Here is a 57,671-nt window from a genome sequence, read left to right as displayed (position 1 = left end):
CGCAAGAGACAGGGAACGCCGTCTGGCCCAACGGTCTGTCAATGGGGAGCGGAATTGGCCAGGCGAATTTTCTCTATGGTATTTCCGTCCGGGATCGTTCGAAAATCCAGGCCCATGCCCGCCAACGTGGTATGATCAGCCGCTTGTAGGACGCTGGAAGAAGCACTGCTTCTATCAACCTACCGTGAAGGAATGCGAAAATATATATAATACGTAAGGAGCTTATTAAGAGCTCTTGAATATCTCATTAGCGGCCGCGTAAATCGCGGCTTTTTTTTGTTTACGGATGTAACATAAGTAGATTGGCCATTCCTTTTAACTGGCGGTTAGAGGGGAGAGTGGTTACAATATGTGGTAATATTATGTTGGGCTAAGGACTTAAATACTCTGGTTATCGAGGAGAGAAAATATTTGAAAAAGGAACTAACCATGACCATAGAAATAAAGACTAAAAAAGCAAAAGTTTTTTTAGGTCTTGGAGTAATTTTAGTTCTCCTATTTTTTTTGTGGTTTTATCGGGGACCTATTACTTCTACCGATATAAAGCTTAAAGAAGTAAAACACTCAGGAGACCGATTGATTATTGATGGCACTTTTAAGGATAAATGGACACGTTATAAAAGCTACTCAATTAAATACGTAAATGCAGGTAATTCAAACTACGCAATATTAAAAATATACGGCGGTATTATTGGCAAGCGAGATATACATATCGAGATAAATGCAATGAAGTACAACAGACCACTTTACCTTTACTATAGGCAACAAGAGGTAAGGGCAGAGGACGTATTAAGGTAAGGCAAAATAAATAAACGAATTTGACTATCGTGAAACGTCTCAATATATATAATTTCAGTCAATCAGATACTAACTACAACTTTTGGAGGCTTTAAATGAAAAAGCGATATTGGCTAATTCCCCTCCTGATTCTTGCTGTACCCGCCCTGCTGATCGTTCTATTCTCTCGTTTTGTAAATTCAGTTTATCCGGAACCGCCAAAACCGGCTGTAAAGTATGCTGAGTTTCCCCTGCATGCGGTATACATAATGAACGGCCAGCGCCACGAATTGAGGGACACAATAATTGGTGAGTATGACGGGACAGGTTGGAACGAAGGGAACGGAAAATTCCGCAAGTGGAAGCTAACGCTTAAAAGCAGCGGAGCAGATCGATTGACCCTTGTCAAAACGAAAGAAGGAGACGTGGAAATCGAGATCTTTTTTAGCCTAGGCCACGCCGAATATCTGATGGGAGATCCCGACAAGGATCGCAATTACAAACAGAATTATCCAAGCAGTCCCCTAATTTCAAAAAAAGAAGGCCGGATGAACAGCACAAGTTTGTTCACATCTGGTGAATGGTCAGAGAAGTATAATATACGTATCCTTGAGTGGGAAACGGGCCCGCCGATTCAAAATCACTTTGAAGCAGAAAACGGAGACTTATTTGAAATTCTACTTAGCCGAACCATGTTCAATGGAGGATGGTCGAGCTATTGACTACACAAACGGGGATGGGGTGATCGTTTGAATGAAAAAAATCTTATCTGTTCTTACATTGATTTGTATTGTTATCAGCTTAAATGTAATACGCCCTAATAGGGTGTTTGCATGTAGTTGCAGTTCTCCAAGTATTGAACAAAAATACGAAGAAGCTAGCGTCATATTCACAGGTACATTGGTTAGTAAAGATACTGAAGGCGGAAACATTTTTAGTGCGGATAAGGTTTGGAAAGGTACGCTTACAGATGGTTACGTATATAGTGGTTTCAATGGTATGTGTGGAACTGAATTTGAAGTAGGAAACAAGTATTTAATTTACACATTCAATTCTAAAGGAAAAGAAACAACCAGTCTTTGTAGCGGAAATAAATTGATAACCGAGGCAAGCAAAGAGATTCAAACCCTAGACCGATTATCTGAACCTGAATGGAAATATAAGTACTTACTGATATTCGCTTTTGTTTTCGTAGTAGTGATCTTAATAATGGTTTGGAAAATGAAAGGGAGGTTCAAGAAACATCCATTAAGCTAAAGAGGACAAATTTTTGTCTATATATAGGATATAGTTTCATTAGTTTGGTAAAGGAGTGGAACCGGTGAGGATGATATTCTTAGTTTTGTTGGTGTCTTTCTTGGCGGCAGGCTGTAGTAATAATGGATCGAACTCATCGGATAGTTATCCAAGCGCCGTTGCTTGGAATAATATCCTGTATGGATATTCGATAGAAGAAGTTTCCGTAGAAGAAATCGGCAAGCAGATTGGAGAAATTAAAAGACAAGTAACTCCTATGCCGAAAAAAAATGGGGATTCAAATGACCGACGTCTACCAACGGGAAGTCAGTTGTTTGAAATAAGTGGAAAGGATCACAATCAAGAAATGGCAATAAAAGTAAATGGAAAATATTTTAAAGCTTCAAAACTGGGACCTCTGAATTGAATTCGGACGACTACAGTTTAAAAACTTCATGACAGCAACCGGCATCTAATCGGTTGCTGTTTTTGTTGAAGAGCGGGCAGCTTACTTCACTTTTTTTTCGTAAGGCTATGTTAAACTCTATTGTTGATTTATAAGCATAAGAAAACCGCCTTAGTGAATAAGGCGGTTTATTAAGGACATGGGAGTGTCATTTGGTTACTTCTTAACCTCTAATCTCTTCATTATTTCTTCGACCCGTTCATCCTTCGTAGCGTATTGATAAAATAATAGTACATTTGCTATTTGGTATTCGCTATGCTTTACCAAATCAGTTGCTGCTGTACTCTCTTCGAAATCTTTTAGTCCTTTTTCAGCTTCTTGGTGGGAGGAATAGATATAAAAGCTAATTAACTGATTTTCATTTATTGCGTAAAATTCAGGTCTGACATTATTCAAAGTCTTAATAAATACATTTTCTGGACTTAACTCTTGTGGTTCAAATAACTGAATATCTTTCGACTCGAATGAAGTTTTTATTTGCTCTGACGTAATTATTAATTCATCTTTTTTGCATCCTGTCGTAATGAAGCACATTAGCAAAACAACAACCATTATTATCCGCAAGCATATATCCCACCTTTCGTTAATTCCCTATAAATTATGGTGCGGAATACCATCAAATGTTGTACTATACTGTCCGATATCAATAAAGAATAAGCAGACAGTCTAAGCTTTTTATTCGTATCATTCACAGTAAATAGACACGATTTCACCAACATATGTTTTTTATTCGGTGCCGTATTCTCATATTCCTTGCTGTCTATATAACGGAACCAAGCCAAATAATGTTGCAAATATTTGGTTGCAACACCATTGAAGCGGTCCATCCATTTCTTTAAGCGGCTATGATAGCTGTTCACGTTTTGGATATGATAAACGCCCTTGACGCGCTGTTTTCCATCGGATTTGAATCGGTAATGAGCCAAACCTTTTGAATTCGCATAAGAGCAGAATGCCCTCCACGAATCCGTGCAAAGCACGTTTGAGTCGGATAGATGTCCGCCAATCGCTTCATCCAACTTGGTTGTCTTAATACGCCCACGTCCAAGAACGCCAGAGTAGGTCATCTTCTGACGGTCACGGGCTACGAGGACGCAAACCTGGTCGTTGCTTATACCTCGATATTTGGATTTTCCGCCGCGTTTTCTCGGCTTGCGTTCGGCGATGCTACGCTTGCCTTTTTCAGAGAACAGGAAATAGGTTTCGTCCATTTCCACGATACCTTGGAATGCTTCGGTTGGAATCTGTTTCAGAGCGGCGAGAATCTTATGCCGCCAATAGAACAAGGTAACATGCGTAACTTCGCCAAGCAACTCATCGGCACATTTCCGCAGCGAATAACCCTCAATCATGAATTCAATGAAACGAACCCAAAGATGAGGTCTACGCGTACGCTGAAGAGGCGTATTTGTTAAGTCGTTAAACGTCTGTAAACAGGATTTACAACGGTAACGCTGCCGTTTGACCACACCAGCACGCGTTTGCACAGTATATTCCCCAAACCGCACGACATCGTGGGCTGTGCAATGCGGACAAACAAAACCATCTTTGTGCTTCTGCTCTTGGATTTCATCAATTGCTCTAACAGGATTCGAAAAGCCTTTGGTTCGGGACTGCAAGAAGTAGATAAGCTCGCGTTTGCCGCTATCGTCCAATGTTGCAGCAAGCTTCTTCAGTTCCTTTAAATCCATAGATAAATCATCTCCGAACAAGTGATATTACCTTTATTATAGAACACTTGTTCGCAATAATCAAATATCAACATTAAGGTTTAACATAGCCTTTCGTAAAAAGAAAATCGAACAAATTAAAGATATGGATTGTCTATATATTGAGGTGATGAGAATTGTTGGAAGTGTCCCTAAGGCATTTGGTCAATTTGGATGAAGTATCCTTCGATATACTGATGAGAGATTATGGGCAAGAGGTTTGGAACTTTGCTTATTCAATCGTCAAGAATCAGAGCATGGCCGATGATATTACGCAGGATGTTTTTCTGCAGGTGTTCAGGCATGTCACATCATTCCGCAATGAATCTTCAATCAAGACGTGGCTGCTCAAAATTACACGCAACATCAGCTATAACTATCGAAAGGCAGCCTTCTTTCGTAAGGTGTTTCTAGTTGAGAGAATAGATAGGACCGAATACAGTGTCTCAGCAGAGCAATCTTATTTCGATAAGGAAGCGACAAATGATATTTGGAGGTATGTCTTTAAGCTGCCTGTAAAATCGAGAGAAATACTTATTTTGCACGCTAAATATCAACTATCCATTCTGGAAATTGCTCAAGTATTAGGCATTCCGCAAGGAACGGTAAGATCGCGATTGTTCGAAGCCCGCAAGAAAATGAATGTGCAATTGGGGGAGGATTACTTATGAAATCAGATCCTGATTGGTATAAGTCTTTACAAGGGGATATTCTCAAGGAACAAAAATTTGATAATGAACTCATTCAAAAAATCAGGCTGCGCACAACTCAATTGGGAGTCGTTCCCGCGAAGAATAGGTTGCGTCAGGCGACTTTCGCAAGTCTGGCATCATTAATCGTAGTTGTGGCGATTTTGTTTACAGTAAGTGAAACGGCAATGCATTCTTCAATTTCTCAGCAGAATACGAATATAACAGAAGATGAACACTCAGGCGGACAAGCAACTTCTGAGGAAATAGAAAAACGGTCAGAACTAACGGATACGGATGGCGAACAATTGCCTGGTGCAGTTGATCTATCGGAAGTTTCAACTACTCCTGGTCGAATAGACCTAACGATGGTAAAGGATACGATTCATCTCCCTTTGAATTTAGCAGATCCATCTCTGCACCATACCCATACTTCTTCGTCTGCCCTCCAAATTACTAAATTGGTGGATGCGCATGGGCAAATTTCTCTTAATGGGGAAACCATATTGGTTATCTATCAGCTTAACGATGATAAGCATGAAGTTATATTTACACAATCTCGTAACAAGTTTGAGGATGTACAAGCGGCAGTTGAGGATACAAAATCTTGGTATAAATCGGAGGATGTCAAAGTCATGGAGATCAACGGATGCACGGCCGTAATCGAAGATTCGCCTAGCCGAAAACAAGTGCATTTAATTACAGCTGCTCATTTCTACACCATTGGCTCTCCAGGTACACTGGATCTGGAATATTTAATAACATTGGCTGGGAAAATACAGTCGCCTTAGGTAAGAGTTTCTGCGGGTACTTTATCAGCGTAGGATGGTGTATTAAATGGCAGACAGATTAGAAGGTCAAAAGAAACCCTATCGTGCTTTGATTATTGTTCTTTGTATTTTAACCATATTGATTGCTATTTTGTGCTATGGATATTATCAAGTTTTTTATGCGGAAAAAATAATACTAACTCAAAACTCCCCTAACAAAATAAATCAAATTGAAATTAGAGTTCGAGGTCAGAACGCGTTTTTTTCGAATGCTCCGATACGAATTCACTATGGAAAAGTTGGACATATTCGCCCTTATATCGAGGAGAGAATTATCAACGACGGAAAGAATCTTCATGCAGAAAATTTTGATTTTAATTGGGTAACAGAAGATAAAGTTTCAATTACTCTAAAAGGAGAAGAGCAAGAAGATAAAACATTAGAAATTACGTTTCCTGACTGATACAATGAAGTCATTTATTGGTGCATGAGAGAAGGGGATTTAATGAAATCTAGAGGGTTATACGTCCTGGCGGTCTTGGTCGCCATCTTGCTAGGGATCGGGTCGAGAGAATATGCCTCTGTACTTCCCCATTTTATAGCGAAGCATTTCGGCGATGCCTTATGGGCGGCCATGATCTATTTCGGCTTGCGTGTTCTGCTAGTTAGGATGTCTTCTCTGCAAACCATCCTAATTAGCCTTGGAATCTGTGTTGTGATCGAGTGCAGTCAGTTGTATCAGGCAACCTGGATAAACGGTATCCGGAACACGCTGCTTGGCGGGCTAATTCTGGGGAGAGGATTCCTCTACGCGGATTTGGTCCGGTATAGCGTTGGAGCCCTAAGCGCTTATGGGTTGGATCGTCTTATCTTAATCCCGGTTGCAGTTAGTGCCAAAAGATTTTGAGTTTATAACAATAAACTTTCTACCGCTCAATCGATTCCTTCAATATTGCATTGTAACTTTTCTGCGGCTATTGCGTCAAAAATTAAAATAGAAATTGACGGGAGGGATAGATTGAGAAATATTACATTACTACTTCTCTTAATATTAACAATGGCGATGGCAGGCTGTGGCTCATATGAATCTCAACGCGAAACTCCTATTGAGATGGTAGCATTCGCTGCCCTCTCTGACGAAGAGTCGAAATTAATACCAGTAAGCCCTAAAGATTCTATTGTAAAGAAAGTATCCGTGGATGACGAAATAAAATCTGTAATTGCTACTAACTATAATAAAAAAGAAGTTTACTCCGTTACATTTAATCACACTGAGACTAATTCTTCGGGAAACCTTATAGTCTTTATTGCTTTAGACCAAAAAACGGTTGTTGGTAAAAGTAAACGAATGAATGGTTTTGGTAAAATGGAAAAAAGAGGTGATTCCATTGAGTAGAAATATTACGTGTGTAATCTTACTACTGATTGGAGCACTAGTACTATATATTGCTTCTATTCCGCTTTTCTATGCTTATCCATATAGTAGAGGACCGAACTCCGGCCCTTCGAACAGTTGGGAACTTATTCGAATGATGGCTTACGAATCATGGGGATTGTTTTTATTTATAGGATTGGTATTTATTATAATTTCAGTTTTAGGGCTATCGCGAAAGAACGATAGTTGAATAGTAAAACGTGACAAAGCTGCCGGCCAATGATCGGCAGCTTTGTTATGTTAATGGACAATTTACTGGAACAAATTATTGTATTGGGGTGGCACTACATTCATGGTAAATTTGTAGAAAAGCATTATCATGATGTCGGTACGAATTGTGAACAAAATAAAGCCTGCAGGGTTTTTAATTATTGGATTCTTTTTTGGAGCTACTGCTGTCTTGCAAGCCCTTCAGAATATAATATGATAACGAGGAAACGATAGTTTCATGAATAAAGCGGCAGCAAGGCAGCTTCTCATTTCATACTAATTTCATAGTTTATTGATATATTTAAGATCTATGAAGTTGCAGGAGGTAAGATAAAATGCGCGTCTTGCTTGCGGAGGACGATGAAACGCTTGGTGAGTTAACTGAGCATCAATTGAAGCGAAGATACCATGTTGTAGATTGGGTAAAGGATGGCTCTCAAGCTAAAGAAGTTATTACAAAAGGTCATTATGATGTCTATGTGCTGGATTGGATGCTTCCCGAGATGACTGGATTAGAACTGGTCAGGGAGATTCGAAGTAAGGATGATCACACTCCAATTCTGCTTTTGACAGCAAGAGATGCTGTACAAGACAGGGTGGAAGGACTGCATGCCGGTGCAGATGACTACATGATAAAGCCTTTTGCATTTGAAGAACTGGAGGCACGGCTTATCGCTTTATTCCGTCGTCAGGAACGTGGTTATCAATCGGATATAATATCCCTTGGGGACATAACGGCACATTTGAACAGATTGGAAGTAAACCGTGGAGGTATGGCAATTTCACTTACGAGGCGCGAGTTTCAATTGCTTGTCTGTTTGATGCGTCATGCCGGACAAGTCTTGTCACGCGAGCAACTGCTTGATCATGTATGGGGGATCGGCTCGGATGTTACCCTAAACGTCGTTGATGCCACCATCAAACTGCTTCGGAAGAAATTGGATGGGCCCTTTGAGTCGAAAAGCATTCAAAGTGTATATGGTGCTGGCTATCGGCTGACAGTGGACGGGGGCGCACATGTTTAAACAAACAAGAACACGTCTAACGCGTGAATTCTCGCTAACCGTAGGTATTATCTTGATGATAACTGCGGTTTTTTCGCTATGGATGGTACAGAATATGATGACGACGACAGAGGATAATCAGCTTACGACGTTAAGCGGTCAGTACAAATCAGAATTGCAAAAGCTGTTGGACTCACCAAAGGGTGATGTCTTGTTCGATTCTTATGAGAATTCAGAGAAGGGATATGCTCCCTCAGGCTTGCAATTGGATCAAATGGCATGGTTAGTTGATCCGAATGGGCAAATCATTTTTGAATCCCCGTCGGCAAATAAACTGGGTTTGAATGATGAAGCGGCAGAAGAGGTTTTTCCCATGAACGCGCTATTGCCAAGTGTTCTCGAAAAACCTGCTCATGACTATCATAATGTCCGAGCGAATGGTCGGACCTTCCGAATGGGAGGGTTGGTCATATCAAGCGGGAAGCTCAATGAATATAGGATTATCGTCGCGCAGGAAATAACGAATGACACTGCACTGATTACGCAATTAAGATGGGCGTTCGCGGGGCTTGCTCTTGCTCTACTGTTAGCTGGCGGAATCGCAGGTTATTTGTTGGCTGGCCGGGCCATGAAACCGATCGCGAATGCTTTCCAAAGGCAGGAGCAATTCACCAGTGACGCGTCTCATGAGCTCCGAACGCCGCTAAGTATATTGAGATCCGCCTATGAAGTGCTTGATGAGCAAAGGGATAAGCTTCCGGAGTTTCATCGTCATGTACTTATGAAGTCGGGGCGTGAAATCCATCATATGAGCCGGCTTGTTGAAAATCTGCTTGTACTTGCACGCAGCGACAGTGGCCGGATTGAGCTAGCGGTCTCACGTTTCTCTTTATGGTATACCATTAACCAAGTCATTGAGCAGCTTCAGCCAATTGCATCGTCGAAGAATGTATCTCTGGGATGGGATGCCAGCCAAGGAAGAGCTGCAGAGGATAATGTAATGATTCAGGCGGATGAAGTGAGAATAAGGCAACTAATCCTCATCCTCGTTGAAAATGCGATACAGTACAATCGTGAAGGCGGCAGGGTAATGGTTGCAATGAATGTGAGCGCACAGAAGACGTCCTTCACGGTAAGGGATACGGGGATCGGAATTGAGAATGAGCACTTGCCACATATATTTGAACGGTTTTACCGCATGGATAAAGCCCGCACGCGCCGTTCCGAAGGAACGGGACTTGGACTTGCGATTGCTAAACAAATTGTGGATGCTCATCACGCAAAGATTGAAGTGTGGACTCAGCCGCAGACAGGAACAACATTTCGGGTAACCCTTCCGAATATTTCATAATCTTTTCAGATTGTTTTCTTATCTTATATCACGTAGCCTTCCGAGGAAGGAAGGCAATTATAAAGAAGGTAGGGATAAATCAATGAAGAGAAATTGGAAGCTCGCAGGCGCAGCGCTATTGGTCGCGGTTGCAGTACCGGTATCCGCTTATGCAGCAGACAACAGCCTGAACAGTAAATCACAAGAGAAAGCAAGCTATGCAGATGCTCAAACCAAGCCGGCTGGAAAGCAAGGAGATACAGTCAAAGGCAATAAGTTGAACCTGGATGTGCTGGAAATCGCTAAATCCAAGCTTGGTCTGGATCAAGCAGCATTCGAGCAAGCTCAGAAAGCCGGTAAGTCACTGGCAGACATCGCAAAAGAAAAAGGCAAAGCGCTTCAACCGCTGATTGATGAACTGACTAAGGAAATCAGTGCTGCGATTCTGGCCAATCTTGATGCAGCAAAACTCACTGATCAGGAGAAGGAGAACGTACAGAAGAAGGCATCCATGGAGGCAGAACGGATCTTCACTGAACCGCTTAATAAAGAAAATGTTAAACAAGAGGGTAATGATTGGAATCTGGCGGCGGCGCTTGAATTAATCGGAATCGACAAAGCTGCTTTTGCCGAGCAGGTTCATTCAGGCCAATCATTCGTTGATATTGCCAAAGCCCACAATATATCCCGCCAGCAGCTGATTGATGCTCTAGTGTCTGATGCGATCGCTAAAGTGGATGATCTTAAGGCGAATGGAGATCTTACACAGGAGCAGGCAGATAAGAAGAAGCAAGCAATGCTTAAAGAAGTAGAAGATTTCGTCGACCATACACAGGTGCTGTTCGCTAAGAAGGAGAGTTCTGCAGCTGCACAGGGGAATGAGGATAAGCAGACTCGAGCTGAAGGGATTAGAATTGATTTTCAACAAATCGCTGCATCCAAACTTGGTTTAGATAAAGAAGCTTTCCAGAAAGCACTTGAGGCTGATAAGTCTTTAGCTGATATTGCGCAAGAACAAGGTAAAGAGGTTCAGCCGCTGATTGATGAGCTGGCAGGGGAAATCAGTGATGAGATTCAGGTTAAGAGCACTAAGAGTCTTACGGATGAAGAGAAGGAGAACGTGCATAAAAAAGCAGCATTAGAAGCTGAGCGGATATTCAAGACTCCTCTAAACAAGGAGCAAGAAGTGAAGGAGCAAGGAATTGGTCAATATAATATGCAAGCGGCTTTCGAGCTGTTAGGCATTGAAAAAGAAACCTTCGCCGAACAAGTTCAAGCAGGTAAATCATTTGCGGATATCGCTAAGGACCATGGCGTATCCCGACAGAAGCTCATTGATACATTAATGTCCGACTTTGCTGCCAAAATTGCTGCTATACAAGCAAATGGCGATATTACACAAGATCAAGCAAATCAGAAAAAGCAAGCTGTGCTGAAAGAGGTTGAGGATTTTGTTGATCATACACAGACAAAGTTTGATATAGAAGAGAAGAAATAAGATAGGAATAAAGGCTGCCGATGATGGCGGCCTTTTTAACGAGTATGTGCATCCGGGTAGCTTTCATGTTGATTCTAAGTGGCAACATTAAATTGGTTTTCTCCGTCAAAATTGTTCTAGAATAAATTACCGCATTACGCTAACGAAAGAACGATAGTGCGGTAGGTGATCAAACGGAGGCAATTTACTATGCACTACAAGTTTTAGTAGTAGGCACTTTTTTAACGTTCCTTGTATGGGGGATAGTTCGGATAATAAAAGGTTTAAAAAAGTAGTTAAGGCAGTTGATCGGAAAGATCAACTGCCTTTTTATTGTCCTTGCTTTTGTTGGTTATCGAATTGTTGAATTGACAGAGGGCAACCGTCGGGTGAATTCTTAAATCAAGCCGGACTGGGACAAGTTTCCACGGAAAAACGCAGAGAGCTTCGAAACCGCAGGCGTTACGTACTCGTCTTTGTCGTAAGTATCGACATGGGTGGCGCCATCTAACCAGTACAGTTCCTTTGGCTCATTTGCTTTCGCAAAGGCTTCGGTCGTCATCCACGACGTGACCGCTTGGGTTCCTGCGATCATCAGGAGCGGACGAGGAGAAATCTGCTCAATGAACCGGAACGCCTCAAAATAGGCGATTCGGTCTATACTGTTCCATGTAAAGAGCTTAGCCGAACGTTGATGCTGTGCGCGGTCAGTGCAATAGTATTCCCATCCCTCGAAGGCATGCAGATCACCAATTGCGCGGGCTTGATCTTCGGTTTCAGGAAAGATCGGAAACACGCCGATTCCTTCTCCGCGGGCTTCCGAAGTTCGAGCCTGCGCCGCAGCATCAAGCATGCTCTTGAAGATGGCAGGGTCCTGCTTGCCGTCGCTTCCTTTACGGAATTGAAGATGGATGTCGGCCGCGCTGACAGTAGCAACCGCCTTAATACGATGGTCGGTTACCGTGGCCGGAATAACGTAACCTCCGGAGGCGCAGATGCCAAGAGCACCAATGCGCTCCGAGTCGACTTCGTTGCGTATGCTGAGGAACGAGACAGCGGCTTTAAAGTCCTCTACTCGATGGTAGGGGTCTTCGAGCCCCCTTGGCTCACCTTCACTTTCTCCCTGATAGGCCGCATCAAAGGTAAGTGTGATAAAACCTTGCTCGGCAAGGCGTTTCGCATAGAGTCCAGCGCTCTGCTCCTTTACAGCGGCGCCGGGGTGTCCGATTACTATTGCAGGGCGCGGACCGTCAACCTCTCCTTTTGGTAGGTATAGATGGCCGGCGATCTTTACTCCCGCACTCTCGAAGTTAACGTTCATTTTCATATAATTTAGCATGTGTAACTCCTCCAATTCAACTTAACATAAGTTCATTAATAGACATTGATTCATTTGTGAACATGTATATAATTATATTCAGGTGCAGAAGACCCGCAATTGTTAGATTAGCGTAATTTGTTAATTAGTGAACACAGGTTACGATATTGTTCATTATTTCTTGAAGGCTGGTGAATCCCATTGTCTAAAACGGATCGAAGAATAGGCAAAACGCAAGAGGCAATCAAGGACGCGGTTATAGAATTGATGTCTGAGAAGAATTTCGACGACATTACGATTCGAGACATATCCGACAGGGCTAATGTGAGCAGAGGGACCATTTACCTCCATTACTTAGATAAATATGATTTACTCGATAAGCTTGTTGAGTCGCATATCAATGAGCTCCGGGAAATTTGCATAACAGGAGCAGATCTAGACTATGTAAGCGGCTCACCGCTATGGACCGAATATTTCGAACAAAATTATACTTTCTTTTCGTTAATGCTGGCGAGTAAAGGAGCCCCTTATTTTCGCACACGGTTCCTTGATTTCCTTATCGAACAATTTAAGCAAGAAGTAGACGTCACCGAGGGGAAGAACCAGGGATTAAATGAGGAGGTCATAATAAGGTTTGTAGCATCCGCATACGTAGGGGTAGTGGAGTGGTGGTTTATCAATGACAAGCCGATTCCTCATCATGTCTTGGCTGAACAACTCGGATTATTGTTTGAGAGGAATTTGTAAAGGAGCATACGAAGTTGCTAAATTAATAAGGGGTACTCACTTATGAAAAAACGAAGAAACGTGCTTGTTCTTGCCCTATTAATCATTTTATTTTTCATAGTATACTTTACATTTTGGTGGAAGGATCCTTATGAGGAGATCAAGCTGGACAGTCCTGCCTATTTATACGGTGATCACTTTAATCAAACAACCAGGCTTACTCTAGAGGGGAACTATAACCGGGACGATCATAACTTTCAAGGTTCGTTAACAATTGGGGATAATATCAGGCTGGATCATGTTATCCTATTGCACGGTGCCTTATTGATATCATATGAAGGCAGCGAACGGACATCCGTAGGTCCAGTATTTTTCGATCATGAACAGGTTAGAATTTCTATTGAAATCACTGATCCTGGTTTATATAAGCTGCTTACGTCAAAAAGTTATGATGGTAAATCCAAGCTTGTGATCAGCTCGCCTGCTACAACTGCGGAAGAGGCTAGAGCGATAACCGAGAACCTTATGCAAATTAAAACGATATTCGATAAATAAGCGGTACCCGAGTATTCTGCGAAACGAGAAATGGATGGGTCCCGTTGATTGACTGGATGCAACAACAAACGCTATAATTTTCTTGTTATGCAAAAAAGTTTCTTAGGAAATGGAGGGAGCTCGCATCAAACTAAAAGAGATTGCAAAAAAAGCAAACGTCTCGATTAGCACAGTATCCAGAATCATAAACAACCAAGGCAATTTCAGCGAGGAGACTCGCAAAAAAGTATTGGATATCGCGAACGAGCATTTAAAACCGGGGATCGCTCCCTCCAACCAGGTTGGAATATCCTACACGATCGTTGTTATCATACCGGGCAATAGCGACTTTTTCGATAATGATCCGTCTACCTCCGCCGACTTGAATCACTTAAAGGATGAGTTTGAAGCATACGGTCATCAGGTTCATATCGCGAAGCATTACACCGATTTGTTGTCGTCTCCGGCTTATAAGCTTCTGGGCGAGGAAAAAATCGACGCTGCCATCCTGTTTGACCCGTTTGTCGGCGATAAGATGTTTGAGGAATTGGATAGACTCGGCATCCCGTATGTGTTTACGAACGGGAGAACCTACCGGACCGGTCAGAACTATATCGACTACGATAACCGAAAAGGCGCCTATGAAGTAATCCGTTATCTGCACGGATTAGGCCATCGGCATATCGGGATGATCGCGGGGCCTCAAAATCATCTTGTCAATTTGAACCGGCTGGACGGCTGCAAGGACGCGTTTCGCGATTTGGAGCTGCGATGGACCGATGCCAATGTAGCAATGGGCGCGTTTGATCCCGCGCACGGCTATGAAGCCGTCAAGCAATTGCTGTCGGAACGGCCGGCCATCACGGCGATTTTCGCGTTTAACGACATTATTGCTTACGGGGCCATGAAGGCTTTGGCGGAAATGAACCTTCGTATTCCCAAGGATGTTTCCTTGGTTGGGTTTGATGACCTGAAGCTGTCGGAGTTTATGGTTCCGCCATTAACGACCGTAAGAAGGTTCAGGTATGACATCAGCTCCATCATCGTTAAAGTACTGACCGAATTAATAACGAACAAGAATATTTCCGAAGTGTACATTAGTCTTAAGACCGAGATCATCGAGCGGGAATCCTGCTCCAAAGCGGTAAGCAAGGCTTAACAAACGGAACAGGAATAGCCTTCTTCAGATAAACCATATCTGAGGACGGCTATTTTTGTTTTTGGATTGACGAAGTAAACACAGGTAGAATATACTAAGAGCGCAAATAGTTGCGCAACTAATTTGCGTAAAATTTTATCACTATGGGAGGGATGATTGATGAATGGCGGTAGTTCAAGGTCAGTTTTGAAAGCGTTTACCATTTTGTTGTCGTTTGTGTTATTGACAGGAGGTTCGTTTGCATGGCCCTTTCCGGAAAAGGCGTCAGCGGCCGTTGGCGCGATCACGGTAAATTTGATGGAAACGCAAGAGGCTTTCAAAAACCCTTTAATGGGATTTCGGCCGACCCGCTTTTTGAATGACGCAAGTTTTTCGAATCATGAGTACGGCACTGTGTTTAAGCACTACATCAAATACACCGATTTGGAGAACGCGGCGTCCGATTCCGTTCAGAAGATTAAGGATTGGAGCAATACGGCCTGGGCCGGCATCGAAAGCCAGAACAAAAAGGTGATTCCCCGCGTAATCATCGTTTACCCGAACTCCGGAGAGTATTGGCCGGAAGGCGTTCCTCATGGAGACGTGGCTACGCAATGGACGACGGATACCTTGAAAAACCGTCTAACCGCCTTCGTCCAGAAGCTTGGCCAAGCTTGGGATAACGATCCGAGAGTGGCCTACATCGAGCTGGGACTATGGGGAAATTGGGGAGAGCATCATATTTACCCGGATAAGCTGGCGGACGGGACCGACCGGATTCCGCTCGCCTTCCAGACGGCGTTAGGAAACGCGGCTGCGCAGGCTTTTCAGAACAAGAAAGTGCAGGTGCGGTATCCCGATACCTTTCAGAATTTTAACTTCGGATTCCTGTGGGACTCCTTTGCCTTAATCGATGACCTGTCGGGAGGCGAAGGCATTGTTGCGAGAAATGTCTGGAGAACGCAGGTTAACGGCGGGGAGGTTGCTTACGATTGGGGGCAAAAAAATATTCAGCCGGGAGATTCCCCGAATGATACGTTAAGCGATCCGAACCATCGGAACTACGTAATCGATTGGATCAAAAAAACGCATACAACCAGTCTAGGCTGGATTGATCTGTACGATGCGAACAATTCCGCCGTCTCGCAAGGGGCTGCGCTAATGCAGAAGGAATTCGGCTATCGATTCGTCATTAACCAGGCTACATACTCAGGCAGCGTGCAGCCCGGCGGGTCCATGAACGTGTCCTTCTCGGTCGTGAACAAAGGATCGGCGCCGTTCTATTATAACTGGCCGGTGGAAGCAAGCTTGCTGAGAAGCGACCGTACGGTTGCGTGGAAGGGGATTTTCAATGGCACTGACATACGGAATTGGATGCCGGGCGACGATTGGAACGCCGCCACGCGTCAATACAATCAAGCGCCAGCCGTGCAGCAGGTTTCCGGTGCCTTTACCATTCCGTCCAATATGCCGGCTGGAACTTACACCTTGGCGCTGTCGATTCTGGATCCTGCCGGTTATAAGCCTAGCGCCAGATTCGCGAATTCGAACTATTATACGGGCGGCAGAACGCCGCTTGGCAAAGTGGGAATCGGCATGGATCCCGCCGATCAGAACATCGGGCCCTTCGATCAGCTGAAGCCGGATAACACGCTCTCGTACAGCCTGACCCAAATCCCTTACGATGGCGGCTACAGCGGAGGCGGAAGCACGGATACTCAGGCGCCAAGCGTTCCGGGGAATGTGACGGTAAGCGGTACGACCTCGAGCAGCGTCAGCTTGTCGTGGTCGGCTTCAACCGACAATGTCGGCGTAATCGGCTATGACGTTTATCGCGGAGGGGTATTGGCAGGCTCCGCGGCAGGCACAACCTTTACCGATACCGGATTAAGTGCAAGCACGAATTACGTCTACACCGTCAAGGCCAAGGATGGAGCGGGGAACGTATCCGGTTCAAGCAGCTCCGTAACCGCGACCACCAGCGCTTCAGGCGGAGGCGGAACATCAACGGCTTATGAAGCAGAGGCTGCGCCTAATACAAGGACCGGAGCGGCCGTTATTTCCTCGTGCAGCACCTGTTCGGGAGGCTCGAAAGTAGGATATGTCGGCAATAATGACGGTACGCTGCAATTTAACGGAGTAAGCGCGTCAGCGGCGGGAACGTACACCATGACCGTTTCCTACCTCAGCGGGGAGGCACGTTCGGCTCAGATTCGCGTGAACGGCGGATCGCCTGTTACGCTTAACATGCCTAGCACGGGAAGCTGGACGACCGTTGGCGCCGTTCAGACGCAAGTACAGCTCAATGCAGGCAGCAATACGATTCTATTCTCCAACCCGACGGGCTGGGCGCCAGACCTTGACCGAATTCAGATTAGCGGCGGCAGCGGCAGCGGAGATACGCAGGCACCAACGGCGCCAACCAATGTGAGCGTCTCGGGCAAAACCGCAAGCAGCGTCAGCTTAACCTGGAACGCTTCGACGGACAATGTCGGCGTGTCGCAGTATGTCATCTACAGAAACGGGACTCAGACAGGAACGTCAACCGCGGCAAGCTTTACGGACAGCGGTTTAAATGCCGGCACGGCATACGCGTATACGGTGAAAGCGAAGGACGCGGCGGGCAATCTTTCGGCAGCCAGCGCGGCGGTTAATGCAACGACCAATGCCGCAAGCGGCGGAACAACGGCCTTGCTGATCGATAACTTCGACAACTCGCCAAGCTGGCCGGGAAGCAATGATCTGGGCAAGTGGGCAGGCGCAAACAGCTTCGCCAACAATGCGGGTGTTATTGATTCGGGGGCTTTGAAGCTGGAGTATAACAACAACGGGTGGTTAGGCACGGATATTAACCAAGACGTGGGAGGCTACACCAAGCTTGTCATTCGCATCAAAGGCGCAAGCGGCGGCGAACAAAACCATATGCAGCTCACGATTGGCGGAGTGACGAAGTCGCTTGCGGATTTCAGCGGTGACACCGTTACAACAAGCTATAAGGACCTCGCTATTAATTTGGCGTCGAACGGAGTAGACCGCAGCAGCCCCGGACAGCTGGTGATGACCTTTTGGCATGGAGGCAATAGTACCGTCTGGATAGACGAGATTCGTTTCGAATAAAAATAAGGCTGGCCCGCGGTTGCGCGGGCCAGCCTTTTCGTTTTTTTATACCGCTGTATCGCGTGGCGTTGTCGCGGTTGATGCAAAAGATTGACGGAAGAGCTTCATGTCGACAAGGGCGCCGCCATTCAGCCTTGAATTCTCGGCAGCAAAGGCCATCAGGTGACTCTCCAGAGAGGCTTGCGCGGAGGTCAAGGTATCGATGTATCTTTCATGCCGGAGATCGGACACGAATTGCCGCATGATTCCGTCGTCGCCTCCTTGATGGCCGCTGTCGCTGACGGGGATCTGAATGACCGACAACGTGCCGGTAGAGAAATCGAACAGCTCGATACGGCCGTTTAATAGATCGCCGCGAATTTCCCCTTTGGTCCCCATAATTTGGACGATGCGGTTAATATCCCGCGTAAACCCGCTCATGCTGAACATTACGGTAACGCCGTTCTCGAACTCCATGTTTACCGTCTGATGATCCACTACGTTGTTATCCGTTCTGTAAACGCATTTGCCGTAAGGGCCTTCCAAGATCGCCTTCATTCGATTCGTTTCCGTAGGAGGATCCGCGATAAGCGCCGCAAAATGATTCGATTTCGTATCCTGCATGTAGAATCGCAGTGCGGAATAAGGGCAGGTCGATTCTACTGCGCAGCCATCCGTGCAGCGGTCGGTCGACCCTTCGGGCGCATTCTCGATCCGGAAGTGGCCTAACGAGCCAAACGAGCTGATCCGCTCGCAATCCGCATCCACAAGCCAACGGATCAGATCCATGTCGTGGCAGGATTTGGCCAAGATCATCGGACTTGATAGCGTATCGTTGCGCCAGTTGCCCCGCACAAAGCTATGAGCGTAATGGAGGTAACCGACGTTTTCGTTATGCTGAATGGACATGACGTTCCCAATAAATCCGTCTTGAATAAGCTGCTTCATCTTTTGCCAGAAAGGGGTGTATCTCGAAACATGGCAGATAGAGAGCAGGCGTCCCTCTTCGCGGGCGACGGCTTCCATGGCTACGCACTCGCTGGGACTGTTCGACATCGGCTTCTCCAGAAGCACGTGATACCCCTTGCGAAGAGCGGCAACCGTAGGCTCGTAATGCATCTGGTCCTGCGTGCAGATAAGAAGGGCATCGCAAAGCTTGGGCTGGCCCAGCAGCTCTTCCCAAGTGGAATAGAGCTGGTCCGAGGTTAAGTTTAACGCTTCAGCAAATCTCGTTCTCCTCTCTTGGTTCGGTTCCGCAACCGCGACGACCTCAACCTCGCTCGGAAATTTTTGAACATAGGGCATATAGGACCGGAAACCGCGTGCTCCTGCTCCTATAACGGCTAGTTTGATTTTTTTCATCTAAAGATCACCCTCCTCGAAGCAACGATTTAAATTTTTCGATACCATGGCAGCCGGGATAGCGGCGCATGAACCTCTAACTGGATAGGGCCTTCTACAATACTTTCGTCATCGCCGAGCCATCGGCCTTCCGGAAATTGGATGATGCGGTTTCGTTGTCCCTTCACTAAGACCGGTGCTGCCAGAATGGAGTCGCCAACCATGAATTGATCCTGGATTGAATGATAACCTTGATTAGGAAAAACAAATTCCAAGCTTCGCAGAATAGGCAGTCCATCCGCGGCAGCCTGTTTCGCAAGCTCGAAGAGCAGGGGACCCAGCTTTGTCCGGAGCCGTACCGCATCCATGCACCAGGATAATTCCTCGCCGCTGAGAACCCGCCAAGGAGCCATGGAGAACTGCATGGCGGGGAATAGAGCCGAGCATTGCACAAAACGGATAAACAGCTCGGAATCGAATCGGAAATCAGGGGAGTTGATGTCGCCATCCATTCCTCCGCCTATCATATCGGGACAATTATAGGCATAGCCCATGAGGCCTTGAGCGATGGCATTGGGGATGAGCCCTCCAAGACCCGTCGCATCCCACGTATGCGTCTTGTCGCGCTGCCTCTGAATAAGCGCTTGGCCTCCAAGCTTCCAACACATCCGCAATTCGCTAAGCCCGTATCCGATCCCCAGGCGCGCGTAAGCTTCGCAATCTTCCATGGGGAGAATAGGGCGCGACCATTCGACGTCCCGGGAAACGTCATTCAGCAGGCCGGGCAGAATTGGTTCTCCGGCGTCAAGCTTGAAGCCGTCAACCCCGTAATCCTCGATCAGCCTGTCCAGCTGCCGCTTGAACCATGCTGAGCCTTCCGCGCGGGTATAATCAACAACCCCGCTGTACCCATTCCACCATCTTCTTAAAACAGGCGTCCCGTCGGCATGCTTCATCAGGAGATCCTGACCTCGTAATTGCCGGAAGGTGATGCTGTCAGGGCTCACATACGGGCATACCCACAGCATGACTTTAAACCCTAATTCATGAAGAGCCTGGATCATTCTGGCGGGATCGGGGAAACGATGCTTATCGAAATCCCAGGTCCCGTAATCCTGCATCCAATTATCGTCGATGATCAGTACGCCTGGAGGAAAGCCGTTCTCAATAATGGATTTCGCGTAATGAATAAGCTTCTCTTGCGTCGGCTCATAGAACATCTCCACCCAAGTGCAGTATTGCGGCGCCGTAAAGGCGATTTCGTCCGGCGTAACGCCGGAAGGCGGGAAATGGTTAACGCAGGCATGCCGGTAAGCGCCTTGAAGGTTGAGGTGACCTTCTTCAACCGTGATCTTCTGCCGGTGATCGATCGTCACGGTACTCTCATTAAAGGAGAAGGCAAACGGCTCCTCGCACCAAATGTATCTGCCGTGATTAGACAGCAATAAGGGGGAGGCTTGATTATCGTCGGTCAATCGCAAGTCGCGCGAATGCGGCCGCTCGCCAAATGGCATAAGATGACCTTCATTGATAACGCCTCCCCACCAGAATTCGCCGGGCTCTCGTTGCAATGCGGTGATTGTCATAGTAGACACTCCTAATCTGTTGATGAAATAATTTGCGCAATTATTTACTGATATTATGGAGGAATCTATATATGAATGCAAACCTTTTTTCATCTTAACAATAAGGCATGTAATCTTAAAAATGAGGCATTTAAAGCGTTTATAGAGATCGTTTAAACTAAACGTGTAAGAGGCAAGAGTGATGCAATTGATAAAAGTTTAAGCAAAATTTTTGCCTAAATCATTCATTAGGGGGATATCAAATGGTGAAAAGAAACAAATTTTCATTCATGTTGGTGCTAGTCTTGATGGTTCTTTCCTTAATTACCGCTGCATGCAGCAACAGCTCGAACAACGCGCCAGCTAACAAGCCGGACGACAGCAAGAATGGCAATGCCGGAGAAGAAACAGACGCTCCTAAAAAGAACGTAACGCTTACCTATGCCATCTGGGATAAAATTCAGCAGCCGGCAATGGAAGCGATTGCGAAAGAGTTTACGGCGCAAAACCCAAACATCAAGGTTAAGGTAGAAGTTATTCCATGGGGCGATTATTGGACAAAAATGTCCGCTGCCGCTCCTGCCGGAACATTGCCGGACGTGTTCTGGATGCACGGCGGTCAATTCGCAACTTACGCATCCGGTAAATTCCTCGAGCCAATCACCAGCAAAGTAGAAGCCGGAGAGATCGATCTCAATAACTACGCGGCTAATCTTGCTTCTATTTATACGCTGAACGGCGAGAACTATGGCATTCCTAAAGATTTCGATACGATCGGCCTGGCTTACAACAAAGAGCTGTTCGACCAAGCGGGCATCCCTTATCCGGACGATACTTGGACTTACGCCAAGCTTGCCGAGGTTGCCAAGCAGCTAAGTCAGCCTGACAAGGGCATTTATGGATTCGGAGCTAAAATGGATACGCAAACCGGCTATTGGAACGATATGCTGGCTAACGGCGGCAAAATCATTTCCGATGATATGAGCAAATCGGGGTACGATGATCCGGCTTCCATCGAAGCCTTGCAAGCCCGCTATCAAATGACGGTTGACGGCGCTTCTCCAACGCATCAGCAAATGACGGATATGGAAGCAACCGAGATGTTCAAATCCGGCAAATTAGCGATGATCTTCGACGGATCCTGGCGAATCAGCGATATTGACAGCAGCGACATTATTAAAGGGAAATGGGATTGGGCGAAATTGCCTATGGGCAAGGCGAAAAGAGCGAACATCATTAACGGCCTCGGCAACGTGATGTCCGCAAGCGGCAAAAATAAAGAAGAGGCTTGGCTGTTCCTCAAGTTCCTGGGATCGCAAAAAGCAGCGGAAATTACGGCGGAGATGGGCGCGGCTATTCCGGCGTACAACGGCACGCAGGATGCATGGCTGACTTCAAGGCCGTATCTGAATCTGAAAGTATTCACGGAGCAAGTAGCCGATGCAACTCCGTATCCAAGCGGTTCGATGTCGTATCCGGTATGGTTCGCGAAAGAGCCTGAGATTATGTCGCAGGCATGGGGCGGAGCCATCTCCGTGGAAGAAGGCGCCAAGAAGGTTGCGGAGATGATGAATCAAGCAATCGCGGACACGAAGTAATGAAGGAACTATCGGCAAATTGAACGGAATTCGGGGGACGTTCCTGCTGGCAGGAACGTCTCCGATGAATAGGGAGTGGTGAAATTGAATTCCAGAAGCAGGTATGTGTGGGCTTATTTCATGATCGCGCCGACTCTCATAGGCACATTGGTTTTCTGGGGTTGGCCGGTTATCCAATCAATCCTGTTAGGCTTCCAGCATTCGGAAAATTTCGGGACCGTTAATCATTGGGTGGGATTCGATAACTATGCGAAGTTATTCCGTGATAAAGAGTTTTGGCAAAATCTGCGCAACACCTTAGTTTACGTAGCTATGTTTGTACCCCTTACGCTTGTGCTCTCAACCTTGTTTGCCGTACTGCTGAATACGAAGATCAAAGGGGTCTCCCTTTATCGCGTCATCTTTTTCTTGCCTCAAGTGACCATGCCTGCCGCGGCAGCGATGGTGTGGGTCGTCCTGTTCGCTAAAGACTTCGGCCTCATCAACCATTTATTGGGGACGCGTATCGCATGGCTGTCCAATGGCCATTATGCCATGCTGGTGCTGGTTATCGTAGGCGTATGGGGGGCAATCGGCATGAACATGCTGCTTGTTCTCGCAGGTTTGCAGGGGATACCGAAATCGTTGTACGAAGCGGCGGATATTGACGGCGCCAAGCGATTCAACAAATTTCGGTATATTACCATCCCGATGCTGACGCCAACTTTATTTTTCACCAGTATCATTCTACTCATTGGAGCTACGCAGATCTTCGACTCGATCTATCTGATTATCGGAAAAACGAATGTCGCGCTTCCGTCGGTTCGTTCTCTTGTGTATGCCTATTACCAGAACAGCTTCATTTATAATGACCGCAATTACGGCGCCGCAATTATCAATATCTTGCTGGTGATTAACCTTGCGCTGACAGGCATTCAATTCGCATTCCAGAAAAAATGGGTCGTCTACGACTGAGAAAGGGGGAGACGCAACTATGATCAGCTCATCGGCGAGGAAAGCTCACCTCGTTGTTCACATCATTCTTATTATCAGCGCCATCGCTATGCTTGTTCCGTTTGTATGGATGGTGCTCACTTCGCTGAAGACAACGACGGAAGCCACGCAGATTCCGATCCGGTATTTTCCGGATGCCCCCAGCTTAAGAGGATATATCGAGGCAATCAAGCAGTCGGAGTTTCCGCATTATTATCTGAACACGGTTATATCGGCCGTAATGAAAACCGTGTTTCCCGTTATCTTCAGCTCGATGGCGGCTTATGCCTTTGCCCGGATCCGGTTCCCGGGAAGCTCGATTCTGTTTATCTTGATTCTCTCGGTCATGATGGTGCCGAATCCGGTGTTCTATACGCCGCAGTATATGATGATGAGCGAACTCGGGCTCGTCAACACCGTTACCGCTCTATGGATTGCATCCTTGATCAGTCCGTTTGCTACTTTTCTTCTCAGGCAATTTTTCATGAGCATATCCAAGGAACTGGAGGAGGCATCCGTTCTGGATGGCTGCAATCCGTTCCAAATTTATTGGCATATCATGCTTCCTTTAGTCAGGTCGGCTTTGGTAGCCATCGTTATTATTCAACTGCAGTGGGCTTGGAATGAACTGCAGTGGCCGCTTATTATCAACAGCTCTCCTGAGAAGATGACCCTATCTTCGGGCATAGCGACGTTAGTGTCCATGTTCGGGACGGATTACCCGGTGTTAATGGCAGGCGCCTTTATGGCGGTTGTTCCCATGATTATCCTCTTCTTTATCTTCCAGAAACAGTTTATTGAAGGGATCGCCTTCAGTGCCACAAAAGGATAAGGGATATCCGGACTTCCAGGAGTCCGGATATAACCTGTTTCAGCCTGGTGATGGACATAGTAGGAAGGATTTTAAAGCTCATTATTGACAGCGCTTTCAAATAAGATAGAGGAGGATTTCGATGAAACGGTTATCCATGCACGATATCGGAAAGACATCCCTTAAAGCGATGCTCATTGTCAGCTTGTTATTGAGCACGCTTTTTGGCAACGCCGCCAGCAGAGCAAGCGCCGATCCGGGACCGACGCGCGTACCAACGAATCCGTATCCAAGCCCTGCGGTGGATAGCGCACTGACGAGGCATGACTTGACCTACGCCCCAAGCCCGCTGGACAATCCGCTAAAAGGGTTTGCGCCGTTCTATCCGTGGGAAACGGAGACCTCCTTTCCCCACAGCTTGGAATGGTATTACGTACCGCTGAAGGCGGTGATGAACGGCCCGGATTCCTTTACGTTCGATACGGGCATTGAGCCGGCTCTGAATGCCATTGCGGCAAGAGGGAATCAGGCGGCGCTTAGAGTCTATCTTGAATATCCGGGCAAAGAAGATGCCATACCGGCGTTTATTCATGACAGCGGCGTTGCCATGCGCCATAACGATACCTTTGACCAAGACGAGCCGGATTACGACGACCCTTTAATGGTCACGTATTTGACGAACTTCATTAAAGCTTTCGGCGCAAAGTATGATGGGGATCCGCGTATCGGCTTTATTCATATGGGCCTCGTTGGTTTATGGGGGGAGTGGCATACTTACCCTTACGATGAGGATACGGCGGACGGACTGCCGAACTATATGCCTAACGCCGCTACCATCGAAGAGCTTTTTACCGCCTACGATGCAGCCTTCGATTACACGAAGCTTGAGGTCCGGTATCCCGGTTTGCCTGGCGCATCGGAGCACCATATAGGCTACCATGACGACTCCTTCGGTTATAAGGAGGGCGATCCGCTGCAAAGCGTAACGCAGCCCGAGAGTATGGGCGGAGCCTATTATTCGTTCCTGACCAAGATGCTGGAAGCCGGTGCGGAAAATAAATGGATAACGGAATCGGTTGGCGGGGAAGTACGCCCGGAAATTCAGAGCCAGCTGTTCAGCGGCGGGACTAACGTTGATCATGCCATGGACGATATCGAGCTGACTCATGCGACGTGGATGATTAACCAAGGCGGTATCAGCAGCTATAACGCTAATGATGCTGCCGTTGCCGCCGGCGTGAGAAAGATGGGCTACGATCTGAATGTAAAGAGCGCTTACTATAATGATGCTGCTCAAGGCGACCCGCTTAAGGTTGGCGTCACCATTCAGAACAATGGCGTTGCTCCTTTCGCTTATCCTTGGAAGGTAGAGCTGGGAGTCAAGAATGCATCGGGAAAACTCGTGAAAGAGTGGGATACAGCCTGGGATTTGACGAAGGTTATGCCTTCGGAGATCAGAACGTATCCGGAATGGAATGTAGCCGGCGATCCGAAATATGTTCCGTTCGGCGAGCCTTATTATTTCGATACGACAATTGCCGCTCCGGGGCTAAATGACGGTTACTACTATTTAGTTATGAGGGTTGTAAATCCGTTAGAGGCGATTAGCAGTAAGGCGAAAAAAGTAGGATTCGCAAATACCGATCAAGACAAGGAGGGCTGGTTGAATTTGGGGCCAGTCCGGATAGGGGATTGCGCCTCGCCTTGTTCGGAGCCTCCAACATCGCCGCCGGCACCTCCAAAACGCCTGCTCGTCGATGATTACGACGGAACGCCGGCCTGGTCCGGAAACACGCAAAATGATCTGAACCAATGGACCGGATCAAGCGGTTTTGCCAATGGGAACGGCGCCGGTATTGTGGAAGACGGCGCATTAGTGCTGCAATATCAGAATATGTCGCGGATGGAAACCAATATCGGCCGAAATCTCGCAGATACGAGGAAGCTGGTCATTCGGGCGAAAGGAGCCGCCGGAGGCGAAGAGAATCAGGTCAATATCAGCATTGGCGGCGTAACGAAGACACTGGGTCAATTGAGCGGCGATACGGTTACGACAAGCTATAAAGACTTCGTTATCGATTTGCCTGATCAAGGAGTAGATCTGTCGCAAACGATTTGGAGCATTGCGGTCTCGCAAGCTGCTTGGGGCACTACGGGAACTATCTATCTCGATGAAATCTATTTTACGGATAAGGTAGATTCAGATACGGACCCGGGTACGGATCCTGGATCCGGTACCGACAAACCGGGACTTATCGAGGATTTCGAGTCTTATGCCACTGACTCTGCGCTTGGGCAAGCATGGACGGAAGCGTGGTCCGACAAACCGGGCTCCGTTATAAGATCGTTAGGTCAGTCGAGCGGAAGCAAGGGCCTCCGGCTGTCGACCGCTATCGCGGATTCCGAATGGACGAATATTCTTTATTCCATTCCTTCGGACAAGAGGGATTGGTCGAAGTATGACGGGGTAAGCTTCTGGGTGGACAATACAACTAGCGATAATAAGGATTTCAGCTTGAATGTCGCGCTTCAGACGCCTGCGGCCAAAGGCGAGTTCGGATTGAAGGAAGGCGGCCATGCCTTAACGATTGCGGCAGACGGGAGCATGCAGCCTGCGGCATTTAATGGCGGTTCGCTTCGTATTCCCGCAGGCTTCAACGGTATTGTAAAGCTCGCTTGGGATCAATTCGTTCAATCCGCATGGCAGTGCGGCGGCGTTCAGCCGGAATGCTCGGCGGTGCTTGATCCAAGCGAGGTAACCGGTCTTCAGTTCGGATACCCGCCTTCGGGATATCCTCATAACGTTATTACGATTGATGACATTACACTCTATCGGGCGGATAAGATATTGGACGATTTCGAATCGTACGCGGACGATGCCGCTTTGCAGAACACTTGGCGGATCGACTGGGAATCCGGAGAACCTTCAACGATTCGCGCGATTGACCGGGCGAATGTGTCGAATGGCAATCAAGCGATGAAATTTTCCGTGTCTCCGCCTCCGGGCAAATCGGCATCCGATTGGGTAAATATCAAACGCGTGGCCTTTAGCGGAACGGATTCGGATTGGTCCGCCTTTGACGGACTCACCTTCTGGGTCCATAACCAGTCGCCAACGAATAAAAATATGGATTTGAATCTCTCGCTTGTTACGGATGCGCCAAAAGGCGAGTTTTCCTTGAAAGAAGGGGGAACCGTACAATTCTATCAATCGGCTGATGGCTGGGAGGCAGTCACTCTTGGCGGGGGAGCCCTATCCATTGCCGCCGGTTACAAAGGAATGGTCAGAATTCCTTGGAGCTCATTCGCGCAATCCGCATGGCAAGGCTGCGATGCCTGCGACGCTGAGTTCGACGCAAGCAAGGTTCTGCAAATTCAATTCGGCTTTGGCCCGAAAAATCAAGCCGACAATGTTCTCAGCATCGACCGGATTGCCCTCTATGCGTTAGCTGGCAGAACCGGCGGATCGGGAGGAGGACCAACGACGGATCCCGTTGACCACCCGGCGCCGCCTGCTTGGGCAACAAAAGCCGGAACGGAAGAGCTGACGTATCAAAATGCGCCCGTAGATAATCCGCTTAAGGGCCTCCTTCCTTTCTACGACGCATCGGAGGAGTCTTATTTTACCGAAGGCGATGATTGGAGAGACCGGGGGACACAGCTGCCTTACAGCATGGAGTTCTTCTACTTGCCGCTTAATAAGCTGATGAATAACCTGAATGATTTTAATTGGACGGAGCTGGACAAACGGCTTGAAGCCGTCGCATCCAGAGGCAATCAGGCCGTATTCCGAGTCTATTTGGACTATCCGAACAAGCCGTCCGGCATCCCGCAATTCCTTCTGGATGAAGGGCTGGAGACTTATGCTTACTCGGAATACAACAACGGTAAAGACGCTGCCAGTCTAGCGCCTAATTACAATGATGAGCATTTAATGGGAGCCCTGGACAATTTCATTGAAGCGCTGGGAGCCCGTTATGACGGCGATCCCCGTATCGGTTTCCTGACCATTGGCTTGATCGGCTTCTGGGGGGAGTGGCATACGTATCCTTACGACGGGAATATCAAATCACCGAATCTAATGCCGACGGACGCCAACCTGAAGCGGGTTCTTACCGATATGGACAATGCGTTTAACGAGACGCAGCTCGTATTGCGGTATCCGATGGACAACAGCACGCTGAAGACCAAAAACTTCGATGTCGGCTATCACGACGATTCCTTTGCTTTCCAGACGCTGCCGCCAAGTCTGGGAGGACAGGGCTGGCATTTCTGGGGGAGAGTCAACGACGCCGGAGTGACGGACTTCTGGAAATCGAACAGCATGGGCGGAGAGATGAGACCGGAAATCCAGCTGAAGATGTGGAACAACGATCCGCCGGTTTACAATGAACCGTCGGCGCCAATCGAGGGAGCGCAGGGCGAGGATTACTACACCAGTCTAAACCTAACCCATGCCTCCTGGTTAATTACGCAGGGCGTTTTCCAAACTCCGCTGGAATCCGAACCGCTTGCAAGAGCCGCCGAAGGCTCGCGCAGATTGGGCTATGACTATTACGTGCCCGCCACTTATCTAGACGCATCCGACGGAAATCTGAAAGTGGGAGTAGAGCTTGAAAACAGAGGAGTAGCGCCGTTCTACTATGACTGGAAGGTAGAGCTTGCGGCCAAATCGGACAATGGCATCGTAAAAATATGGGAACCGGGTTGGGATTTGAAAGACCTGCTTCCTAATACGAATGGATTCGATAACAATAAGCTGTTCGAATCGACCAGCAATCCGGCTCTAAGCAACGGAAGCTATCAAATTCTGATGCGTTACGTGAATCCGTTGGAAGCGATCAACGCAGACGCCAAGAAGTTCCGCTTCGCTAACGCGGAGCAAAATAGCGACGGATGGCTGGAGCTAGGCAGCGTAGACGTATCGAATAGCACGGTCGAGGCTCCGGTCAGAGTGACGGGCTTAACGGCGAATACGCCAAGCCGGCTTCAATTGACTCCTGCCTCCAGCGCTCAGATTAGCGTTACGGTCGTGCCGGCGGAAGCGGGCAATAAAAGAGTCGTATGGTCTTCAGCCAATAATAAAGTCGCCTACGTATCCGCTGATGGCTTGGTCAAAGCTGTTGGAATCGGCAGCACCGTCATTACCGCTAAATCTACTGACGGCAATCTGGAGAAGCGATTCCAGGTGACGGTTGCGTCCGGTGATTCAAGCTCGAACCCGTCCTCTGGCGGCTCATCTACGCAGCCAGGGCCGGAAGTAACGGATAAAGGAATCAAGCTGGGGCAAGATGCCGTAACCGTTATCCGTTCAACGAATGAGAGCGGCGTAAGCGAAACGACGGCTACCGTTAATGCGAAGAAGCTTCATGATGCCTTCCAAGCTCTTCGCGAACATGCGGCTGCCGTGAAATCGAATTCCGTCATTATCGAATTGAATAACAACGGCGGAAGCGTAAAGGTGAATATTCCTTCATCTGCATTAGTGAATGCAGGGAATGACCTGTCGGATGCGGTTATCCTTATCCAGACGGATTTTGGAAGCTATAAGCTCCCCGTCAAAGCATTAGGCTTGGCTGCTGTTGCGCAAAAGCTTGGCGCGAGCGCTGAGAATATGACCCTGAGCGTTGTCATTGACAAAGTTGCAGGAAGCACGGCGGATGCGTTGGCCGAACAAGCAAGAAAAGAAGGGTTAACCTTGCTGGCTCCTGCATGGGATTACAAAATCTATGCTCAAGCAAACGGACAGTCGATCGAAATAACCAGCTTCGGCAGCACCTATGTGGAGAGAACGGTTATTGTGCCGGGGACCATTGATCCAGCGCACACGACGGCACTTCTGTTCAACCCGGAAACCTCGACATTCCGTTTCGTTCCGTCGGTCCTTCAAGATAACGAAGGCAATAAAGAAGTTGTGATCAAACGAAACGGGAACAGCATTTATGCGGTCGTTTCGGATTCGGGCAGCAGAACGTTCGCCGACCTTCAAGGCCACTGGGCTAGATCGGAAATCGAATTGCTAGCCTCGAAACGAATCATTAACGGTACTGCGCCTGACCGCTTCTCGCCGGATAAAGCGATTACCCGCGCGGAGTTCACGGCCTTGCTTGTTCGCTCCCTTGGTCTTAGCTCCGCGGATACGGCCGCTTCCTTTAGCGACGTAGCCAAAGGAGACTGGTTCGCGGATGCGATCGCAACGGCGGTTGATGCGGGCATCATTAACGGCTATACGGATGGTTCGTTTAAACCAAACGAACGAATCACCCGCGAACAAATGGCGGTTATGATAGCCAGCGCTCTGGATTACGTGAACAAACCGGTTCAAGTGAATGATAATGCTCTTGGCAGCTATAAGGATCAAGCTTCCGTTAGCTCATGGGCTAAAGCTTCGATCGCCGAATTGCTAACCGCTCAAATCATAAGAGGGAAGTCCATGGCGACAATAAATCCGGCAGCGAATGCAACCCGGGCGGAAGCTGTCGTGATGATCAAACGGTTCTTGCAATTCGTCCGGTTTATGAATTAAAAAGCAGATGAATAAGGGAGCACATGACGGTAGCGCTCATGTGCTCCCGTTCTATGACGGCAGCATATTCACGTTACCGGAATTCGTGTAGACTAGCATTGAGACTTTATGGTGAAGGGGAAGCGTTACAAGATGAAGCCTGCCGTGATCGGTACCGTTGCGATACTTTTCTTCTCTCTCGTATTCGCTTTATTCAGCCAGTATATTAACCCGGGATCATCGAAATCGCCAGGAGCCCATCATTCCGATGCGGCGGATAATACGGAAAAAGGCGTACCGGAGACGTTTGTCACGCTCAAAGTGATTATGCCCGGGGACCAGTCGTCCCGCATGGGCGATTTTGTCGAGAATGAACTGAACGACCGTCTCAAGAAGGATCTGAACATGAATCTGGAATTGACTTATATTCCATGGTCCAATTACCAGCAGAAGCTGGAGCTGGCCCTATCAACCGGAGAAGATTACGACTTGTTCTGGTATGGCGCGCCATTCGTTTCCGTTTATTACAGCAAAGGCTATATTCAGCCGTTAGACGAGCTGCTTGGCCAATATGGACAGGATCTCATTAAACATATACCCGAAGACAACTTCAAGCAGAACCGGATCGACGGGAAGCTTTGGGCGATACCGTCTCAGGCTTTTACATCCGCCGGGAAATTCTCCTCCGTCATGGTCCGCCAGGACTTGCTGGAGAAGGTCGGCATGACGGACATTAAGTCGATAGCGGACCTGGAACGATTCTATCAAAGCATGCACGCGATAGACCCAAGCTACTACGGCTATTTGGAAACCGACCGCGGGCATGAATTGTTGTGGCGCGAATTGACGGACCGGAACTACTCTTCCTTGGACGAAAGAATGCTATTTATGGTGGATGAGGATACGGGAGAGCTGCTCAGTTACGTGGAATCCGATCTATATAAGAAAGTAGCTCAATTACGCGAGTCCTGGGTGAACAAGGGGATTATTGACCTGAACCTTGTGGGAAATCCGGCAGCGAAAATCGATCAGGAGAATGCGGGTAAGCTTCTTTTCCGCGTAGGCGCCGTTTCCCGGGCAATGGAAAATCTGCAAACGGCGCGGAATGCCGATCCAAAAGCAAGGCTCCGCGAGTACTATCTTGCGAAAGAGAAGCCAAAGTATATTACGACGCCAAGCAATGAAGCCTTTATGATCACCTCCGCTTCGAAAAATCCGGAACGCGCCATGATGTTTATGAATTGGATTTTGCAGAGCAAGGCAAATTACAATTTTATTATTTACGGGGTTGAAGGAAAGGATTATGTGCTGGAAAACGGTAAAATCAAGCAATTGACCAATGATCAGCTGATGTACGAATGGATGTGGCGGAACAAGGACTATTTCATCGCGCCAGCCAGCGTAGAGGATGATGTGATCGAGGATATGCTTGCGAACGACGAGAATTCCCGCATTTCCAAGCTATCCGGATTTCATTTCAACGAAGCTCCCGTTAAGAACGAAATCGCGCAAGTGATGGCGGTCTATAAAGAAAAATTCGAGCCTATCAACTTCGGGATAGCCAGTTACGATCAATATTACGAAGATGCCCTTGCAGCCCTCAAGAAAGCGGGCTTTGACATTGTTTTCGCCGAGTTGAAAAAGCAGTTCTCCGAATTCCAACGCCAGCATTAAACGAGGGAGAGCCAGAAGCTGAGAGGACGATCAGTCATGAGCCGATTCAACATATTTACCAAATTGATCGCGACATTGTTGATATTACTTATCCCGATCCTGCTCCTGTTCGCCGTGTCGAATCGAACAAGCACGGATGTGTTGACCGACGAAATCATCAAGGTGAAGCGATACCAGATCGAAACGTTCGCCAACCAGCTGGACCAGTTGTTTTTCCGGCTGGATACGTATAAGAAAATGCTGTACGAAAGCACGGACGTACGAAATTTAGCTTATCCCGATTTGCTGGACGATGTGCTCGATAAATACCGGGTCAATCGAACCGTCTCGGAAGAGATCAATCGGCTTGCCGGTTACGGCGATTGGAAAGCGGTGATCGCGGTGCTTTATCCCAAAACCGGTATCGTGATCAAAAGCAATTCCAGCTTGAATGCGCTCCCAAAGGAACTGCCCCTGCAAGACACCTTTTGGCAGTATTATCCCGATTCCAACGAGGATTATTTCATGGGGATCTTGTCTTATCCCGAGAACTCGGCGGAGACCGGCGAGGCGCGTATGCGGGTTGTGCTTAAATTCGGCGTATCCGCGCTTCGAAGCGCCCTGTCGGAATTTAAAGCGAACGGCTCGGGCGATCCGTTCCTGTACCACCCCGGAGCGGACCCTATTTACAATTATTCGGTTAACGTCAAACAAATCGACGAGTTTCTCCCCCGGCTTAAGGAGATTGATCCTGCTGCGGAAAGCGGCTATATGCTGCTTCAATCCGACAAGACGAAGTATCAGGTTCATTATCAGAAGCTGGAATCGCTAGGCTGGTACCTCGTCGACTATGTACCGATCAGCCATATCATGGCGCCGATCAGCCGGAACCAGACCATGTTTTACATTATAAGCGGCATGCTTCTGTTTATGGGGGCTTATCTTGCTTTCGTGATGTACCGCAATATTCAGATCCCGTTCCGGAAGATGATCCGCAACATGAATCTGATCGAGAAAGGAATTTATTCCGTCAGGATGACCGACAAGCCCAAGGGGGAATACCGGTTCCTGTACGACAGATTCAACTCCATGGCCTCCAAGATCGAGGAGCTGATCGTGGACGTGTACAAGGAACAGCTCCGGTCGAAGGATGCGACGCTGAAGCAGCTGCAGTCGCAGATCAACCCGCATTTTCTGTACAACACGCTTGCTTATATCAAAAGCATGATAGAGCTCAAGGAAAATAAAGCGGCTATCTCGATGACCATGAATCTAAGCAGGTATTACCGGTATACGACCAAGACGGGAAGCAAGATGGTGCGGCTCCAAGAGGAGCTGGACCTGATCCATTTCTATCTGGAAATCCATTGCATGCTAAGGGATGACTTCGAGTTTCAGATCGACATAGAGCCGCAGATGGAGGAGCTCGAGGTTCCGCGGTTAATCGTACAGCCGCTTGTGGAGAACGTTATTTTGCATTCATTCAATAATCACTCGGAATACGGAATGATCCGCATAAGGTGCTGGAGCGAGGAAGGAATGAACCATGTTGCGGTGGAGGACAACGGCACCGGCGGGGATCATGACTTGATCGAATCCATGCGCAAGAAAATTCATTCGAGCAGCGAGGAAATAGAATCCGGGTTGAAAAACGTTCATCAGCGTCTGCGCTTAATGTACGGCGGCGAATCGGGCGTGCATCTTCGCAGATCTGAGTTAGGAGGACTTTGCGTGCAATTAAGCTGGAGCGGCAAGGAGGGGGGATAAGCATGTACGAAATATTAATCGTAGACGATCATACGCACCTGGTTGACAGTCTGGCGATTGGACTTCCGTGGAGGGAAATGGGAATTTCCAATGTCTATAAAGCCTATTCCGGCGAGGAAGCCCTTGAGCTGCTGAATTACCGTTCGGTTGATATTGTCGTGACGGATATTCATATGAACGGAATGACCGGACTTGAATTAATCGCACGCATTAACGAGAAATGGAAAAACACGAAGGCGGTTATTATAACCGGCTACGACGAATTTCAATATGCGAGAGAGGCGCTTCAGCAGCAGGTATGCGATTATCTGCTCAAGCCGGTATCGAACGAGGAATTGGAGCAAACGCTCCGCGCGATTATCGATAGGATTACGCAGGAAGGAAACGAGCTGCTCAATCAGCAGAAATTCGCCTACCGGTTTCGAGAAAGCCTGCCCAAGTTAAGAGAAATGTTCCTGCTCGAATTGATATCCGGAAAAAGCTACCCGTTATCGGCTTTGCAGGACAAGCTTCAATTGTACGGACTTCCCTTTTCCTCCGAAAAGGATGCCATTCTCTTGTGCATGAGAGTAGAGGAGGACTATTCAAGCACGGATCTCTACAGCCTCTCGCTGATCGAGTACGCCATGTTTAATATCGTGGAGGAGGTTTTCGCGGATAAGTTTCATGTGACCTTCTGCAAGGATTCGCATGATTATTTGATTTTTCTCGTTCAGCCCAAAGAGATTGAACATTCAAGAAGAGACCATTCTGCGATGATAGAAGACTTAGCCAGGCTGTCCCAGCATCAAATCAAGCTTTATTTAAAGTCGAAGGTATCCGTTGTGCTTAGCAGCTGGGGCGGATTTCCGAAAGACATCCTGCCCATGTACCGCTCGGCTTTATCCATCTATGCCGATTATATCGGCTACCAGACCGAAAGCTTTTTCGACGCGACGCAAAAAAAAGAGGCTCTCGAAGCCCAGCCGTTCGCGGAGCTTTATCGTTCCCAGACGTTTATGGAATTAATGGACCTGGAGCAATGGAACGGATTCGAGAGCAAGCTGAACCGGATATTCGATGAGCTTGAAGGCGGGGCGGGCAGCGGAGCCCGCGAATACGGGCTGCAAATCTACGTTACCTTGCTGCAAGCCTACTCCTATTATTTGCACAAGAAAGGCAAACGGATCTTCGAGGTATTCGGAAGAGAGCTGGATAAGATGCTAAAGATGGATGCCGGTTGGAGCGTAGAGCCGTTAAAGGAATGGGCGTTCGGCAGCTATGTTCAAATCAAGGCTTACAGCGACAGCCGTTCGGATAACATCCGGACCGACCTGATGGAACGAATCCGCCGGTTCATACAAGAGCATGTCAAAGAGATCACCCTTCAAACGGTGGCCGACCACGTCAACCTGCATCCGGTCTATGTATCCAACCTGTTTAAACAGGAAACCGGGGAGAATTTCTCCAACTACGTGCTCCGGCTGCGAATGGAAAAGGCGGTGCAATTGTTGAAGCACAAGGACTTGAGAATAAGTCAAATCGCCCATGAGGTCGGCTATCAGAAGCCGCAATATTTCATTAAGCTGTTCAAAACCCAATACGGGATGACGCCGCAAGAGTTTAAGAACGGTTTATAAGTGGAGGAGCAGCGAATAAGCTGAAACAGCATTTTCGGACGGACCGGCATTCGTTCTTCCGTCAGGTCACGGGAACGGCGGGAAACTTGGAAGCGGCTGCGGGATCTACATACCGGAGAATGCCGACTAAAGGATAGGATCGTTTCCTAGCGCCAATCATGCTATTATTTAATAGATATTTCCATTAAGGAGTCAGCCATACTGGGAGGGAGATCGGGCGATGAAATTTGGGATAAGCACCTACAGCTACTATCAAGCGCTTCAATCGGGGGAAATGGACGTTCTTGACGTGATTGCCGCCATTGCGGAAATTGGCGGCGAGCATGTTGAAATTGTACCGCTTGGCTTCCATTTGACGGAGAATCCGGCGTTAATCGAAGGGATCCGACGTAAAGCCGATGAGGTAGGCATTGATATCTCGAATTATTTGATAGGCGCCAACTTTGCCGGTAAAAGCGAAGCGGAATACGAGCAAGAGATTGAGCGTGTTATGCGGGAAGTGGATATTGCAGCCAAGCTAGGCGTGAGGCTGATGCGCCATGACGTGGCATCGTCGCCGGATACGTCGATTCGCAACTTCAATAACGAGCTTCCTAGGCTGGCGGAGGCCTGCCGCCGAATCGCCGATTATGCGGCCACGAAGGGAATAACAACAACCGTTGAAAACCACGGCTATTTCCTTCAAGCCAGCGATCGTGTCCAGGCGCTCCTTCACGCAACGGACCGGGACAATTTCAAAACAACGCTGGACGTCGGAAACTTCGTCTGCGTAGACGAGAATCCGGTTGTTGGCGTCTCCAATAATATCGAGTATGCGGCTATGGTGCATGTTAAAGATTTCTATGTGCGTCATCCCGAAAGCGATCTTGGAGACGGCTGGTTCCGTTCCACCCGCGGCAATTACTTGCGTGGGGCTATCGTAGGCCAAGGCGATATCGATATGCGCCGGGTGCTGGGCATTGTGAAGCAATCCGGCTACGACGGCTATATTTCCGTTGAGTTCGAAGGCTTGGAGCCTTGCCGCTTCGGCGTGCAGCAGGGCCTCCATCAATTGAAGAAGATCTGGCAATCGCTGTAAGGACTAAACATAGTTTTCAACAAGGGGGGCGGCATTGCTGCTGTCCTTTTTTGTTATTCTCGACTAGAGAATTTGTGAAATCTGAAGTAAATTTGTTTCCCGCTGTTCTGATTTTACTTAGGGGGTGTATAATCACTACTAGAAAAAAGACAGGAACGTAGGGGGATAGCATGCTCTCATTAAGAGATCATTTTAAACACGAGCTGTTCGTGAATCAAAATAGTGAGCTGACACAATTTTTGTTAAACCGGATTTTGAACATGAAATCGGAATTCGTCTGCATCACGACCTTCCATGATGGTGAATTTATTTACGCCAACGATTCCGTTGTTCAAAGGCTGGGCTATAGCGACGACGAGCTTCTAAAGCGGAATGTTTTTGATTTGGGGATATGGCCGGATGCGGAGAAGCGAGACAGCGTCATGTCCGCTCTGACGGACAGCGGACTGATCCAGGACCTGGAGATAGAGGTCAGTGACCGGCAGAATAATATCGTGACCTGCGTCTTGGATCTGGAGCTTATTAACATCTTGGCCAAACCGTGTATTTTGATCGCGGGCAGAGATATTTCGATCGTAAAAGCCATCGAAAAAAATAAATACGACGAAATGAAAGAAGAGCTGCTGCAGACGGTTCGATCGGTGAACGGTTTCGTGATTCAAATGAAGAAGAGGGAAGACGGCGAGCTTTATTACGTCCTGGCCGAAGGGAAAATCGCGGAGGAGCTTGGTTATACGACGGCTAACAGCTACGGCAAAACGGTCAGGGAAATATTCCCTTTTCTCTACAAGACGGAAGGGCAATATTACGATCGGATTCTCCAGGGGGAAACGATCAGCTTTGAAACCGAGCTGCATGGCAGAAGCTTATACAAGACCTTAAGTCCGTACTATAAGCAGGGGCGCGTTATAGGAATCATAGCAACGGCCGTAGATATTTCCGAGCGGAAAAACATCGAGAAGATGCTGCGCTTGTCGGAGATGAATGCGGCGCTTGGCGAATTGGCTGTTGGCGTGGCGCACGAGATTAGAAATCCGCTGACGGGCATAAGGGGATTCGTTCAGCTTTTAGGCGAAACATTGAAGAGGCATGGGATTGAAAAAGAGCAGCGTTACGTCGAATTAATTCAGACGGAGCTCTCCCGCATTAACGATCTGGTCAGCGAAATGCTGTGGCTCCGCAAGCCTAAAGAGAGCAGCATGGAAATCATCGATATGCTGAAGCTGGTAAACGATATTCTTCCCCTCATCCAGGTGGATACGAATATGAACAATATCCAAATGGACACTTACGGGGTTGTGGCAGGCAAGTCGATTAGAGCCAATATCGCTCTCTTAAAGCAGGTTATTCTGAATTTATGCAAGAACAGCATCGAAGCGATGCAATCGGGAGGCAGGCTGATCCTTGGTCTGCGGGAAGCAGCGAATACCGTAACGCTGTTTGTTCAGGATTCAGGACCGGGAATTCCGCCCGATGTAATGGACAAGCTGTTTACGCCGTTTTTCACGACCAAACAATCGGGCAATGGCTTAGGGCTGTTTATTTCCAAGCAGATTATTATAGAAATGGGCGGGAAGCTGGCGATAGAGACGAGTTCTTCAACGGGAACTGTCGTATCCGTTACTTTTCCCGTGGAGACGGCATGAAGCGCAGGTTTCCCGTTTTGGGACGGGCTGCCCGAAACCACTGCGTGCAAAGAACGAGGATAAGCATGATCTCGATGGCATCCCCGCCGTAATACATCATGTAACCGGCAGTTTCCGATTGCGCCAAAGAAACCCCGTCAGGCGGATGAGCATAAATATGCTTGGATAGAATGCCATGACATGCGGAGGCCATTATAAATACGGCCGCACGGTACATATAAGATGCCTGATAACGGACCGGCTCTACGGAAATCATCGAAGCCGTAAACAGATAACCGGCTAAAAAAATATGCGCATGTACGAGCAAGCTTGCGAGAGCATCATGATGCATAAGCGGGTACAGACGGGTTGCGTATACAAGCCAGAGTCCGCCCACATGGAGCGCGGAGGCTGCAACGGGATTCGTTAACATACCGAAAAACGGGCTCTTTAAGAGCTTTGTGATTTGCCTTGCCGGACGGACGGGAAGAGTTCTTAGGACAAGGGTCAACGGCGCGGCCATTACCATAAGGAAGGGAGCCAGCATGCCCAATAACAAATGGACAACCATGTGGGCCTCGAAATCATCATGGGCATTATGAAATAAAGGGCCCGTAACGGCTGCGGAGGCAGTTAGAATGCCAAGGGTCCAATAAACGGTGCGAACGATGGGCCAAGGCTTGAGCCGGTTATTCGAAGCCCATGCGGCAAGAATGTAAAGGGTCAACGCGAGCAGCAGCGGAATGGCTACTAGCAGGTCATGGGAAACGGGACTAATCGCGGACATTTGGCGAAGCCTTTCTGCATAGTCGGAAGCCGAAAAGAATCATAAGGCAGGCGAGTACATTCCATATCGCATCATAGATATAGACCTGTTCCACATAACGGATCTGATGCAGCCGCATAAGCTTATGCTGGATCGTCCCGTCATACAGCTGGAATATTCCTGCGCCGAGCCATACGCCTCCCCACCAGCCGACAGGGAAGAAGGCTTGTCTCCTTCGAAGATCGGCTAGAATAAACAAGCCGCCAATGGTCGCGAACCAGCTGAACGCATGAAATAAGCCATCCGAGATTAACCCCAAGCTTGTTGTGGATTTATCATAGAAATGATGCCAATGCAAAAGCTGGTGAAAGAGAGTCTCGTCGACAAAGGCAACCATGCCTATTCCGAACAGAAAGCCTGACCATGTATTGCGGCTGTTTACCATCCTGCAGTTCCTCCTTGACCTGTGCTTAAAAAAATCCGCGGAATCCGCGGATTTTTTGTGTATTATTCGTTATGTGTTTCAACGATTTCCTCCAGCACGGAGGACGGCTCCCGGCTGGCTGCCAGCACCTCTTGGTCGGTTTGGCTGGTGCCTTGGATTTGTTCGGCAGCTTGCGCTTGACGGTTTAATTGCTTCTCTACTTGTCCGATTCCGTGGGCGCCTTGATGGCCGCGGCTTGATGTCATAGGTTTCTCCACCTTTCTTGTTTGTCTGCAACCGGTATTTTATCGGCCTGAATAGTATATCCAGCTAAACCAGAATAATGATCGGAAGAATCATCGGTCTGCGTTTTGTTTTGGCGTACAGGAATTTCCCGACCGACTCTTTAAGGCTTTGCTTGTACAGATTCCAAGGCTTATGGAGCTTGTTCTCCTTCTCCAGAAGCTGCTCCATTTCATTTAGCGTGATCCGGTGCACTTCTTCCATTAATCCTTCCGATTCCTTCACGAACACAAAGCCGCGGGAAATGATATCCGGTCCGGACACAATCTTGTTGTCGCTCTTTCCGATCGTTACGACAATAATGAGAATGCCGTCGGCGGACAGCACCTTGCGGTCGCGCAGCACCACGTTGCCTACATCGCCGATCCCAAGACCGTCGACATAGGTGTCTCCGTTCGTGACGCTTCTTTCGTGAAAAGCCTCCGAGCCGGCAAAATCCACGACATCGCCGTTATTCAAGATAAAGATATTGCTTGCTTTAACCCCTACGGATTCGGCTAATTCGCGATGCAGATGCAGCATCCGGTATTCGCCGTGTATGGGAATGAAATATTGCGGCTTCATGAGGGTAAGCATCAGCTTCAGCTCTTCCTGGCTGGCATGTCCGGATACATGCATGCCGGTGCTTGCACCGGAGCCGTAAATGACTTTGGCTTTTCTCTCGAACAGGTTGTCCACGATACGGGCGACATTCCGCTCGTTTCCCGGAATAGGGGAGGAGGCAAAAATAACGGTATCGCCGGGATGCACGGCAAGCTGCCGGTGATTGCCGCTGGCAATCCGCCCCAACGCCGCCATGGGCTCGCCTTGACTGCCCGTGCACATGACCGTGATTTCATTCCGTTTGTATTTATTGACTTCGGCGATGTCCACCAGCATATTGGAAGGCATGTTGAGATACCCCAAAGTGGAGGCGATCTCCACGACATTAACCATGCTTCTGCCGGCGAGGGCAATTTTGCGGTCCGTTTTGACCGAGGCCTCAATAATTTGCTGAAGCCGGTGCACATTGGATGCAAACGTCGTTATAAAAATCATCCCGTCCGCATTGTAGAAGGCTTCCTGTATGTTGGCCCCAACCAGACGCTCGGAAGGGGTAAAGCCCGGACGTTCCGCATTGGTGCTTTCGGACAACAGCGCCAATACGCCGTTTTTCCCGATCTCCGCCATCTTGTGAATATCGGCGTATTGGTTATTGACCGGAGTAAGGTCGAATTTGAAATCCCCGGTATGGACAACCGTTCCTTGGGGAGTATGAAATACGATGCCGAGGCAATCCGGAATGCTGTGGTTGGTGCTGAAAAAGCTGACGGGAACCTTGCCTAGAGTAATCTCGGACTGCGGTTCAATCTGATGGAGGGTTGTCGAGCCCAGCAGGCCATGCTCCTTCAGCTTTCCTTTGATTAATCCCAGCGTCAGTCTAGTTGCGTAAATAGGCATATTTAATTGTTTGATAATATAGGGGATACCGCCAATATGATCTTCATGGCCATGCGTAACGACAAGGCCCCTGACCTTGCCCTCATTTTCGATAAGATACGTAATATCCGGAATAATCACGTCTATGCCAAGCAGGCTTTCATCCGGAAACTTCGATCCGCAGTCCACAACGATCAGATCGTCGCCGCATTCGATGACATACATGTTTTTTCCGATCTCATTAACCCCGCCAAGAGGGATAACCGACAATTTATCGTTTCCCGCCATGCATCATCCGCCTTTCCATGTTTGTTATTTTCCTTATTTGGTTGGTTTACCCGTTCCTTGGGACCATTATTCCGGAAGAGATTGATTAAAGATTAAAGTTTGGTTATGATAATCGATAGAACGTTTGTTCCTATTCATCATTGCGGAAAGGGGATTGCCATGGCTGTCGAAATCAAAGATATCGTATCCAAAAGTATCCTAAGCGAAGCCAAAGGGTACTTGGATACAGGCTTCACCCATTCCCTTAACCCATATAGCGGCTGCTCGTTTGCCTGCAAATATTGTTACGTGAGAGAAATGCCGATTCAGAAGTTCAAGCAGATTCCGTGGGGAGAATGGGTGGACATTAAGACAAATGCCGCGGACATATACCGGAATGAAGTAAACAAGCTGCGCCGGAAAAACAAACCGGTTCATATCTTTATGTCGTCGGCAACGGATCCATATCAGCCGGTTGAGCGGGAAGCGGGGATAACAAGGCGAATATTGCGGGAAATGCTGGAGGCCCCTCCCGATCTGATTCAGATTCAGACGCGCAGCCCTCTAATCATGAAGGACATGGATCTTATCGTGCAGCTGAAGGACAAATGCCAGGTGCTTGTGTCGATGACGGTAGAGACGGACCGCGAGGATATGAAGCGGCTGTTCGCCCCTTACGCACCGGGCATCAAGCTGCGGCTGAAGGCTCTTAGGGAGCTGCATGCCGCCGGGATTGCGACGCAGGCTGCGATCTCTCCGGTGCTGCCTTTTACCCCGGATTTCCCGAAGGTATTGGAAGGAATTGCGGACCGGATCTGGATCGATACGCTTACGATCGGGGATGGCTCCATGGGGAAAAGGTCCAAGCGCCTCGGTATGCCTCAGCTGTTTGATGATCATAACCTGGCGGATTGGTACCGGAGCGATATTCATGCCAGGGTCGAGACCTACTTTCGGTCGTTCTTTCCGGCCGAGATGATTCATGTCTCGAAGAGCGAAGCTTTCCCGCTGAATGAAGCATGAATTTCAGTAGCCCTTTTCCCTATTTTTGTTACCACAATAGAATGTATAATGAAAATAGACATTCGATATCTTCAATAATCTGAAAGTTCGGCAGAGGGGGCCATATCCATGTTGTTGGGGGAAAATACGAAGCTGGTTATGATCGGAGATTCGATTACGGATTGCGATCGGGCTAGGCCTAGGGGAGAAGGGCTGTTTGGCGCAATCGGGAAAGGGTATGTTTCGCTGGTAGATTCGTTGCTGACCGCAGCTTATCCGGAGCTAGGGATTCGCGTGGTAAACATGGGGACAAGCGGCAATAACGTCCGGGATTTGACGGAACGCTGGGATACGGATGTCATCGATCTTCGGCCCGACTGGCTGTCTATTATGATCGGTACGAACGACGTATGGAGACAATACGATTTGCCTGCTCAGACCGAGCAGCATGTCTACATCGACGAATACGAAGAGAAGCTGGAGGCTTTGGTGAAACGTACGAGACCAACGCTAGAGGGACTTGTGTTAATGACTCCGTTCTATCTGGAGCCCAATGATGCGGACCCGATGCGCAGAACAATGGATCAATACGGCCGGGTCGTCCAAAAGCTGGCGTCCAAGTACGATGCCCGATTCGTGGATACGCAGGCGGCGTTTAACAAGGTGCTTGATCATATTTATCCGGCAACGCTCGCCTGGGACCGGGTTCATCCCAATATGTCGGGTCATGCCGTGCTTGCCCGGGCCTTTCTGCAAGCGGTTGAATACGATTACAATCGATGATTACGGTGAAATAAAAGAAAGGACCACTGACAGTGGTCCTTTCTTGCGTCTATGTTTTAATGCGCCCGGCTTGGTTTAGCCTTCTTTAATTCTTTATGACCGTTTGGATTGGATGATTTGTTAAGCTCGGCGATCAGCTTGTCGCCTTCCACATCAAGGTTTGGAAGAATGCGGTCGAGCCATTTCGGCATGCCCCATGCTTTGTCGCCAAACACGGCCATAATGGCCGGAACAAGCGCCATGCGGACGAAGAAAGCGTCAATAAGAATACCGATGGTAAGAGCAAAGCCGATTTGCTTCAGCATAATGTCTTCGGTCAGAATGAACCCGGCGAAGACGGATACCATGATAACGGCTGCGGCCACAACGACACGGCTTGCTTGCTTATAACCTTCCACTACGCTAGTCGTTCCTTTGTGCCCGTGAACGTAAGCTTCCCGCATGGAGCTGACAAGGAAGACTTGGTAGTCCATCGCAAGACCGTATAGGATGCCGGATACCATAATCGGCATAAAGCTTAGTAGCGGGCCGCCGGTATCGAAGCCAAATAGGTCGTGCAGCCATCCCCATTGGAATACGGCCGTCGTAATTCCGAAGGTAGCCAGAATACTTAGCAGAAAGCCGATGGTTGCTTTTACCGGCACGATAATCGACCGGAATACAAGCAGTAGAATAATAAGCGACAGAATCAGGATGATGCCGATATAAATCGGGAACACCTCGGCCAGCTTAGCGGACATATCGATGTTAATGGCCGTGAAGCCGGTAACGCCAAGCGTCACTTTGTTGGATCGAGAGATGCTGGAGTCTTTGTCGCGAAGCTCTTTTACGAGCTTTTTGGTCTCGTCGTCCGTAGGACCCGATTTCGGAATAACGCTGATAATCCCGATGTCGCCGGTCTTGTTAATGCCCATAGGCGTAACAACCGCAACATCGTCATGCTTCTGGATCTCCTGCACAAGCTTGCCGAGCCGTTCAGGCGTAACCTTATCGGAGGAGCTTGCAGGCTCGGCGACGAGCAGAAGCGGCGAGTTGAAGCCCTTGCCAAAGCCGGCCGAGATCGCGTCAAAGCTTTGTCTAGCCGCCGTATCCAGATTCGCGGTATCGCCGGATGGCATGCCTAATTTCATATTGGCTGCCGGAATGGAGGCGGCTCCGAGGATAACGATCACGCCAACGATCACGAGCCAGCGGCGTCGCACAACTCCGTTCGCCCAGCGATGTGCCGTGCCTTGACGGGCAACGCCTGCTTGCTCGTTGTTTTTCTTCCGTGCTTTCTCGGAGACGATACGTTCCCCAACCAGTCCTAGCAAGGCCGGAAGCAAAGTCAGGGCTACCAGGACGTTAATGAAGACGCTTGCCGCTGCAACAAGCGCCATAGCGGTAAGGAAGTCGATATTCATAACAACCATGCCGCATAACGCGATAATGACGGTTAACCCGGCGAAAAATACCGCGCTGCCCGCCGTACCAACCGCACGGCTCGCAGCTTCGCGGGCGCTAAGGCCTTGATCCAGGATCATACGGCGCTGGCGGTTTACGATAAACAAGGAGTAATCGATTCCGACTGCGAGGCCAACCATCATGGCAAGCGCCGGCGTGATATCCGTCATCGGAATAAATTTGGAGAGGGAATAAGCGCCCCCAACGCTAATGCCGACACCCAGCAGTGCGGTTACGAGCGGCAGACCGGCTGCAACAACAGAGCCAAGCGTAATAAACAGTACAACCGCGGCAACAACGATACCAACTCCTTCGGTAGCGCCGATTGCCGGTTTGCCTACCAGCGTATCGCTTGGTAGGGCTTTGATTCCCAAGTTCGCTTGCTCAACGGCGGTAACCGAATCCACAACGTTGTCGATAACCTCTTGAGGCAGCGACATTTGCTGGACGGTGAACTGGAATTGGAACAAAGCGACGTTGCCGTCGGCCGAGATCATAACGCCGGGTACCGGATTGCCTTCAACGATCAACGGACCGTAAGGAGCTGCTGCAGCCGCCTGAGATTGTTCAGACTGCGAAGCGGCTTGCTGCGCATTTTGTTGCTCGCTGCCGGCGGCGGCATTGCCGGACTGCGCCGCATCCGTTGCCGTTGCGCCCGCCGCGGCAGCTGCTTCCGCCGGATTGATGACATATTCAACGCCGTACACGGCGTTAATGGCTTTCGTAATAGCCGCTATACGCTCGGGCGTATCGAGACGTTCACCCTGCGGGGCGGTGAATACGACGCTTGCTTGCCCGCCGGAGGCTTCCGGCAGCTCTTGGGCCAGCTGATCCAATACCTTTTGCGCTTCCGTGCCTTTGATCTTCATCTCGGAGCCGGTATGAATGCCGTTAATGCCGATCAGGGCGCCAACTACGCCAAGAATGGCAATCCACGCGATGATAAAATGCCAAGGCTTGTTATAAGCGGTTTTGCCTATTTTGTACAGGAAAGTCGACATAACAGTGTGGTTCTCCTTTTATATAGAGATTAATAGCTAAAAACCGTTTTTTAAATAACCAAACATGTCGTCTAAATATTGGTCGAGCGGGATAGAGTCAGAGGCTTCTTCGCTTGATTGACCAGGGAACAGGATGTTGCTGCCGCCGTACAGCATCGGAAGCGCCGCTCCATAAGAAGCGCCAACAAGCAGCTGAATATAGCCCTTCGCATATTTGTCTTCGAACAAATCGAGCAGCAATTGCTGAGCCATCCCTTGATGGCTATGAAGAGCGCTAAGGATATAAGGCTCCAGCGTAGGATGCTGCTTGGACAGCTTCACGAGCTCGCGCGTTTTTTTGAACAGCCCTGCGGTAAGCTCCATTCGGACCAGATGCTCCATAACCTCAATCGGAGTGGAGGTCTCCGTCAGATTCTCGATCAGCTGCTGCACCTCTTCTACATTGTTGAAGGCGGAGGAAGCCCCCATAACAACCGCTTCTTCCTTGCATGAAAAATGGTTCGCAAACGTTCTTCTCGAATATCCCGCGCGCTGCACGACATCTTCTACTACAAAACCGTCCATTCCGCGTTCCATCGCGAGATCAAATGCCGCCTCCGAAAGCGCATTAGCCGTTGCCTCTCTTTTGACATCACGCAAGCTTTGCTTGTTCATCGTAGACCGGCCGCGTGCCTTCACCTCTCTTTGGTCGTTGCCCATTGGGCAACAATTGTATAAGTATATTATTGCCCAATGGGCAATAATGCACAACGGGCAGAGTTTGACGGTTTTGTGGCGGAAACGGGCGAGCGTCCCCGCCAACATGAGCTGTAACGCGAAAATTTCCTCTTAATCTAGTTTCCGTTCCCTCCTAGAAAGAAAAAGAACGACCAGGGACAAAAATCCCTGGCCGTACTTACAAATCGACGTTATTCCAACCCCAGCCCGATCGAATCCAGCCATTCGATGCACAAGCCGAACCAATGTGCGCAGTGCGGGTTTGGCGTATGTACTTCTTCGTTGCACATGGACAGGCCATGCTGACCCTTGTTGAAAATATGGCACTCGAACGGTACCTGATTTTTACGCAAGGCGCTGATCATGAGCAGGGCGTTCTCCACGGTCACCGCCGAATCGTCCTCCGTATGCCACAGGAAGGTTGGAGGCGTGCCGCTGGTCACTCTTTTCTCGATGGAGAAGAAGCGGGCCGCGTCGTCATCCTCGTGAGAGCCGGTCAAGTTATGGAACGAGCCCCGATGCGCAAACTCCCCGGAGGTAATGACCGGATAGCCAAGGATCAGCGCGTTAGGCTTCACCAGATCCCCGACACCGTTCAGACGCTCCATAAGCGCCGGCTCATTCCACATGGTACCGGTTGATGCGGCTAAATGTCCGCCTGCCGAAAAGCCGCAGACCGCGATTTTGTCACCGGCAATCCGCCATTTTCCGCTATGCTCTCTCAATATCCGGATCGAATCCAGCGCCTCAACCATAGGCTGCATGTCCCGCGCATCTTCCCCGACGGAATATCGAAGAATAGCCGCGTGATAGCCGGCATTATAGAAGGCGATGGCCACCGGCTCGGCTTCGCGCTCGGACACCATTCCGTACCCGCCGCCGGGGGCAATTAGAATAATAGGCCGCGGTTTCGCTCTTAGTTCGGTTATGTCGTGCAAATAGACGGTTAAGGTTGCCTGCCTGCTGTTTTCAAGCTTCATCGTTTCCAGTCTCATGATCCATTTCCTCCTTTATCGGAACTAATCCAGTGCTAGCTCTCCCACAAGTTTAGCTTATCTGGACCCGGGCTTCTCGCTCGATTTTGTGCAATTTGATAGACCCGCGCAGATTTTGCCCTCGGGGAAAATAAACCCGTTTCCGTCCATGAACAGGTTTCCAACCCGACGTCGTTCATCCGTGTATTCAAAATCGGCTTGTCTCCCGGGCAATTCCGGGAGTCAGAGCTGAAAAGCCCGGATCAATAAGATCCGGGCTTTTCAGTGCCGAATTTTTCTTACCGCTTCAGCAAATCCTCGCGCACCGGCGTAAAGACATCCAGCAGCACCGCAGCTTCCAGCGCGGTTACGCCATGCCTTGCTCCGCCGGGGATGGTGATCGCATCGCCAGCCTCGAGAACGGTCTCGGCGCCGTTGATGCGGAACGCGATTCTTCCCTTCATGCAGTAGCTCATCTGCTCATGCGGATGGCTGTGCTCATAGCCTTCGGCCCCGGGCTCGAAATGCACCTCCATCATCATCAGGCTTTGCCCGGCCTGCTTAATGCAGCGGGTGACGCCGGGCTCGGCTTGTTCCCACACTCCTAAGTTGCTCATATCCAATCACGCTCCAAGCTGGATTTATGAATGCCTATACGTGCAGTGTAGCGCAGTTCTCATCCAGATGGCAGTGCCATGCCGAAGAATCTAAAAAAACTACAAAAAATTATAAGATTACTCAAATACGGATTCGAGCTCCTCGCCGCTACAATAAAAACGCAGGCTATGTGCCTTACAAAACGTAGGGGGAGGATAAATGAAAACGCTTAAAAAAATTGCGCTTGCGATAGACACGCTGCTCGAGACCGTTACGTTGATCGGCCTGGTAACGATGATTATTATCGTAACCGTGCAAGTGTTCACCCGGAAGGTATTCAGCTTTGTGTTCCACAGCTCGGAAGAGATCACGATGCTGCTGATGGTCTGGTTTTCGTTCCTCGGCATCGCCTTTGGCTTCCGGGAGCATCTCCATATGGGAATCGATTCTTTTACCTCCAAGCTGCCTAAGGCCGTTAACTATGTGCTCGACAAAGTCATTGGAATAACCATCTTCGCCTTTGGCGTCTATCTCCTCCATTACGGCTGGGACTTTACGAAGCTGATGAGCGAATCCGAGCTCCCGGCAACCGGCTGGCCGAACAGCCTGCTGTACCTCGTGATGCCGATTACGGGCGTCCTCGTATGCGTCTACGCTATTCTTCAATTAATCGGCATTGATACGAGAAGGCATAAGGGATTAGGGGGGCATGAATAATGGACAGCACGGCAATGGCCACCTGTATTCTGGCGGGGAGCTTTATTCTGTTCGTCCTGCTGAGATTCCCGATCGCACTGGGGCTGGCGGGCTCATCGATTCTAACGCTGCTCTATTTAAAGGTACCGCTCGCCACGATTGGCCAGACGATGATTCAAGGCATGAACTCTTATTCGCTCCTAACGATTCCGTTCTTTATCCTGGCGGGGCAGATCATGAGCGAGGGGAAAATGGCGCTGCGTCTCATCAACTTAGCTCAGCTTATCGTAGGCGGCATTCGCGGCGGACTCGCCATGGTGAACTGCGTCGCTTGCATGTTTTTCGGCAACATATCCGGCTCGGCGATCGCGGACGTCTCCTCGATTGGCTCGGTGATGATCCCTTCGATGAGGAAAAAAGGCTACGACAACGATTATTCCGTAGGCGTTACCGTTTCCTCCGCCATTCAAGGCGTCGTTGTGCCGCCCAGCCATAATCTGGTTCTGTATTCCCTGGCAGCGGGCGGAGGCATCTCGATTACAAGCCTGTTCCTTGCGGGCATCGTGCCGGGCATTCTGATGTGTATTTCGCTTATGGCAACGAGCTACGTCTTTGCCGTCAAACGCGGCTATGAAAAAGGCGACCCCGTCGCTCGCAAAGATATTCCGCGCATCCTGCTTGACGGCTTTATGTCGCTGATGACGGCGGTGATCATCTTGGGCGGTATTTTTACCGGCTGGTTTACGGCTACCGAGAGCGGCGCGATTGCTTGTCTATATGCCTTCATCCTCACGTTCTTTATTTATCGGGATATTCCTTTGAAGCGAATGACCGTCATCTTGAAAAGAACATTCCGGACCGTCTCGATGGTGCTGTTCCTGATCGCGGCCTCCGCGGCATTCAGCTGGGTGCTTGCCTATCTGCAGGTGCCGGGCATGATTACGGACTGGATGCTGGGCATCTCGGATAATCCGATTCTGATTCTGCTCATCATTAATATTTTGCTTCTGCTGCTTGGCGCGCCGATGGATATGGCGCCGCTTATCCTCATTATGACGCCGATTCTGCTGCCGGTCGTGACCTCGATCGGGATGGATCCGGTACACTTCGGCATTATCCTGATGCTGAATTTGGGCATTGGCTTGCTTACGCCGCCGGTTGGCACCGTATTGTTTGTTGGCGCGGCGATCGGCAATATCACGATCTCGCAGGCGACCAAAGCAATGATGCCGTTTTTCTACGTGTTATGCGTCGTCCTGCTGATTCTCACTTATATACCGGGAATCGTCATGTGGCTGCCGCATCTGGTGCAGTAGCTGTGTGCATTTGGAACGATTTACGCGATTCCACCTATGTATGCGCTTTCCATAAAGAAAGGCCGTATCGTATAATTCAAAAATAGAGGAGCGATTATGTCATGAGCAAAAAGAAATGGGGATCCATTCTGGTCGCATCCGCGCTTGCTGCGGTCATGCTTGCCGGCTGCAGCTCGAATACGAAAGAAACGATTGACAGCGCGAATACGGGGAGCAGCGCCGCTGAAGGACCGAAGTATACGTTTCGTCTGGCGGATACGCATCCGGAAGGTTATCCGACGGTTGTCGGCGACCGGAAATTCGCGGAGCTGGTAAACGAGAAGTCCGGAGGCCGCATCAAAATCGAAGTATTCCCTGCATCGCAGCTGGGTGAAGAGAAAGCCGTCATCGAGCAGGTTCAGTTGGGAGCAATCGAGCTTACCCGCGTAAGCACGGGAGCGATGGGCGGATTTAATAAGGAATACGAAGTATTCAGCCTGCCTTATATTTTCAACAGCGACGAGCATCTATGGAAATTCCTCGAAAGCGATAAAGGCAAGAAGCTGCTGGACAGTCTGGAATCCTCCCGCATGAAGGGGCTGGCGTATTACAGCTCCGGCGCGCGTAATTTCTACTCGACGAAGCCTCTTACCAGCATTGCGGATATGAAGGGACTTAAAGTGCGCGTCATTCAAAATAAAGTAAACATCGATTTGATGGAAGCGCTTGGCGCGAATGCAACGCCAATGGCTTACGGCGAAGTGTTTGGAGCCTTGCAGACCGGCGTTATCGATGCGGCGGAGAACAATTATCCGAGCTACGATACGTCGAACCATTACCAGCAGGCCAAAAATCTGATTCTGGACCAGCATCAGCGCGTGCCGGAAGTGCTGCTCATCAGCAAGATTACCTGGGATAAGCTTTCCGACGCGGACAAGAAGATCATCAGCGAAGCCGCGCAGGAGTCGGTCGCCACGCAGCGCGCGGAATGGGACAAATTCGAGAAGCAATCGGAAGAGAAGATCAAGGCGGCCGGCGTCACCATTACCGAAGTAACCGATTTTACGCCTTGGCAGGAAGCGGTTAAGCCGGTTATCGAGAAGTACCGTGCCGATTACAGCGAAATTCTGGACGCGATCGAGAAAGCCAAATAACGAAGAAGCGAGGCGTATCTCCCGGCTTCCTTCAACGATGGATTCTGCGATACGTCCATTTAAGGGGGAATCGGGTTGCGCCTCAAACAGTCATACCGTATCTGGCAAGCGCTGTACAAGATTCTTTTTCTGAAAAATCGGCCGCTGTCGGTGAAGCTGCTCGTATTTCTGGCCTTGCTGGTGGTTGTGCCGTTAACGGTTGTTGGCTTTATCTCTTACAGCAATTCATCGGCCAGCCTCAAGGAGGCCGCCAGCCGCAGCAGCTGGCAAATCATCGAGCAGGTGAAATCCCATATCGAATATTACATCCGGGATTTCGAGATTGATTCGATCAAGCTGCTTAATCAGCCGGAGATGAAGAGCATGCTCCAGATGGACCACACGGTTGACCTGGAGAAGACTCGTCCTTCCATCATGGAACTCTTCGAGGATGTGGCGTATTCCCGGCCGGACATTTCCCGGATTACGATGCTGCTCGAGAACAAGGCGATATTCGATACGGGAAATGATACCGATATGCGCCATGCCGAGGAGCTCGAGTCGGAACCCTGGTACGATACCATACCGCTCAATGGCGATATCAGACTGATCAGCCGACTCTCCAGCCGAAGCGGGAGCGGTACGGAACCGGTTATCTCGATCGTAAAGCGGATTATCGATCCTCGGACGCTGGAGCCCATCGGCATGCTCATTATGGATATCAACTTCAAACGAATTCAGGAAATCGCCTATAACGTAACCGTTGGCCGTTCGGGTTACATGGCGATTCTGGACGAGAAAGGCGCGTATATTTACCATCCGGATCCGTCCATGATCGGAAGCAAGGCGGATTTCCGATACGCCGATTGGATGCTGCGGAACGATGACGGTTACTTCCAGAGCGGGAAGGGACCGTTTTATACGTTTAATCGTTCTTCCTATTTGAACTGGCATCTTGTAACGATCATGCCCAATGAAGAATTGAACCGGGGCGTTGCTTATATCGGACGGACGATTTGGCTTACCGTGCTGATTACGCTGGTTATGGCTTATCTGCTGGCGGTTGGCTTTGCGGCCAGTATTGTCGCGCCGATCCGAAAGCTGCAGTTTTTTATGAAAAGAGTGAAGGACGGCAACTTCTCGGAGCGGGCAAAGGTTGAATCGGGAGATGAGATCGGCATCCTGACAAACGACTTTAATCAGATGGTCGAGAAGGTGGAGCAGCTGATGAAAGAAGTGTATAGCGCCAAGCTGAGAGAAGCCGACTTGTCGCTCAGGCAAAAGGAGTCGGAGCTGAAGGTGCTCCAATCCCAGGTCAATCCGCATTTTTTGTATAATGCCTTGGAAACGGTACGGGGCATGGCACTTGAGCATGGCATTACGGATATTTCCAAGCTGGTAACTTCGCTGGCGAAGATGCTCCGCTATAATCTAGGCCATGCATCTCCGGTTGTCACGCTCCGCGAAGAGCTCAATATTTGCTGCATGTACCTGGACGTTCAGAAGTTCCGCTTCGAGGAAAAGCTGCATTACCGCATCGACGTTCCGGAAGATGCTCTCGAGCAGCATATTCCCAAGTTCTCTCTGCAGCCATTAGTCGAGAATTGCGTCATCCACGGCACGGAGACGGGTACCTCCAAGGTGACGATAACCATCTCCGCAGCTTTTAACGGTTCGGATTACGCCATTACGATAGCCGATTCGGGTTCCGGGATCGAACCGGTGCGGTTGAAGCAAATCGAGCTGGATTTGAGAGAAAAGGAGCTGTCGACGGACGGGGCGCATATCGGCATTATTAATGTCCATCGACGCATCATGCATTTGTTTGGAGAACGGTATGGCTTACGGCTCGGCAGCATAGCTGGGGAAGGAACAACCGTTACGATTACTTTGCCGCTGAAGGAGGAAAGCAGCCATGAATCAATCTCCGTATAGCGTATTGGTGGTGGAGGATGAGCGCTGGGTAAGAGTCGTTCTTCGGGAGGTGCTCCGGGAGACCGGGCTGCCCTTCCGGATCGTGCAGGAATGCACGCATGGCCTGGAGGCTTTGGATTGGCTGCAGAGCCATACGGCCGATATCGTGCTGGCCGATGTGAAGATGCCAGTAATGGACGGCGTCTCTTTTATCGAGCGGCTGGCGGGATTAAAGGAAAGCCCTTCGGTTGTATTTATAAGCGGGTACGATGATTTTCAGGCGGCCCGCAAGGCGCTACGCTGCGGCGTAATCGATTATCTGATGAAGCCGGTAGCGGCCGAAGAGCTGTCCCTTGCGCTGGGCAAATGGATGAAGGATCGGGAGAAAAAGCGCGAAATCTCCCAGGCCTCCTCTTCGGCAGGGGCGGAAGAAGGGCATAGCGAGATTATGGAGCAGGTGCTCCGGCTCATTCACGAGCGTCCCGGACATGTCAGCCTGGCCGGGCTTGCCGCCCAGGTTCATATGAATGCCAGCTATTTAAGCCAATATTTCAAGCAGCATACCGGACGGAATTTTACGGATTACGTAGCCGGGCTGCGTCTTGAAGAAGCGAAAATGTTGATCGCCCGCACTTCGCTTCGCATATCGGAAATCGCGGAAAGGCTGGGGTACAGCGACATTGCTTATTTCAGCAGCACGTTTAAGAAAACAACGGGGAAAAGCCCGCTTGATTTCCGCAGGCAGGAGCAGGTACAACGGAATTAAACGGCGTCCGTCGGCAAAGCCCGTTCTTCCTTCGGGGGAACGGGCTTTCGCGCGGAAATCGGATAGCCCGGCGGAATAAAGTCTATTGTTTCTTCCATGCACGCCGGCTCCGCAGTAGCCGGAATACGAGAGCGGCCGCGGGTTTCCACCCGCGTGGCCGCTCTCTTTGTTATTCCCGGTTAGCTGCCCAGCACCTTTACCTCCCATAAGGTTGGCGTATACCAGTTGCTCGGGTTGTTCCAGAGCACGGCGTTAACGAGCTGGATTCGGATATACCTTGCGGTAATATTCAAGCTGTCGGTGGTGAAGCCGTACGTTTTATTGCTTGTTCGGTCGATCGTCGTATAGCTGGTGCCGTTGGTGCTGTATTCGATCTTGTATTGATGATAGCCCTCGGAGCCCTTCACCATGTACCAGGAAATATCGATTTCCCTGACGTTCTTGGAGGAGCCCAGATCAACCTGCCACCAGGACGGCCAAGTGACGGCGGATGCTTTCCAGCTGGTCTGGTAGTTCCCGTCATTGGCGCTGCCTGGCGCATAACCGGAAGCCGATGAGCTGGCCGTTGCCGTCTTGCCTTGCGACAGATTCGTTAGCGTTGACGGATAGGTGACGGAGCCGGCAGCCGCATCCAGATTCCAGCTGCTGTACCATTCCAGGGAGGCCGTGCCGCTTGAGCCGTTTAGCGTTAAAGGAAGCCAGATATACCGGGAGTCCCCCAATGCGCTCGAATTCCAGCGGTCAGCCATGTAGAGATAGGAGGTTGTAGATGTTCCTTGGATCGGCAGAATAAAGGTTGATTGGGAAGCAAAGGTCGACGGATTGCCAAGCGGCTGAACGGCCGTCCAAGGTCCTGCCATGGAAGTGGCCGTCGAATAACCGCCTTGGTTCGGATACCAGCCGGAAGCCTGCGAGGTAATCAGGAAATACTTGCCGCCCTGCTTCACAACGGCGGGAGCTTCCCGGTAGCCGTTGTCCGCGTACCAGGTTTTGAAGGAAGCCACGCTGAGGTAGTCGGAGCTGAGCTGGAAGATTGCCATCGAATCGTTCGCGCCGCCGTTCTTGTTGGAGGCGGAGACGAGGTAGGCCGTTCCGTCATCGTCCTTGAAGACGGTCAGGTCGCGCGATTCGTAGTTCATCGGTCGGAAGCTGCCGTGGTATGTATAGTCTCCGCAGACCGAAGAGCTCGAAGCAACGGCTACTCTTCCAAGACTGTAATCCGAACCGTTCTCGTAATGCATCCACATGACGTATTTCCCGGTCGAAGAGTTGTAGATGACCTTTGGTCGTTCGATTTTGCTCGAGGCAAGCTCGGAGGCGGAAGTGGTCTTGAGCGGATAGCTGACCCAAGCCCAATTCTTCAGGTCGGTAGAGGAATAGCAGACGACATGAGAGAAGTTGGCCGAATTGTTCAGCTTATCCTCGCCAATCCAGTAATAGGTGGAGCCGACTTTAATAATGCTTCCCCCGTGGGCTTGTATCGTTCCGCCCGTTGTATCGTACCATACCGGACCGTTCGTAATCGCAACGCTGGCCGCATTCGTTACCTTTGGCAGCGCCGTAACCGCTAAGGCTAACAGCAGCGCAACGCACGCCATAAGCTTGGATAACACGCGAATTTGACTCATCCTCCAACAGCCTCCGCTCCATATTGGTTTTCTTCCTTTCGGTTGCGCGAGAAACATGAAACCCGTTTCATCCCTCCCTTCAGCCGGTCAAGACGGATGACCGCATCCCGCCGACTCTAATATGTTTACAAGCGCTTTCACGGAATATGACTGGTTCATGCGGAGTGATTTTCGGGTCGAACGTTTGCGGAAAAAGGTCAAAATTTTACACGCTCGAAGCAAAAGTTGTCGCTCCGTGGGCTCCCGCATTCGATTACGATAGTGGAAAATCGCAAGGCAAGGGGCGAAAGGACATGTGGAAGACGGCAATTGACGGGGCAATCGCCACGATTACGAGCAATGTTGATAGATTCAAAGAGGCCTATCCTCATGTTGGAGAAGGCAGCCGTTATGCGTTAATAGGGAACAACGATTGGACCAACGGCTTTTGGAGCGGGCTGTTATGGCTCGGCTATGAATATTCGGGAGACGAGAGATTAAGAGAAGCGGCGAGGAGAACAACGGCAAGCTTCCGCCAGAGACTGAAGGACAACGTGGTGCTGGACCATCATGATATCGGCTTCCTGTACTCCTTATCCGCGAAGGCGGAATGGATCGTTGACGGAAGCGAGGCGGCGAAAGAGCTGGCGCTTGCGGCCGCGGACGTCATGATGAAGCGCTGGCGCAAGGCGGGAGCTTATTTTCAGGCTTGGGGACCGGAAGGCGATCCGGTGGAAGGCGGAAGAATTATAATCGATTGTCTGCTTAACTTGCCGCTTCTATATTGGGCGTCCGAGCAGACGGGCAATCCGGTCTATAAAGAAGCGGCCAAAGCCCAGGCGGAAAAAAGCAGACGGTATCTGGTAAGAGGCGACGACAGCTCTTATCATACGTTTTTCTTCGACCAAGAGACGGGTGAACCGGTTGGCGGAGCCACGCATCAAGGCTTCGGCAACGGTTCGACCTGGACGCGCGGACAGGCTTGGGGCATCTATGGTTTTGCGTTGTCCTATCGTTATACGCGCGATCCGTTGTTCCTCGAAACCTCGAAGCGGATGGCGGTCTATTTCCTTAAGCATCTGCCGGAGGACGGCGTGGCGTATTGGGACTTCCACCTGCCGGAGGAGCAGCCGAAGTATCGGGACAGCTCGGCCTCCGCGATTGCGGCAGCCGGCCTGCTGGAATTATTGTCGCATTTGAATCCGCACGATGCCGCGTTTGACGAATTGCGCGACGGGCTGCAGCGTTCGATGGAATCGCTGGTTTCCAACTATTCGACGGTTGGCGACAGGGAAGCGGAAGGTCTTTTGAAACATGGCTCTTATCATGTGCGGGGCGGGCTGGCGCCGGATGATTTTATGATCTGGGGAGACTATTTCTATCTGGAGGCCTTGCTTCGGCTTGAGAGAGGAATCGGCGGCTATTGGCATGAGAGGAAACGGGATCGGGACTAACCATTCCTTGGGGATGTTCCCGGTAAACCGATACTGCTACAATGAGGATATATCGTATGGGGAAAGAGGCGCGTGCGGCCATGACGAGATTAACCTACTACCGAAGAATCCAGTTGTCCTTTCTCTTGTTTATTATTTTTCCGATCCTCGCCGTTTCGGTTATTTCATACACGCTATTGAAGCAGAACATGATAGAGAAGTTTCAGATCAGCAACAACAGCATGCTGAACGTTATTGTCGGGGAGATCGACCGGACGATCGATGACGTGACCTTTGCCTCGCATTATATCGTAAACGATTCGGAGCTGCGGGCATCCCTTAATCTGTTCGCGGATACAAGCAGGCTGAATACGTATACCGACTATACCCGTTTTATCCGGATAAAAGACAGCTTCTCCATGATTACATCCAAGCCGCTGAACAATAGCATTCATATGTATCTGGTCAACCGGGCGAACTTTATCCTGTCGCCGGATTCGGAGAATTTAGCGGCAATCAACAGCAAGCTTGTTCCGCTCCTCAAGAACGTAAATGCCTCGAAGCCGGTGGTTCTGCAATATCTTGGACTCCTTCATGACAGTGCGGATGATGCCGGCACGTATTATCTGGCGAGAGTGATAGGGGATGGAGGAGGCAAGCCTTACAGCGCCGTGCTGCTTGT

At 49.2% G+C, this 57,671-nt stretch carries 48 protein-coding genes and 1 pseudogene (2 of these 49 running past the window's edge); 35 read left to right on the top strand and 14 right to left on the bottom strand.

Annotated elements, in window-relative coordinates:
- The 5 genes from EV294_RS22040 to EV294_RS22020 all read left to right on the top strand — a co-directional run.
- Window positions 1–217, top strand: partial view of a cell wall hydrolase gene (locus tag EV294_RS22040; protein WP_132310738.1) — the end only. Its footprint begins 224 nt before the window's first position; 217 of the gene's 441 nt are visible here — the last part of the coding sequence; its start codon lies beyond the left edge, outside the window; its stop codon occupies window positions 215–217.
- A gap of 194 nt (window positions 218–411) precedes the next feature.
- On the top strand, window positions 412–798 hold the full coding sequence (locus EV294_RS22035) for a hypothetical protein (protein WP_132310736.1): 387 nt from the start codon (window positions 412–414) through the stop codon (window positions 796–798).
- Between the two features lie 95 nt (window positions 799–893).
- On the top strand, window positions 894–1,499 hold the full coding sequence (locus EV294_RS22030) for a hypothetical protein (RefSeq protein ID WP_132310734.1): 606 nt from the start codon (window positions 894–896) through the stop codon (window positions 1,497–1,499).
- A 31-nt stretch (window positions 1,500–1,530) separates the two neighbouring features.
- Entirely contained in the window at window positions 1,531–2,034 is a 504-nt protein-coding gene (locus tag EV294_RS22025) for a hypothetical protein (RefSeq protein WP_132310732.1), read from the top strand.
- Window positions 2,035–2,098: 64 nt separating this feature from the next.
- The gene (locus EV294_RS22020; RefSeq protein WP_132310730.1) at window positions 2,099–2,440 is read left to right on the top strand and encodes a hypothetical protein; all 342 of its coding nucleotides are present in this window, start codon (window positions 2,099–2,101) and stop codon (window positions 2,438–2,440) included.
- Between the two features lie 195 nt (window positions 2,441–2,635).
- Here the strand turns inward: EV294_RS22020 and EV294_RS22015 are convergent, their stop codons facing one another.
- Window positions 2,636–3,043, bottom strand: coding sequence for a hypothetical protein (locus EV294_RS22015; protein ID WP_243711751.1), 408 nt, complete (start codon window positions 3,041–3,043; stop codon window positions 2,636–2,638).
- An 83-nt stretch (window positions 3,044–3,126) separates the two neighbouring features.
- A pseudogene (locus EV294_RS22010) lies at window positions 3,127–4,170 on the bottom strand (IS1595 family transposase); the annotation flags it as partial.
- Between the two features lie 215 nt (window positions 4,171–4,385).
- Between EV294_RS22010 and EV294_RS22005 the strand changes: the two are divergent.
- The 8 genes from EV294_RS22005 (at window position 4,386) to EV294_RS21970 (ending at window position 11,124) form a co-directional block, all read left to right on the top strand.
- Window positions 4,386–4,859, top strand: coding sequence for an RNA polymerase sigma factor (locus EV294_RS22005; protein ID WP_132310953.1), 474 nt, complete (start codon window positions 4,386–4,388; stop codon window positions 4,857–4,859).
- A complete protein-coding gene (locus EV294_RS22000) occupies window positions 4,856–5,668 on the top strand; it encodes a hypothetical protein (RefSeq protein ID WP_132310728.1) in 813 nt (270 codons plus the stop codon). The genes EV294_RS22005 and EV294_RS22000 overlap by 4 nt, the downstream gene beginning before the upstream one ends.
- 46 nt (window positions 5,669–5,714) lie before the next feature.
- Window positions 5,715–6,110 carry a hypothetical protein gene (locus EV294_RS21995; RefSeq protein WP_132310726.1) on the top strand — a complete coding sequence of 132 codons (396 nt, stop codon included), beginning with the start codon at window positions 5,715–5,717 and terminating at the stop codon, window positions 6,108–6,110.
- A 24-nt stretch (window positions 6,111–6,134) separates the two neighbouring features.
- Window positions 6,135–6,554 (top strand): DUF2809 domain-containing protein, encoded by a 420-nt coding sequence (locus EV294_RS21990; RefSeq protein WP_132310724.1) that lies wholly within the window; start codon window positions 6,135–6,137, stop codon window positions 6,552–6,554.
- Window positions 6,555–6,665: 111 nt separating this feature from the next.
- Complete coding sequence (locus tag EV294_RS21985) at window positions 6,666–7,043, top strand: hypothetical protein (protein ID WP_132310723.1); 378 nt, start codon at window positions 6,666–6,668, stop codon at window positions 7,041–7,043.
- Window positions 7,044–7,627: 584 nt separating this feature from the next.
- The gene (locus EV294_RS21980) at window positions 7,628–8,317 is read left to right on the top strand and encodes a response regulator transcription factor (RefSeq protein ID WP_132310722.1); all 690 of its coding nucleotides are present in this window, start codon (window positions 7,628–7,630) and stop codon (window positions 8,315–8,317) included.
- A gap of 94 nt (window positions 8,318–8,411) precedes the next feature.
- Window positions 8,412–9,647: a sensor histidine kinase gene (locus tag EV294_RS21975; protein ID WP_165930773.1), complete on the top strand. Its 1,236-nt coding sequence runs from the start codon at window positions 8,412–8,414 to the stop codon at window positions 9,645–9,647.
- 82 nt (window positions 9,648–9,729) lie between these two features.
- Window positions 9,730–11,124 carry a hypothetical protein gene (locus EV294_RS21970; protein ID WP_132310718.1) on the top strand — a complete coding sequence of 465 codons (1,395 nt, stop codon included), beginning with the start codon at window positions 9,730–9,732 and terminating at the stop codon, window positions 11,122–11,124.
- 376 nt (window positions 11,125–11,500) lie between these two features.
- Here EV294_RS21970 and EV294_RS21965 read toward each other — a convergent pair whose 3' ends face one another.
- Entirely contained in the window at window positions 11,501–12,442 is a 942-nt protein-coding gene (locus EV294_RS21965) for an alpha/beta hydrolase (RefSeq protein WP_207918174.1), read from the bottom strand.
- A gap of 180 nt (window positions 12,443–12,622) precedes the next feature.
- Here EV294_RS21965 and EV294_RS21960 point away from each other — a divergent pair, with 180 nt between their 5' ends.
- The 4 genes from EV294_RS21960 (at window position 12,623) to EV294_RS30750 (ending at window position 17,936) form a co-directional block, all read left to right on the top strand.
- On the top strand, window positions 12,623–13,168 hold the full coding sequence (locus EV294_RS21960) for a TetR/AcrR family transcriptional regulator (protein WP_132310716.1): 546 nt from the start codon (window positions 12,623–12,625) through the stop codon (window positions 13,166–13,168).
- A gap of 42 nt (window positions 13,169–13,210) precedes the next feature.
- Window positions 13,211–13,702, top strand: a complete 492-nt coding sequence (locus EV294_RS21955) for a hypothetical protein (protein ID WP_132310714.1) — start codon at window positions 13,211–13,213, stop codon at window positions 13,700–13,702.
- A gap of 109 nt (window positions 13,703–13,811) precedes the next feature.
- Complete coding sequence (locus EV294_RS21950; protein WP_132310712.1) at window positions 13,812–14,840, top strand: LacI family DNA-binding transcriptional regulator; 1,029 nt, start codon at window positions 13,812–13,814, stop codon at window positions 14,838–14,840.
- Window positions 14,841–15,233: 393 nt separating this feature from the next.
- On the top strand, window positions 15,234–17,936 hold the full coding sequence (locus tag EV294_RS30750) for a DUF4832 domain-containing protein (RefSeq protein ID WP_243711750.1): 2,703 nt from the start codon (window positions 15,234–15,236) through the stop codon (window positions 17,934–17,936).
- 45 nt (window positions 17,937–17,981) lie between these two features.
- Here the strand turns inward: EV294_RS30750 and EV294_RS21935 are convergent, their stop codons facing one another.
- Window positions 17,982–19,277, bottom strand: coding sequence for a Gfo/Idh/MocA family protein (locus EV294_RS21935; protein ID WP_132310710.1), 1,296 nt, complete (start codon window positions 19,275–19,277; stop codon window positions 17,982–17,984).
- Window positions 19,278–19,306: 29 nt separating this feature from the next.
- Window positions 19,307–20,842: a glycoside hydrolase family 31 protein gene (locus tag EV294_RS21930; RefSeq protein WP_132310708.1), complete on the bottom strand. Its 1,536-nt coding sequence runs from the start codon at window positions 20,840–20,842 to the stop codon at window positions 19,307–19,309.
- 242 nt (window positions 20,843–21,084) lie between these two features.
- On the opposite strand from EV294_RS21930, the gene EV294_RS21925 reads away from it, so the two are divergent.
- The 9 genes from EV294_RS21925 (at window position 21,085) to EV294_RS21885 (ending at window position 38,470) form a co-directional block, all read left to right on the top strand.
- Window positions 21,085–22,419 (top strand): ABC transporter substrate-binding protein, encoded by a 1,335-nt coding sequence (locus EV294_RS21925; RefSeq protein ID WP_132310706.1) that lies wholly within the window; start codon window positions 21,085–21,087, stop codon window positions 22,417–22,419.
- A gap of 84 nt (window positions 22,420–22,503) precedes the next feature.
- Window positions 22,504–23,373, top strand: coding sequence for a carbohydrate ABC transporter permease (locus EV294_RS21920; RefSeq protein WP_132310704.1), 870 nt, complete (start codon window positions 22,504–22,506; stop codon window positions 23,371–23,373).
- Between the two features lie 19 nt (window positions 23,374–23,392).
- Entirely contained in the window at window positions 23,393–24,223 is an 831-nt protein-coding gene (locus EV294_RS21915; RefSeq protein ID WP_132310702.1) for a carbohydrate ABC transporter permease, read from the top strand.
- Window positions 24,224–24,344: 121 nt separating this feature from the next.
- Window positions 24,345–30,728 carry an S-layer homology domain-containing protein gene (locus tag EV294_RS21910; protein ID WP_132310700.1) on the top strand — a complete coding sequence of 2,128 codons (6,384 nt, stop codon included), beginning with the start codon at window positions 24,345–24,347 and terminating at the stop codon, window positions 30,726–30,728.
- Window positions 30,729–30,860: 132 nt separating this feature from the next.
- Entirely contained in the window at window positions 30,861–32,381 is a 1,521-nt protein-coding gene (locus EV294_RS21905; RefSeq protein ID WP_165930771.1) for an ABC transporter substrate-binding protein, read from the top strand.
- A gap of 36 nt (window positions 32,382–32,417) precedes the next feature.
- Window positions 32,418–34,127 (top strand): sensor histidine kinase, encoded by a 1,710-nt coding sequence (locus EV294_RS21900; RefSeq protein ID WP_132310696.1) that lies wholly within the window; start codon window positions 32,418–32,420, stop codon window positions 34,125–34,127.
- Between the two features lie 2 nt (window positions 34,128–34,129).
- Window positions 34,130–35,746: a response regulator transcription factor gene (locus EV294_RS21895; protein ID WP_132310694.1), complete on the top strand. Its 1,617-nt coding sequence runs from the start codon at window positions 34,130–34,132 to the stop codon at window positions 35,744–35,746.
- 220 nt (window positions 35,747–35,966) lie between these two features.
- Entirely contained in the window at window positions 35,967–36,824 is an 858-nt protein-coding gene (locus tag EV294_RS21890; protein ID WP_132310692.1) for a sugar phosphate isomerase/epimerase family protein, read from the top strand.
- Window positions 36,825–36,994: 170 nt separating this feature from the next.
- Window positions 36,995–38,470, top strand: coding sequence for a PAS domain-containing sensor histidine kinase (locus EV294_RS21885; RefSeq protein ID WP_132310690.1), 1,476 nt, complete (start codon window positions 36,995–36,997; stop codon window positions 38,468–38,470).
- Here the strand turns inward: EV294_RS21885 and EV294_RS21880 are convergent.
- The 4 genes from EV294_RS21880 to EV294_RS21865 form a co-directional block, all read right to left on the bottom strand.
- Window positions 38,445–39,236, bottom strand: coding sequence for a cytochrome c oxidase assembly protein (locus EV294_RS21880; protein ID WP_132310688.1), 792 nt, complete (start codon window positions 39,234–39,236; stop codon window positions 38,445–38,447). The genes EV294_RS21885 and EV294_RS21880 overlap by 26 nt on opposite strands.
- Window positions 39,223–39,660 carry a DUF2243 domain-containing protein gene (locus EV294_RS21875; RefSeq protein WP_132310686.1) on the bottom strand — a complete coding sequence of 146 codons (438 nt, stop codon included), beginning with the start codon at window positions 39,658–39,660 and terminating at the stop codon, window positions 39,223–39,225. Before EV294_RS21875 ends, EV294_RS21880 begins: the two co-directional genes overlap by 14 nt.
- A gap of 62 nt (window positions 39,661–39,722) precedes the next feature.
- The gene (locus EV294_RS21870; RefSeq protein ID WP_132310684.1) at window positions 39,723–39,905 is read right to left on the bottom strand and encodes a hypothetical protein; all 183 of its coding nucleotides are present in this window, start codon (window positions 39,903–39,905) and stop codon (window positions 39,723–39,725) included.
- 64 nt (window positions 39,906–39,969) lie between these two features.
- Window positions 39,970–41,649, bottom strand: a complete 1,680-nt coding sequence (locus tag EV294_RS21865; RefSeq protein WP_132310682.1) for a ribonuclease J — start codon at window positions 41,647–41,649, stop codon at window positions 39,970–39,972.
- A gap of 159 nt (window positions 41,650–41,808) precedes the next feature.
- Between EV294_RS21865 and EV294_RS21860 the strand changes: the two genes are divergently transcribed.
- Complete coding sequence (locus EV294_RS21860) at window positions 41,809–42,651, top strand: SPL family radical SAM protein (protein ID WP_132310680.1); 843 nt, start codon at window positions 41,809–41,811, stop codon at window positions 42,649–42,651.
- Between the two features lie 108 nt (window positions 42,652–42,759).
- Window positions 42,760–43,413, top strand: a complete 654-nt coding sequence (locus tag EV294_RS21855; protein WP_132310678.1) for an SGNH/GDSL hydrolase family protein — start codon at window positions 42,760–42,762, stop codon at window positions 43,411–43,413.
- A 56-nt stretch (window positions 43,414–43,469) separates the two neighbouring features.
- On the opposite strand, the gene EV294_RS21850 is transcribed toward EV294_RS21855, so the two are convergent.
- The 4 genes from EV294_RS21850 to EV294_RS21835 all read right to left on the bottom strand — a co-directional run bounded on the left by EV294_RS21850 (window position 43,470) and on the right by EV294_RS21835 (window position 48,165).
- Complete coding sequence (locus EV294_RS21850) at window positions 43,470–45,857, bottom strand: MMPL family transporter (RefSeq protein ID WP_132310676.1); 2,388 nt, start codon at window positions 45,855–45,857, stop codon at window positions 43,470–43,472.
- Window positions 45,858–45,893: 36 nt separating this feature from the next.
- Window positions 45,894–46,511, bottom strand: coding sequence for a TetR/AcrR family transcriptional regulator (locus tag EV294_RS21845; protein WP_208403406.1), 618 nt, complete (start codon window positions 46,509–46,511; stop codon window positions 45,894–45,896).
- A gap of 254 nt (window positions 46,512–46,765) precedes the next feature.
- Complete coding sequence (locus EV294_RS21840) at window positions 46,766–47,569, bottom strand: alpha/beta hydrolase (protein ID WP_132310674.1); 804 nt, start codon at window positions 47,567–47,569, stop codon at window positions 46,766–46,768.
- 278 nt (window positions 47,570–47,847) lie between these two features.
- Window positions 47,848–48,165 carry a cupin domain-containing protein gene (locus tag EV294_RS21835; protein ID WP_132310672.1) on the bottom strand — a complete coding sequence of 106 codons (318 nt, stop codon included), beginning with the start codon at window positions 48,163–48,165 and terminating at the stop codon, window positions 47,848–47,850.
- A 199-nt stretch (window positions 48,166–48,364) separates the two neighbouring features.
- Between EV294_RS21835 and EV294_RS21830 the strand changes: the two genes are divergently transcribed.
- The 5 genes from EV294_RS21830 (at window position 48,365) to EV294_RS21810 (ending at window position 53,949) form a co-directional block, all read left to right on the top strand.
- The gene (locus tag EV294_RS21830) at window positions 48,365–48,862 is read left to right on the top strand and encodes a TRAP transporter small permease (RefSeq protein WP_132310670.1); all 498 of its coding nucleotides are present in this window, start codon (window positions 48,365–48,367) and stop codon (window positions 48,860–48,862) included.
- Window positions 48,862–50,157: a TRAP transporter large permease gene (locus EV294_RS21825; protein WP_132310668.1), complete on the top strand. Its 1,296-nt coding sequence runs from the start codon at window positions 48,862–48,864 to the stop codon at window positions 50,155–50,157. The genes EV294_RS21830 and EV294_RS21825 overlap by 1 nt, the downstream gene beginning before the upstream one ends.
- Window positions 50,158–50,258: 101 nt before the next feature.
- Complete coding sequence (locus EV294_RS21820; protein ID WP_132310666.1) at window positions 50,259–51,290, top strand: TRAP transporter substrate-binding protein; 1,032 nt, start codon at window positions 50,259–50,261, stop codon at window positions 51,288–51,290.
- A 75-nt stretch (window positions 51,291–51,365) separates the two neighbouring features.
- Window positions 51,366–53,204: a sensor histidine kinase gene (locus EV294_RS21815; RefSeq protein WP_132310664.1), complete on the top strand. Its 1,839-nt coding sequence runs from the start codon at window positions 51,366–51,368 to the stop codon at window positions 53,202–53,204.
- Window positions 53,185–53,949, top strand: a complete 765-nt coding sequence (locus tag EV294_RS21810) for a response regulator transcription factor (protein ID WP_132310662.1) — start codon at window positions 53,185–53,187, stop codon at window positions 53,947–53,949. Before EV294_RS21815 ends, EV294_RS21810 begins: the two co-directional genes overlap by 20 nt.
- A 179-nt stretch (window positions 53,950–54,128) precedes the next feature.
- Here the strand turns inward: EV294_RS21810 and EV294_RS21805 are convergent, their stop codons facing one another.
- A complete protein-coding gene (locus tag EV294_RS21805; protein WP_132310660.1) occupies window positions 54,129–55,577 on the bottom strand; it encodes a family 43 glycosylhydrolase in 1,449 nt (482 codons plus the stop codon).
- 293 nt (window positions 55,578–55,870) lie between these two features.
- Between EV294_RS21805 and EV294_RS21800 the strand changes: the two genes are divergently transcribed.
- Together EV294_RS21800 and EV294_RS21795 are read left to right on the top strand one after the other, a co-directional pair.
- Window positions 55,871–57,010, top strand: a complete 1,140-nt coding sequence (locus EV294_RS21800; protein ID WP_132310658.1) for a glycoside hydrolase family 88 protein — start codon at window positions 55,871–55,873, stop codon at window positions 57,008–57,010.
- 56 nt (window positions 57,011–57,066) lie between these two features.
- Window positions 57,067–57,671 carry the 5' end (the start) of a sensor histidine kinase gene (locus tag EV294_RS21795; RefSeq protein WP_207918173.1) on the top strand. Its footprint extends 1,150 nt past the window's final position, so only the first 605 of its 1,755 coding nucleotides appear in the window; its start codon is at window positions 57,067–57,069; the stop codon falls past the right edge of the window.

This window comes from Paenibacillus sp. BK033 (genome assembly GCF_004345425.1).
Taxonomy (GTDB): Bacteria; Bacillota; Bacilli; order Paenibacillales; family Paenibacillaceae; genus Pristimantibacillus.
This window is presented reverse-complemented; position numbering and strand designations above follow the sequence as displayed.

Excerpts from the sequence above, each read along its gene's own strand:
- EV294_RS22030 (WP_132310734.1), top strand. The coding sequence starts at position 894 with ATGAAAAAGCGATATTGGCTAATTCCCCTCCTGATTCTTGCTGTACCC.
- EV294_RS22025 (WP_132310732.1), top strand. The coding sequence starts at position 1,531 with ATGAAAAAAATCTTATCTGTTCTTACATTGATTTGTATTGTTATCAGC.
- EV294_RS22005 (WP_132310953.1), top strand. The coding sequence starts at position 4,386 with ATGAGAGATTATGGGCAAGAGGTTTGGAACTTTGCTTATTCAATCGTC.
- EV294_RS22000 (WP_132310728.1), top strand. The coding sequence starts at position 4,856 with ATGAAATCAGATCCTGATTGGTATAAGTCTTTACAAGGGGATATTCTC.
- EV294_RS21995 (WP_132310726.1), top strand. The coding sequence starts at position 5,715 with ATGGCAGACAGATTAGAAGGTCAAAAGAAACCCTATCGTGCTTTGATT.
- EV294_RS21990 (WP_132310724.1), top strand. The coding sequence starts at position 6,135 with ATGAGAGAAGGGGATTTAATGAAATCTAGAGGGTTATACGTCCTGGCG.
- EV294_RS21980 (WP_132310722.1), top strand. The coding sequence starts at position 7,628 with ATGCGCGTCTTGCTTGCGGAGGACGATGAAACGCTTGGTGAGTTAACT.
- EV294_RS21975 (WP_165930773.1), top strand. The coding sequence starts at position 8,412 with ATGATGACGACGACAGAGGATAATCAGCTTACGACGTTAAGCGGTCAG.
- EV294_RS21970 (WP_132310718.1), top strand. The coding sequence starts at position 9,730 with ATGAAGAGAAATTGGAAGCTCGCAGGCGCAGCGCTATTGGTCGCGGTT.
- EV294_RS21965 (WP_207918174.1), bottom strand. The coding sequence starts at position 12,442 with ATGCTAAATTATATGAAAATGAACGTTAACTTCGAGAGTGCGGGAGTA.
- EV294_RS21955 (WP_132310714.1), top strand. The coding sequence starts at position 13,211 with ATGAAAAAACGAAGAAACGTGCTTGTTCTTGCCCTATTAATCATTTTA.
- EV294_RS21950 (WP_132310712.1), top strand. The coding sequence starts at position 13,812 with ATGGAGGGAGCTCGCATCAAACTAAAAGAGATTGCAAAAAAAGCAAAC.
- EV294_RS21935 (WP_132310710.1), bottom strand. The coding sequence starts at position 19,277 with ATGAAAAAAATCAAACTAGCCGTTATAGGAGCAGGAGCACGCGGTTTC.
- EV294_RS21930 (WP_132310708.1), bottom strand. The coding sequence starts at position 20,842 with ATGACAATCACCGCATTGCAACGAGAGCCCGGCGAATTCTGGTGGGGA.
- EV294_RS21925 (WP_132310706.1), top strand. The coding sequence starts at position 21,085 with ATGGTGAAAAGAAACAAATTTTCATTCATGTTGGTGCTAGTCTTGATG.
- EV294_RS21915 (WP_132310702.1), top strand. The coding sequence starts at position 23,393 with ATGATCAGCTCATCGGCGAGGAAAGCTCACCTCGTTGTTCACATCATT.
- EV294_RS21910 (WP_132310700.1), top strand. The coding sequence starts at position 24,345 with ATGAAACGGTTATCCATGCACGATATCGGAAAGACATCCCTTAAAGCG.
- EV294_RS21905 (WP_165930771.1), top strand. The coding sequence starts at position 30,861 with ATGAAGCCTGCCGTGATCGGTACCGTTGCGATACTTTTCTTCTCTCTC.
- EV294_RS21900 (WP_132310696.1), top strand. The coding sequence starts at position 32,418 with ATGAGCCGATTCAACATATTTACCAAATTGATCGCGACATTGTTGATA.
- EV294_RS21895 (WP_132310694.1), top strand. The coding sequence starts at position 34,130 with ATGTACGAAATATTAATCGTAGACGATCATACGCACCTGGTTGACAGT.
- EV294_RS21890 (WP_132310692.1), top strand. The coding sequence starts at position 35,967 with ATGAAATTTGGGATAAGCACCTACAGCTACTATCAAGCGCTTCAATCG.
- EV294_RS21885 (WP_132310690.1), top strand. The coding sequence starts at position 36,995 with ATGCTCTCATTAAGAGATCATTTTAAACACGAGCTGTTCGTGAATCAA.
- EV294_RS21880 (WP_132310688.1), bottom strand. The coding sequence starts at position 39,236 with ATGTCCGCGATTAGTCCCGTTTCCCATGACCTGCTAGTAGCCATTCCG.
- EV294_RS21875 (WP_132310686.1), bottom strand. The coding sequence starts at position 39,660 with ATGGTAAACAGCCGCAATACATGGTCAGGCTTTCTGTTCGGAATAGGC.
- EV294_RS21870 (WP_132310684.1), bottom strand. The coding sequence starts at position 39,905 with ATGACATCAAGCCGCGGCCATCAAGGCGCCCACGGAATCGGACAAGTA.
- EV294_RS21865 (WP_132310682.1), bottom strand. The coding sequence starts at position 41,649 with ATGGCGGGAAACGATAAATTGTCGGTTATCCCTCTTGGCGGGGTTAAT.
- EV294_RS21860 (WP_132310680.1), top strand. The coding sequence starts at position 41,809 with ATGGCTGTCGAAATCAAAGATATCGTATCCAAAAGTATCCTAAGCGAA.
- EV294_RS21855 (WP_132310678.1), top strand. The coding sequence starts at position 42,760 with ATGTTGTTGGGGGAAAATACGAAGCTGGTTATGATCGGAGATTCGATT.
- EV294_RS21850 (WP_132310676.1), bottom strand. The coding sequence starts at position 45,857 with ATGTCGACTTTCCTGTACAAAATAGGCAAAACCGCTTATAACAAGCCT.
- EV294_RS21845 (WP_208403406.1), bottom strand. The coding sequence starts at position 46,511 with ATGAACAAGCAAAGCTTGCGTGATGTCAAAAGAGAGGCAACGGCTAAT.
- EV294_RS21840 (WP_132310674.1), bottom strand. The coding sequence starts at position 47,569 with ATGAGACTGGAAACGATGAAGCTTGAAAACAGCAGGCAGGCAACCTTA.
- EV294_RS21835 (WP_132310672.1), bottom strand. The coding sequence starts at position 48,165 with ATGAGCAACTTAGGAGTGTGGGAACAAGCCGAGCCCGGCGTCACCCGC.
- EV294_RS21830 (WP_132310670.1), top strand. The coding sequence starts at position 48,365 with ATGAAAACGCTTAAAAAAATTGCGCTTGCGATAGACACGCTGCTCGAG.
- EV294_RS21825 (WP_132310668.1), top strand. The coding sequence starts at position 48,862 with ATGGACAGCACGGCAATGGCCACCTGTATTCTGGCGGGGAGCTTTATT.
- EV294_RS21820 (WP_132310666.1), top strand. The coding sequence starts at position 50,259 with ATGAGCAAAAAGAAATGGGGATCCATTCTGGTCGCATCCGCGCTTGCT.
- EV294_RS21810 (WP_132310662.1), top strand. The coding sequence starts at position 53,185 with ATGAATCAATCTCCGTATAGCGTATTGGTGGTGGAGGATGAGCGCTGG.
- EV294_RS21805 (WP_132310660.1), bottom strand. The coding sequence starts at position 55,577 with ATGAGTCAAATTCGCGTGTTATCCAAGCTTATGGCGTGCGTTGCGCTG.
- EV294_RS21800 (WP_132310658.1), top strand. The coding sequence starts at position 55,871 with ATGTGGAAGACGGCAATTGACGGGGCAATCGCCACGATTACGAGCAAT.